This window comes from Paraclostridium tenue, from assembly GCF_039521565.1.
Lineage (GTDB): Bacteria > Bacillota > Clostridia > Peptostreptococcales > Peptostreptococcaceae > Paraclostridium > Paraclostridium tenue.
The window spans coordinates 230,687-288,357 of sequence record NZ_BAAACP010000001.1; the positions used below are offsets into that span (position 1 = coordinate 230,687).

Here is a 57,671-nt window from a genome sequence, read left to right on the forward strand (position 1 = left end):
GCAAAGGGTGGAGAGATATTTGTACTTGATATGGGAGATCCAGTAAAGATAGTTGATTTAGCAAATAACTTGATTACATTAAGCGGATTTGAACCAAATGTAGATATAGATATTAAGTTTACAGGGCTTAGACCTGGAGAGAAGTTATATGAAGAGCTACTTATGTCAGAGGAAGGATTAATGGATACTGAGCATAAGAAGATATTTATTGGAAAGCCAATAGAGTTTGATGTTGATAGAGCTAAAAAACATTTAGAAGTATTAAAAGATATAGTTGATCAGGAAGAAGTAGAACTAATTGATAATGTTATGAGAGAATTGGTTACTACTTATATTAGACCTGAAGAAGCAAATAAAAGCAAGGAGGTATTGTATGGATAAAAAATTGGTTTCAATAATAACTCCAGTATATAATGCTAGTAGCTTTATAAAAGAAACTATACAGTCAGTTCAGGCTCAAACCTATGAAAATTGGGAAATGATATTGGTAGATGACTGTTCTAAAGATAATTCGTGTGAAATAATAAGCAAATTTGTAGAAGATGACAGTAGAATTAGATATATAAGATTAGAGCAAAATAGTGGAGCAGCAGTTGCTAGAAACACAGCAATAAAAAATGCAAAAGGCAGATATATAGCATTTTTAGATAGTGATGATATATGGTATAAGAGCAAACTAGAAAAACAAATAAGATTTATGCAGGATGGAGATATAGCATTTTCCTTTACCGGATATGAGCTTATGACAGAAGATGGAACATTGTTAAATAAAGCTATAAAGGTTCCAAAAGTTATAGATTACGAGGGATATCTAAAAAATACTATAATAGGATGCTTAAGTGTAATTATAGATAAAGATAAAATAGGATATTTTGAAATGCCAAATATAAGGGCTAATCAAGATATGGCAACGTGGTTATATATACTTAGAGATAGAAAATGTAAAGCGTATGGATTGAATGAATGTTTAGCTCAATATAGGCTTGTAAATGGATCTATATCTAATAATAAATTTAAAGCTGCTAAGAGTGTATGGAATGTATATAGAAATATAGAAAATTTATCAATAGTAAAAAGTATATATGTATTTTCAAACTACTCTATAAATGCAATATTAAAAAGAGTTTAACACTAAAGATAAGTAGGGTTGATATATGGATAGTGTAAAAGAATTACCAAAAAAGATAAGCATGATAAATAGATTTTTAAAACGATCTTTTGATATTATTGTATCGTTTATAGGACTGTTGTTTACCATTCCTATAATAATAATATCTGCATTACTTATAAAAATAAAATATAAGGAAAGTGGATTTTTTACTCAAAAAAGGGTAGGGAAAGATGGGAGAATATTCAATATTATAAAAATTAAGACAATGTCATCTAAAGTTGATTTTCAGACAACTGTTACAACTAAAAATGATCCAAGAATAACACCTTTGGGAAAGATATTTAGAAAAACCAAGATAGATGAGCTACCACAGCTTATAAATGTATTGAAAGGTGATATGAGTTTTGTAGGACCTAGACCTGATGTAAAAGAGCTTATAGATAGTATTCCAGAGGAGGAAAGAGAAATATTTTTATCTATAAGGCCAGGAATAACAGGACCTGCAACAATAAAGTATAGAAATGAAGAAGAAATATTAGCAACAGTAGAAGATTCTCAAAGGTATAATGATGAAGTTATATTTCCAGATAAGGTAGAAATAAACATTGATTATATAAGAGATTATAATTTTATAAAAGATATTCAATATATATTACAAACAGTTTTTAAATAAGGGGTAAATAATATGAAAAAAAGAATATATCTTTCTTCACCTCATATGGGAGGGGAAGAACAGAACTATATAAATGAGGCATTTGACACAAATTGGGTTGCTCCACTAGGACCTAATGTTAATAATTTTGAAAAAGACATTCGAGAGTACACAGGAGCAAAAGCATCAATAGCTTTAGTTAGTGGAACAAGTGCTATTCATTTAGCACTTAAATGTTTAGGAGTAGGGCAAGGTGATGTAGTATTTTGCTCAACATTGACATTTTCAGCAAGTGCAAATCCAATAATATATCAAGGTGCAGAACCTGTATTTATAGACTCAGAGTATGAATCTTGGAATATGTGCCCAATAGCTTTACAAAAGGCATTTTATGATGCTGAAAAATGCAACAAAATACCAAAAGCAGTTATAGTTGTAAACTTATATGGACAAAGTGCTGACTATGATAAATTAAAATCAATATGTGATAAATATAATGTACCAATTATAGAAGATGCAGCTGAGTCTTTAGGAGCTACATATAAAGGTAAGCAAACAGGAACTATTGGAGATATAGGTATATACTCATTCAATGGAAATAAAATAATAACTACTTCTGGTGGAGGAATGATGGTTTCTAATAATGAAGAGTATACGAAAAAAGCTCTTTTTTGGGCAACTCAATCAAGAGAAGCAGAACGTCATTATGAACATAAAGAATTAGGATTTAATTATAGAATGAGTAATGTTATAGCTGGGATAGGAAGAGGACAGATGAAAGTTCTTGATGAGAGGATTTCTAAGAAAAAAGAAATTTATGAATTGTATAAAGATAGATTTAAAGATATAGATGAAATAGAAATGATGAGTGTATGCGAATTTGGAGAACCCAATTATTGGTTATCTGTGGCTACTATAAAAGAAAGTTCTAGAGTTAATCCACTAGATATAATGATAGCTTTAGAAAATGAAAATATAGAAAGCAGACCTGTATGGAAGCCTATGCATATGCAACCATTTTTTGAAAAATATAAATTTTTCTCTAGAAATAAGAAAGAACCTATTTCAGAAAAATTATATATAACAGGAATTTGCCTACCAAGTGATACAAAGCTTGATGTAGATGAGCAAAGAGAGATTATAGAGATTGTAAAAAATTTATTTAAGAATAAGTAGAGGCAATTAGATGATTTTAAAACATAGTATAAAAAAACAAAGAATAACTTTAATGATATATGAATTTATATGTTTTATAGCATTAACTATGGCGTATACGATGGTTATACAACCTAAATTTTCATACATGGGATTTGAATTAGATTTTAACATATATAATTTTTTAATAGGGATTGCATTATTGATATTTTTCAATTTAATTGGAATTTTTATAAAAAATAATATAATATACGCTATATGGCATATTATCTTAATATATAATTTTTATGGAACTGTAATATATTATCAATACAATAACACTTCTATAAATATAGTTATATCTCTTAGCATATTTTTATTAGTTATGATAATTTTTTCGAAAATTAATATAAAGATAAAAAAATCAAAATATACTGTTGAAAATAATTATTTCATAATGAGAAGGTTAACATTTTTAGCAATCATTGCAACTATACCATTTTTTATATTTTATGGTAAATACATAAATATAAAAAACTTGTTATTAATAGATGTATATGAAACTAGAGCTTTATTTAGAGAAGTTAGTGTAAATGGAATAGGATACTTAATAGCACCGTTAACAAGAGTTGTATGTCCTGTACTGTTAGCTTATTCTATAAAATATAAAAAGAAAAGTATTTTTTTACTTAATTTGTTTGTAATTTTATATATATATTTATGTGGAGCTGTTAAAAGTATATTTATAGGTGCAATAACTGTTATTGTATTTTATAGGGGAGATTATGAAGAAAAGCCTATTTTATTTGCTAAGTTGATTATGTTTTTGACAATAGGTGGAATTTTACTATATTACATGTTTGATAATATCTTTTTATTGGATGGGTTTGTAAGGCGTGTATTTTTTATACCACCTAAATTAGATAGTGAATATTATATGTACTTTAATGGACATAACACATATTGGCTACATTCAGCTATAGGTGAACTTTTAGGAATTCAAAGACAAATATTAGGAGGCTACGACTCATTATCAATGTATACTGGAGAAGTTTTAATGGGAAAACCAGGATTTAATGCAAATGTAGGTGTTTTAACAGAAGGATATGTATCGGCAGGGTATATAGGAGTTTTAATTCATAGCATACTTATAAGTTTTATATATAGAATTATAAGTTCAATAAACATAAATCCTATATTATTTGGTGTTATATTTATATATATATACTATCTAAACACTGCATTTTTATCAGTTCTTTTATTGACTCATGGATTATTATTTTTATTACTGTTCTCTATTATGTTTTTAAATCGAAATGTATCTAATTAAATATATTTTATAGAGATAATATATTACATATTATCTCTATAACCATAATTATGGAGGTAAGTATGGATAAAAATAAGATATCTATATACTATGCATCAAAATTGAGAGGATTTATAAAGCATATTGTAGAAAATCCTCCAACAGATATTGAATATGTATATACAGAAAACAATTTTTATGAGACAAGCTCTAAGTTTAAATTGGTTCTGAAAAAATTACTAGGAGGGAAAATAGGAGATTCATTAGGATTAATTTTAAAGCTAAACGTTGATAACAACGAGTGTGATATTGTACAAACATATAATAGATTTATAAAGTCATCACAAAATTATATTATAATGTTGGAGAACCCTACAGCTATATATCATTATTCTTTAAATAGAAGTAAAACTTTGCTTGGTAAAAGAAAAATAAACACAGAGCTTAACAGAGGATATTTAAAATCTATAGTTTGTACATCAAAGGCATGTTACTCCACTGTAGATTTATTAATTCAGGAAATGCCTGAAAGTATTATAAAAGAACAAATATACCCTTATGTTCCAGACAACACATTTATAAACGAAAAATTTATAAGTGAAAGAAGTTATAGTAATGAATTAAAATGTTTATTTATTTCTTCAGACTTTAAATTAAAAAGCGGATGTGAGGTAATAGAAGCCTTTGAAAAGTTGAACTCTAGTATTAATATAGAGCTTACGATTGTAACTAAAAAAAGTAGTATACCTACTGATTATTTAGAAAAAATAAAAAATATTAAAAATATTAATCTTTTAGAATTTAACTTGAAATATGAAGAACTTCAAAGTCTATATACATCAAATATGGTTTTACTGCATACAACAAGACAAGATAGTACTCCTATGGTTGTATTGGAGGCAATAAAGTCAGGTATGGTTGTACTTGCTACAGATTTATATGCAATTCCTGAAATGGTTGAAGATACAGTAAATGGGTATTTAGTTAAACCTAAATATAGATTTTTTAATGAAAACAATTTACCAAATCCAAATGTATGGAACAATAGAAAAGAAACTATATATTCAAGTTACATAGATAACAATATAGTAGACTTTATATACGAAAAAATCACATATTTAAGTTCTAACAGAGATATATTAGAAGAAATGTCTAAGAATTCTTATGAGAAAGCAACTAGAGGTGAATTTTCAGAATCGTTTATAAAGAAAAAATGGGAAAATTTATATAAAAAAATTATGAGGGAATTAAAATAATGTTAAGTGAGTAGGAGGATACAATGAAAATACTACACATATGCTCTTATTATAATACATCGTCACTATATAAACATTTGTTTAAAAGTATATCGAATATTGATAATAAAATGGAACAGAAAATATATATACCAATGGCAATAGATGCTAGTTTATGCCCAGAAGATCATGGAACAGTAAGATGTAAGACAGATGATTATGATAGAGTAGAACATATATATAAGGAAGTTTTTAATAAAAATGATAGATTTATATTTAGCTTGAAGAATTTAAAGATGTATAAAGGGTTACTAAATAGTGTAGATATACAAAATATAGATTTTATACATGCACATTCGTTATTTGCAAATGGAAATATAGCATACAAGATAAAGAAAGAAAAAAATATAGATTATATAGTAGCAGTGAGAGCTACTGATGTAGAAGTATTTTTAAGAAAAATGGTTCATTTGAGAAAATTAGGGATAAAAATAATGAAAGAATCTAAAAATATTATATTTATATCTCATAATCTAAAAAAAGAAGTAATAAACAAGTATGTACCTGAAAAATATAGAAAAGAAATAGAAGAGAAAAGTTTAGTAATACCTAACGGTATAGATTCATTTTGGTATTCAAATAAAAACGAACTTAATAATATAAAGAAAGATAATACAGACTTATTAAAGCTTATATATATAGGAACATTACATAAAAGAAAAAATGTAGATAAGATAATAGATGTTTTTGAAAGCTTAAATAATCATAATATTCCTACAAGATTAGAAATTGTAGGAGGTGGACCTGATAAAAGTAAAATAGATTCAAAAATAGAAAAAAGTCAATATTGTGAAATGTGTACTATAAATACTTGGACTAACAATAGAGAAGAATTATTATTAAAATATAAGAATAGTGATATATTTATAATGCCGTCAGTAAAAGAGACTTTTGGTATATCATATCTAGAGGCATTAAGTCAAGGGAAACCTATAATTTATACAAAAAATGATGGAGTAGACGGATATTTTAAAGATGGAGAAGTCGGGTATTCTGTTGATCCAAATAATATAGAATATATTGTTGAATGTATAAAGAATATTGTTGATGATTATGATGATATTAGTGAAAGATGTATACAAAATTCAAGGAAATTTAGTTGGGATAAGATAGCTGAAAAATATATAAATATCTATGAATAGGATTAGAAAGGAGCTATAAAAATGAAAATAGCAATAGCAGGAACGGGATATGTAGGATTATCAAATGCTATATTATTAGCACAAAAAAATGAAGTGGTTGCAGTAGATATAATACAAGAAAAAGTAGATATGATAAATAATAAAAAATCTCCAATAGTAGATTTAGAAATAGAACAATATTTAAAAACTAAAGAGTTGAACTTAATTGCTACAACAGATGCATACAAAGCATATAAAGATGCAGACTATGTTGTAATATCTACGCCGACAGATTATGATCCAGAAAAAAATTATTTTAATACAAGGACAGTAGAAGCTGTTATAGCTAATGTATTATCCATAAACCCAGATGCTGTTATGATTATAAAATCAACTGTTCCAGTAGGATATACAAAAAGAGTAAAGGAAATGTTTAACACAGATAATATAATGTTTTCACCTGAATTTTTAAGAGAAGGAAAGGCATTATATGATAATTTACATCCTTCTAGAATTATTGTAGGAGAACAATCTGAAAGAGCTGAAAAATTTGCTAATCTTTTATTAGAAGGTGCTATAAAAAAAGATGTACCAGTTTTATTTACTGACTCAACAGAAGCTGAAGCTGTAAAGTTATTTTCAAACACATATTTAGCATTAAGAGTAGCTTACTTTAATGAATTAGATACATATGCAGAACTTAGGGGCCTAGATACAAAGCAAATAATAAAAGGAGTAGGGCTTGATCCAAGAATAGGAAATCACTATAATAATCCATCATTTGGATATGGAGGATACTGCCTACCTAAGGATACAAAACAATTAAGAGCAAATTATGAGGATGTTCCAAATAACATAATTGGAGCAATAGTTGATGCTAATAGAACCAGAAAAGATCATATAGCTGATCAAATTATAAAGAGAAATCCAAAAATTGTTGGTATATATAGATTAACAATGAAAACAAATTCAGATAATTTTAGAGCATCATCTGTTCAAGGTATAATGAAAAGGATAAAAGCTAAAGGAATAGAAGTAGTGGTATATGAACCAGTTCTAAAAGAAGAGAAATTCTTTAACTCAGAAGTAATTAGAGACTTAGATGAATTTAAAAATATGTGTGATGTTATAGTCTCTAATAGATTGGCTAAAGAATTATTTGATGTTGAAGAAAAAGTTTATACTAGAGATCTGTTTAATAGAGATTAATAATAAATAATAGAATAATGAGAGTAATATATTTATGAATATATTACTCTCATTATTATAGGAGGATTTAATGAGTAAAGTAGCGAAAGCAACAATAGGACTTATGATAGTCACTATGTTATCTAAAGTTCTTGGTTTTGGTAGAGAATTAGCACTTACATATGTGTATGGAGCTAGTGCATCGGCAGATGCATATATAACATCTGTAAGTATTCCTACAGTATTATTTGCATCTGTAGCAACATCTCTGGCAACTACCTTTATACCTTTATTTTATGAAGTAGATAAAACGGACGGAAGAGAAAAATCTTTGGATTTTGCAAATAACGTATTTAATATAGTTATAATTATAAGTGGATTATTAGCGATATTTGGATTTATATTTGCTGAACCATTAGTCAAAATATTCGCAATAAATTTTGCAGGAGAAAAATTAGAACTAGCAGTTGAATTTACAAGAATAATGATATTTGGGGTTATATTTATAGGATTGAGTAATATAATGACATCATGGTTGCAAATAAATGGAAAATTTACTATACCGGGTATGATAGGATTTCCATTTAATATTTTTATTATATTAGGAATATTCTTAAGTAGTAAAGGTAATATTGAAATAATGGCTATTGGTACACTAATTGGGTTAGCAAGTCAATTTTTATTTCAGCTACCGTTCGCTATAAAGCATGGCTATAAATATAAGCCCTATATAAATATTAAGGATAAGTACATAAAAAAAATGATATGGTTAATAATTCCTGTTTTTATAGGAGTAGGAGTTAACCAAATAAATGCTGTCATAGATAGAAGCTTAGCATCTACATTAGGAGATGGAGTCATAACCGTATTAAATAGTGCAAATAGATTAAATCTATTTGTTACAGGACTATTTATAGCTACAATTGCAGCTGTTATATATCCTATGTTATCTAAGCTCTCAAATGAAAATAATAGCGAAAAATTTGCAGAATCAGTTGCTCAAAGTGTAAACTCTGTAGTACTTTTAATAATACCTATATCAGTCGGAGCTATAGTACTTGCAGAACCTGTGGTTAGAATTGTTTTTGAAAGAGGTGCATTTGACTCAGATGCAACTCATATGACAGCTGTAGGTTTAGCATGTTACTCTGTAGGGATGATAGGTTTTGGACTTAGAGATATACTAAGTAAAGTCTTTTATTCATTAAAAGATACAAAGACACCTATGATAAATGGAGCATTAGCAATGATAATGAATATAATATTAAACCTTATATTTATAAATTTTTTAGGATATGCAGGATTAGCCATAGCTACAAGTTTGTCAGCGCTTATATGTATAGTATTATTATTTAGAAGTTTAAAAAAGAAAATTGGATACTTCGGGCAAGATAAAATAATTAAAACGTTAGGTAAATCTTTAATAGCGGCTATAGTAATGGGTGGAATTACATTATTATCATACAAATTCTTAGCTAATATTTTAGGATTAGGATTTATACAAGAAGCTATAGCATTAGGTGGAGCAGTTGGAATAGGGGTTTTAGTTTATGGAATACTAATAATCTTATTCAAAGTTGAAGAAGTTAATATAGCAATAGATATAGTTAAAAAGAAATTAAATAGGGCATAAAGTTAGTATATATGGAGGAGCCATGAAAAAAATAGTAAGAAAAGCAATTATACCAGCAGCTGGACTAGGGACAAGATTTTTGCCAGCGACGAAATCTCAACCAAAGGAAATGCTTCCGATAGTTGATAAACCAACTCTACAATACATAATAGAAGAAGCTGTACAATCAGGGATAGAAGAGATATTGATAGTAACAGGAAGAAGTAAAAAAAGTATAGAAGATCACTTTGACCGTTCTATTGAACTAGAATTAGAACTTGAACAAAAGGGAAAAACAGAAATGCTAAAAATGGTACAAGATATATCTAATATGGTAGATATATACTTTATACGCCAGAAAGAGCCAAAAGGACTTGGACATGCTATATACTGTGCTAAAAGCTTTGTAGGAGATGAACCATTTGCAGTACTTTTAGGAGATGATATAGTAGATAGCAATATACCTTGTTTAAGCCAGATGATAGACATATACAATGAATACAATACATCAATACTCGGAGTTCAAGAAATAGCCAAAGAAAATACCGATAAATATGGAATATTAGACGTAAAATATATAGAAGATAGAGTTTATAAAGTAAAAGACATGGTTGAGAAACCAAAGGTAGAAGAAGCACCATCAAATATAGCTATACTAGGAAGATATATAATAACTCCGGCTATATTTGAAATACTTGAAAATCAAGCGCCAGGAAAAGGTGGAGAGATACAACTTACAGATGCTCTTAAGACCTTAGGTAAGAATGAAGCTATATATGCATATAATTTTGAAGGAAGAAGATATGATGTAGGTGATAAACTAGGATTTTTAGAAGCGACAGTAGACTTTGCACTTAAAAGACCAGAACTTAGATATGAGTTTATGAACTTTTTAACAAAAAAGATTGATGAAGCTAAAAGTGATGAGTTTGTTATAGATGAGGTTGCAGTCGATATAGAAATAAATTAATAAATATATATAAAGCTGAAGGTAAAGTAAAACTAGCCTTCAGTTTTTTTATATGTATATATGTTTTTAACACTAGAGTACAATTTATTGCACTTATACAGTGCTTTAATTTTGACTTTTGTGCAATGATTATAATAAAGTATAATAAAACCAAGAAAGGGATATCAAATATGCAACTCAACATAAGGTTACAAAAAATATTAGACATACTATTAAATAATGATTATACAAAGCTTGAAAAAATAATGAAATCATTAAATGTGTCTAAAAGAACTGCTTATTATGATATATCTAAAATAAATGAATACTTGCAAAAAAGTGGACTAGAGATAACGAACATTAGAAACCTAGGATATCACATAAATCCATGTGACAAAGATGATATAAAAAAATTATTAAAATACTCAACAGATGATTATATACTATCACCAAAAGAAAGAAGTATAAAAATAATTATAGATTTACTAATAGGTTTAGAAAAATCGACTATAGAAAAATATTGTGACAGTCTATATGTAAGTAGAAACACTATTTTAGGTGATATTAAAGAAGTTAAAAAATACATAAATAAATACAACTTAACTCTTAACACTCAAGGGGGATATGTATTAGAAGGAAAAGAAAAAGAAAAAAGATACTTGTTTATAAACTTATACAATGAGTATGGATACCTTTTTTATGAATATGAACTAATTGAAGAATACAAATCTATAAAAACAGAAATTGAAAAATTAGACTTAGATATTTTAAAACATAATAATCTAAATTACATCTTAATGTATTTAACTATTTTTTATAAATATTATTACAAGAAAAGTATGAACTGTTTTCATAAAGAAGATATTCAATTTTTACAAAATCTAACTTCTAATGATGATGCTAAAGTATTGTTAAATATTATAAGAAATATCATAGCTAAGGATATAAGTGATATGGAAGTTTACTATATACAAACATTTTTAGTGAGTGATAATGATATTAGAAAATTTTTCAATGAACACAAATTAAAAGGTGAATATATTTCTTCAGTTAAGATGATGGTAAAAGAGTTTGAAAAAATATCATGTATATCAATTGATGATTATGAAACTTTGGAAAAAGATATACTTAATCATTTAATGCCTTCTTTATTTAGAATCAAATATGGTGTGTATTATCCCAACATAGTAAAAAATGAAATTAAGAAAAAGTATAAATCTGTATATCAATTTACTAAGCAATCTATAAAACATGTAGACAGCTTAATAGATATGTTTTTAAATGAAGATGAAATTGCATATGTATCTATGTATTTTGGTGGATATACAAGCAAGATGGGTGTAGAAATAAAAATTCCTAAAATTGTTATAGTATGTAATTTTGGTATGGCTACTTCTCAATTATTAAAAAATCAGATAGAAGAGTTATTTGACCTTATTGAAATAGAAGATATCTTATCTTTAGAAAAGTTTAAACAATACGATAAGTATTATGATTTTGCTATAAGTACTGTAGATATTGATGAAGATGTATCTAAGTTTATAAAAGTAAGTCCAGTACTTACAGATTTAGATAAGAAAAATTTAGTATCTCAAATTTCAAATGCTCAATCAACATTTAACAAAGAACAAGAAACAATAGATAAGATTATGAGTAGTATTGAAAGACATGCAAATATTTCAGATAAAGAAAAATTGAGAGAAGAAATAAAAACTATAATAATTAACAGTAGAGAGAAGTCAAAAATTCAAAAAGCTACACTTAAAGAACTTTTATACGAAGACACTATAAGTTTAAATAAAGAAGCTAGCGATTGGAAAGAGGCTATATTAGTAGCATCAGAAAATCTTATAAAACTTGGATATATCAAAAATTCATATGTGAATGCTTGTATAGACAATGTAGCCCAATTAGGACCATATATAGTAATAGCACAAAATGTTGCCATGCCCCATGCTAATCCTGAAAATGGTGTAAATAAATTGGGAATGAGTATTACTACATTTAAAAATAAAATTAGGTTTTCTGATGATGAAAAGCATAGTGTAAAAATGATAGTAACTTTAGCACCTAAAGATAAGCAATCACATATAAAAGCACTTGCTTGCCTAACTCAGATGCTTAGAGAGAAAGATAATATAGAAACAATTATAAATACAGATGATAAAAATATAGTTTTAAAACTAATAGACAAATATTCAAGGTAAACAGGAGAAAGGGAATAGTATGATAGTTAAAGTTATTAACCAGGTAGATGATTATAAAGAAGCTATCAAAATATCATGTGATATTTTAGAAAATAGAGGGTCTATAGAAAAATCTTATTTTGATTCAATAATAAGTAAAATAGATGAATATGGACCATATTTCTGTATAGCACCAAAAATTGCAATGCCGCATGCAAGACCAGAAGATGGTGCTAAAAAAACAGATTTATGTATTTTGAAATTAAATGAACCAGTAGATTTTTTGGGAAAAGAAACTAGTTTATTTTTAACATTAAGTTCAATAGATAATAAATCGCATTTAGAGCTTATGCAAAAGGTAGCAGGCATATGTATGGATGAAAGTAAATTAAATAAAATATTAAATACAAATAAAGAAGAAGAAATTATGGAGGTAATTTAAAATGAAAAGAATAATGGCAGTTTGTGGATCAGGATTAGGATCAAGTTTTATGGTTGAAATGAATGTTAATGAGATATTAGGAGAATTAGGGTTAAGTGGATATGAAGTATCTCATAACTCTTTAGCAGATGCTACACCAGAACAAGCAGATATATTTATAACAGCTAGTGACTTAGAATCAAGTGCATCTCATTTACCAAATTTAATAGTACTAGATGCTTTATTTGATAAAGATGAGTTAAAAGGAAAGTTACAAGCAGCTTTAGGATTATAGAAATTGATAATATAAAAAGACGTTAGGAGGGGACATTATGAATGGGTTTTTAAAAGTTATTGTAGATTTCATATCTGAACCAGCTGTGTTGATAGGGGTCATGGTTATAATTGGTTTAGTTCTTCAGAAAAAACCAATAGAAGACGTAATAAAAGGAACTATCAAGGCAATGGTTGGATTTGTTGTTATATCAGCCGCCGCTGGAGTTATAGTAGGTTCACTTGAGCCATTTGGTAAAATGTTTGAATATGGATTTAAGGTAAGTGGAGTTATACCAAATAATGAAGCTGTAGTTGCTATGGCTATGGATGAGTATGGTACTTATACAGCTCTTATAATGACTTTTGGTATGCTGATGAATATACTTATAGCGAGATTTACTAAATTTAAATATATATTCTTAACAGGACATCATACTTTATTTATGGCTTGTATGATAGCTGTTATATTAGTTTCAAGTGGAATGAGTGGACCACATTTAATATTTACAGGATCACTTGCACTGGGACTTATAATGGTTATATCTCCTGCAATATGTCAGCCTTTTATGAAAGGAATAACTAAGAATGATTCGGTAGCATTAGGACACTTTTCTTCTATAGGATATTTCTTAGCAGCAGGAATCGGAAAGGCTGTAGGAAAAGGTTCTAAGTCAACAGAGGAAATGAAAGTTCCTAAGTCATTAAGTTTCTTAAGAGATTCAGCAGTTTCTATATCAATAACTATGTTGACTTTATACATAATAGTTGCATTAGTTGCAGGGCCTAAATATGTTGAAACAAATTTATCTGATGGTAAAAACTTTATAGTTTATGCTATGATACAAGCATTAACTTTTGCAGCAGGATTTATATTAATACAAAATGGAGTTAGATTAGTATTAAATGAAATAGTACCTGCATTTAAAGGAATAGCAACTAAGCTAGTGCCAAATTCAAAGCCAGCACTAGATTGTCCAATAGTATTTCCTTATGCACCAAATGCAGTTCTTATAGGATTTATAAGCTCATTTATAGGTGGAGTGGTATCTATGTTAGTGTTAGGAGTAGCAGGACTTGTAATAATTATACCGGGTGTTGTTCCTCATTTTTTCACAGGAGCAGCAGCGGCAGTATTTGGAAACTCAACTGGTGGAAGACGAGGTGCTATAATAGGTTCGTTTTTAAATGGAGTAGTAATATCATTATTACCAGTGGCATTACTTCCTGTACTTGGAAACTTAGGAATAGCTAACTCTACATTCTCGGATGGAGATTTTGGAGTAGTTGGAATATTTTTAGGTAAGATACAACAATTTGTAGGTGGATTTGGACTTACAGCAGTACTTGTGGGAATATTAGCAGTATTGGTTGTAATGAGTTTTGATTTTAAGAAAAGTGATGAAGTTAGGGAAGTAGCTTAGTATATACAAAAAATATTAAAAATAAAAGAGTGCATTCTATCAAAAATAGAAATGAACTCTTTTATTTTTATTTAATTTATATTATTAATCTTTTTATATTTATCATTAAACTTTAGATAATATATATAAATTATAGCTCCTATGAACCCACCTAAAGTATTTAACCATAAATCATCTATTTCACAAAATCTATAAGGTATAAATCCTTGGATTAACTCTACAAATAACGTTAAAGCAAAACAACATATAATAGTCTTTTTCATATTATATCTACTCTTTGAATAAACAAAAAATCCAAATGGAACAAATAAAGCTATATTACCTAGTGTTTGATATAAAAAATATCCAAAGCTGTTTTTCATAAAAATACCTATAGGTACCTTAAGTGGAATTAGGTTATAAATCTCAAATCCTTCATAGGCTACATTTAACTTAATAGGAAATAGGGTAGCAGAAAAAACAAATACTACCGACATATATAAACTCAAATTAGTTATTTCATTTTTAACATTTAAATTAGTACCATTTATAAAACAAATTAATGATCTTGAAAAAATATAAATAGCTATAAAACATACTAAAACCATTAAATTAAAATCTATTATCAATATTAAAATCCTCCTAAAAATAATACTGTATAACTAATTATAGACTATTTATAAAATGTAGATACAAAAAATTATCCGAAATAGGAATAAGTATGAAAAATATATAAAGCTGATAAAGTATTGAGATGGTTATAATATTGGAATAATAGGTATAGTCAGGAGGTAAGGAAACAGTTTTAACTGATGAGAATATTTAAAGTAAAAATAATAGTATAACAAATAAGCTAAGTTTATTTAAATTTTACACAAATTTGTATATAAAAGTAACTAGGCAAAATTAGAAATGGGAGGAAAACATGAGTAATTTAGCAAATCAGCATTGGCTATTAATTTTTTAAGAATAATGATAATAGGAATAGTATTTATAGGGCTTGCTGTTAACCAGGTAAATACTATGGTAGATAGAAGCTTAGCATCAGGTTTTGGAGATGAAGTTATAATTGCTCTTAATAATTCAAATAGACTAAATGGATTTGTAATAGGGTTATATATCCCACATTATCAAAGTTATCTAGTATAAACAATAAGGAAAAACTTGCAGAATCAGTAGTAACTAGTATTAACTGTGTAAATTTGGTAGTACTTCTAGCAACAGTTGGAGCAATAGTACTTGCTACACTAGTAGTTAAAATATTATTCCAAAGAGTTGCATTTGATTTTTAAATCTTTAATAGCTAGTTTAGCAATGGGATTTGTTACATATCTTGTTTATAATTTATTTAAAGGAATGCTTAGCTTAGGATTTATACAAGAAGCTATATAATTAGGAATATCCGTAAGAGCTGGAACAATTGTATATGCTTTATTAGTTAATTCATTTAAGGCAGAAGAAATAGATATGTTGATAAATATGTAAAGAAAAAATTAAAAAAATCATAAGATAAAATAGTAGTAATAGATACATTTGAATTCGATTTAACAATAGCATATCTATTCTTAACGTTACCGAAAAAAACTTGCAATAACTTATATATAAATTAGATAAATATATAACTAATTATCCCTAATTTACCATTTTACATAAAAATTCGTCAACATCAGTAACACTAGGATGAAACCATTAGAACGTCTAATTTAAAATGTTACCCTAAGTGTTACCGAGAAAATTCGTCAACATATAAACCTAAAATTACTGTTGACAAAAAACACCTAGGTCAACACATACTTCAACGTTTTTATAAATATTAAATAAAATTTCGATAATACTATTTATATATTAAAAAAGACATTTGAATACCAAAATATAATTTAGCTCCACAAAATCCAACTAAAGTATTTAACCATAAATCATATATTTCACAAAATCTATAAGGAATAAATTCTTGTGTAAATTCCACCAATAAAGTTAAGAAAAACAAGATATAATAGTTTTTTTGAGATTAAAATTACTCTTTAAAAAACGAAAAAACCGTATGTAATAAACATGGCAATATTACCTAAAGTTAGATATAAGAAATATCCAAAACTATATTTCATAAATATTTGTATAGGAACTTTTAATGGATAGTCTAAATAATATTAAAGCTGATTTCTAAATTACTTGGGAATCAGCTTTTTTTAGTTATAATATATATAAATATTTATATATATTACTCTACACTTTTTAAACTATTTACCGAAAATAATAAAGAGAAGTTTGCTGATTATGTAGCTAAAGATTTAAATTATATAAGCTTAGTTTATAAATACAATTAGCAATATCAGTTGATAATGACAATTTAGATAAGAGGTGTTAGTATGAAAAAATCCACAAAGGTAATTTTAGGAATATTTATAGCTATAGCTATAATCATTTTAGGTTCATTTGGATATATTTATGCAAAGTTAGATTCTATTTATGTTAAAGATTCAGATAAGAAAACTAAATCTGGTCAAAGTGAGGAACAAAGTGGCAAGATAGTAGATGGTATAACTAATATACTTTTAGTAGGTATAGATGGGACTCGTATAGATAAAGGAAATAGATCTGATTCTGTTATGATAGCTACAATAGATAGTAAAAATAAAAAGTTAAAGATAACATCAATAGCAAGAGATACATATGTTGATATACCGGGACATGGATATGAGAAATTAACTCATGCATATGCATATGGTGGAATTGATTTATTAAAAGAAGTGTTTAAAAACAACTTTGATATAAATATAGATAAATATGTAGCTGTAAACTTTATTTCATTTATAGATGTTATGGATGAGATTGGAGGAGTAACAGTAGATATAAAAGCTAAAGATATACATGAGATTAATACTTATATAGATGCTTGTTATAAATACTATGGAGATAGAGAAAATAAAGCTCCTAAGGAATATATAACTAAGCCTGGATTACAAAAATTAAATGGATATCAAGCATTAGCATTTAGTAGAATTAGATATACTGATAGTGCTTTTGCAAGAGATAATAGACATAGAGAAGTTGCTCAAAGTGTTTATAATGAATTTTTAAAACAAGATCCTATGATGTATAAAAAGGCTGCTGAAATATTGTTAAGAAATACTAAAACTAATATAAGTCCTATGGAAATGATAGATTTAGGATTCACAGTTTATAATATAAAAGATAGTAATATTGAACAACTAGAATTTCCACTAGAGGGTCATAGAAATGGTCATATTATAAGTAAACAAAAAGGTTGGGTCTTAGAGTGGGACAATGAGTATAATTTAAATGCTCTACATGAATTTATATTTGGGCAATCTTATAAAAAGTAGTATAAAAAGCTCATAGATTATAATCTATGAGCTTTTGTTAAGTTAATTATATAATATATTTAAGAATATTAATCATAAAAAATATGAATTGGAGGGAAATATGAGTAATTTAGCGAAATCAGCATTTTGGCTTATGGTAGTTACTACTATGTCAAAAATTTTAGGGTTTGCAAGAGAGATAGTACTTGGATATTTTTATGGAACAAGTGCATATAGTGATGTGTATATAACAGCTATGAATATACCTTTAGTGGTATTTGTAGGAATAGGAACAGCTTTAGCTACAACTTTTATTCCACTATATTATGAGGTATTGGAAGATAGTGGGGAAGAGAAGGCGTTAAAGTTTTCTAATAACATAATGTGTATAGTAGTAATATTAAGTTTAATTTTAGCTATATTAGGATACATATTTGCAGTACCATTAGTAAAGTTATTTGCTATGAAATTTACAGGAGTAAAATTAGCATTAACTGTTAGATTTGTAAGAATAATGATAATAGGTGTTGTTTGTATAGGACTTAGCAATATAATGACTTCATACCTACAAATACAAGGAGATTTTACTATACCAGGTATGATAGGTTTTCCTAATAATATAATAGTAATAATATCTATAGCTTTGAGTGCTATTATGAAAAATATAGATATTCTAGCTATAGGTGGATTAGTTGGAATGGCATCTCAATTTTTATTACAAGTACCATTCGCAATAAAAAAAGGTTATAGATTTAAGCCTGTATTAGATCTTAAAGATAAATATTTAAAGAAAATGTTATGGTTAGTAATTCCTGTGTTTATAGGAGTTGTGGTTAACCAAGTTAATACAATGGTAGATAGAAGTTTAGCTTCAGGTTTAGGAGATGGAGTTATAACTGCGCTAAATAGCGCAAATAAATTAAATGGATTTATTTTAGGATTATTTATAGTTACTATAGGAGCTGTTATATATCCAACATTGTCAAAACTATCTACTGAAAATAATAAGGAAAAGTTTGCTGAGTCTGTAGCTAATAGTGTTAACTGTGTAAATTTAGTTGTGCTACCAACAACAGTAGGTGCAATAGTTTTAGCAACTCCTATAGTTAGAGTATTATTTCAAAGAGGTGCTTTTGATGTAAAATCTACATCACTTACTGCTACTGCTTTGATATTTTATTCAGTAGGAACAATAGGATTTGGATTAAGGGACATATTAGGTAAAGTATTTTACTCTTTAAAAGATACTAAAACACCTATGATAAATGGTATAATAGCGGTTATTCTTAATATTGTGTTAAATTTAGTTTTAGTAAAGGTTATGGGACACGGTGGTTTAGCTTTAGCAACTAGTTTATCAGCTATTATATGTATATTATTACTATTTGGAAGTTTAAAGAAAAGAATCGGGTATTATGGACAAGATAAAATAAAAAATACATTTTTTAAGTCCCTAGTATCAAGTCTTATAATGGGAGTAATAACTTATTTTGTTTATAAGTTTTGTATTTCTATATTGGGATTAGGATTTATAAAAGAAGCTATATCATTAGGTACATCTATAGGAATTGGAGCTATAGTATATTCTGTATTAGTTATGGTGTTTAAAGTAGATGAGATATATATATTTATAGATATGATTAAGAAAAAGATAGGTAGAGCATAGTAAATCTAATAAATATTAACATAAATTTGTAGGTATAAAAGAACTTATATAAAATTTACATACTAAGGGGCTATTTAAAGTAGACCCTTTTGTTTTTTATTTTCTAACAATAAGTTTAAAAATTTATAGAAGCTTTGATTATTATAAAAAATATAAAATAATTTAAAAAAAGGAAAATTAGTAAAATCAATAGAATTGATATAAAAAGAATATAGAGTAAGGAGTAAATAAATGAGTAAGGAAACAAAAGTAGTAGTAGCATCAACCATATTAACAACCGTTGTAGTATCTGGGTTTACTTTATCTCAGGGGCCTATAGGTTTTGATAAAGAAGAATATAAAAGGGTAAAACAAGAAGTGGTTGTAAAAGATATTGAAGCTAAGCAAAAAGAGGTTAAAAAAACAGAACAAGCAACTAAGGATTCAATTAAAGAGGAAGAAAACAAAGAACAGATAAAAAGAATTAAAGAAAAGGATAATAAAGAAAGTATATCTAAAAATCAAACGGAAATTAAAGAAAAATCTAAATCAGTGAAATTAGAGATACAAGATCAGAAAAAACCATCAAAGGAGGAAAAACCAAAACCATCAAAGATAGAAAAACCAAGACCATCAATAACATTAAAGCCATCAGTAGATATCCAAAAACCACCAACAACATTACCGATAGAGCCGATACAACCAGAGACACAAAAACCTCCGGTATCACAAGAGTCACCAATAAAACCAGAAATACAGCAACCACCAGTAGAACCAGAAATACAGCAACCACCAGTATTACCAGAACCGCCAACAGAGTCAGAAAATTCACAAATACCAGAATAAACAAATACGTTATCAAATCAGAAATATTATATTCAATTATTAATTTAAAAAATAGCATACAAACTATGATATATGTGATAAATTTAATATTGATTAATATACTTTAATGATTTATAATTAGATAAACTAAATAACAAATTATCATACCTGTATAAATTTGACAATAAGGGTCAAGAGTTTCTACCAAATCACCGTAAATGATTTGACTACAGGAAGTTTATTTATTATATAAATAGTAAATATAAACTCCTGTCTTTTATGACAGGAGTTTTTTTATAAGCTTTCTTAAAGTATTTATGCAGGCACTACAATTCGGAGGAGTACTTATGGAAAAGTTAAAACAAAAAATATTAACTGAAGGAAGAGTTTCAGGTGATGATATATTAAAAGTTGATAGTTTCCTAAATCATCAACTAGATGTAGCATTTTTAAATGAAATAGGTAAAGAATTTGCTAAAAGATTTGAAGGTAAAAAAATTGATAAGATACTTACTATAGAAGCTTCAGGAATAGCTATCGCATCTATTGCTTCTCAACATTTTGGAAATGTTCCAGTTGTATTTGCAAAAAAAGTTGAATCAAAAAATTTAGATAAAGATGTATATGAAGCTCAAGTATATTCATTTACAAAAGCTAAAAATTATACTATAAGAGTTTCTAAAAAATACTTAAATGAAGGTGAAAATATATTAGTTTTAGATGATTTCTTAGCAAATGGAAGAGCAGCTATAGGATTAAATGAATTAGTTGAACAAGCTGGTGCTAACTTAGTTGGAGTTGGTATAGTTATTGAAAAAGGATTCCAAGAAGGAGCTAAGCTTTTAGAATCTAAAAACATAAATTTACAATCATTAGTTGTACTTGATTCAATCAAAGACGGTAAGGTAAACTTTAGATAAAAGTTGGGATATCCCAACTTTTTATTTTTATGGATTAAATTGTGTGTATTGCTTAATATTAAACCACCTATTTTTATAGGTGGTTATAATTTTGCATATAACTATTGGAAAATAATAGGTAATTTGATATTATATAACCATGTTCAATAATTGAACAAAAGGAGAGGTTTATGAAAAAATATAAAATATTAAAATATATAAATGAAAATAAAAATATAACTCAACGAGATATAAGTAAAAGTTTAAGAATATCTATAGGAAATGTTAATTCAATAATAAAGAAAATGGAAAAGGAAGATCTAATAGAAATTAAAAAACATTCAAATAAACAAGAATATAAAATAACTAAAAGAGGATTTGAAGAATTAGAGGAACGTATAAAAGAAAATAAATTAGAAAAAATATCTATAAATAATGATGAAAATAAAAAAATAAAGCAAGCTGTAATATTAGCAGCAGGCGAAAAAAAGATATTTAAAAAGCCAGTATCATTCTTGGACTTAGAAGATGGAAAAATAATAGACAGATTTATAAATATATTAAAATTAAATGGAATAGAAAAAATAGTAATAGTAACAGGTTATAAAAGTGAATACTTTGAAGAATATGTAAAAGACAAAAATATAATACTTGTAAAAAATGAAAAATATAAATGGACTGGAACAATGCATTCTCTAGCTATGGTAAAAGATGTTATAAATGATGACTTTATATTACTTGAAAATGATATGATATTTGAAGAAAGCGCCATAGAGCAAATATTAAAAGATAAAAATAGAAACTGTATGCTGATAACTAGTGAAAGTGGATCTGGAGATGAAGCGTTAGTAGAAATAAGAGATGGATATGTTTATAAAATGTCTAAAGATATCCATCAATTCAATAAAATTGATGGTGAAATGATAGGTATAAGTAAAATATCTTATGAAGTATTTAATAAAATGTTAGAGTTATTTAAAGACAATAAAAATCCATATTTAAACTATGAGTATGCATTAATGGATATAGCAAGAGACTATAAAGTAGGGTATATAAAACCCGATAACTTGGTTTGGACAGAAATAGATATTCAAGAACATTATGAAAGAGCAATAAAATATATATATCCAAAATTAAAAAGAAAAGAGAAAGAGATAAAAGTTAATAACATAAAAAATCTTTTATCTGAAGCACTTAATATAAGCTGTGAAGTTATTGATAAAGTAGAATCTATAGGAGGTATGACAAATAAAAACTTTAAGGTTCGTATGAATAATGAAGACTATATATTAAGAATACCTGGTAGTGGAACAGAAGAAATGATAAGCAGATATAGTGAAAAAAATAACACTTTAGTAGCAAGCGAATTAAATCTAGATACAGATATGATATATTTCAATGAAGAAAGTGGAGTGAAACTAGCTAAATACATAAAGAATTCGGAAACAATAACTCCTAAAAGTGCAAAAAGAGAAAATAATATGATAGAAATTACCAATATATTAAGAAAACTTCATACATCTAATGCTACATTTGTAAATAAATTTGATGTATTTGAAAAAATAGAAGAATATGAAGTGTTGTTAAAAGAAGTGAATGGCAGCAATTTTGAAGATTATGACTATGTAAAGAATAAAGTATTAAACTTAAAAAATATACTTAATGACATTGGAATTAAAAATGTTCCTTGTCACAATGATACTGTTCCAGAAAACTTCGTAAAAGATAGAGAAAGAATATATTTAATAGACTGGGAATATTCAGGAATGAATGATCCTATGTGGGATTTAGCAGCACATTGTTTAGAATGTGAATTTAATGAAGATGAAGAAGAATTATTTTTAAATTTATATTTTAATAAAAGTGTAGAAGAAAAATATAGAACTAAAATTCTTATATATAAAATTTGTCAGGACTTTTTATGGAGTATATGGACAAACATAAAAGAAGCAAAAGGCGACAATTTTGGGACTTATGGAGAAGATAGATATAACAGAGCAAAAGAAAATTTAAAGAAATTATAAGATTGTATGGAGAATAAATATGGTTAATAAAAACAAAGGTTTGTTTTCTGGGGTAATGTCTGGAGCTTTGTGGGGGTTAGATACGGTCTTAACGGGGATAATTCTTGGTAGCAGTTTTTTTATAGGAACAAAAAAAGCAATATTATTGGCACCATTTGTTAGCGTATTTTTACATGATACGTTCTCTAGTTTATGGATGTTTTTATATATGATAATAACAAGGCAAGCAAAACAAGTAGTAAATGCATTAAAAACAAGAAGTGGAAAATATATTTGTTTAGCAGCTTTATTTGGCGGCCCAATAGGAATGTATGCGTATTTATTGGCTATAAAGTATATAGGAGCAGGATATACTGCTAGTATATCTGCAATATACCCTGCTGCAGGAGCATTTTGGTCATATATTTTTTTAAAAGAAAAATTAAGCAAAAGAGCCTTTATAGGACTTATAATTAGTGTTTCTTCAGTAATAATACTAGGATATTTTCCTGATAAAATAGAAATTAGTAACTACCTATTAGGATTTTTTTTAGCTTTAGTATGTGTCGTAGGATGGTCACTAGAAAGTGTTATATGTGCTTATGGAATGAAGGAAGATGAAGTTAGTCCAACACAAGCACTTCAAATAAGACAACTTGTATCAACTATATTTTATGGAGTAATTATAATACCTGTAATAGGTGGGATTGGGTTATCTAGTGAAGCTGTTACATCTAATATATCTATTTTAATAGGCTTTACAGCATTAGTAGGAACAGCATCGTATATATTTTACTATACAGCAATTGACTCTATAGGGCCTGTTAAAGCAACTGGATTAAATATAACTTATTGTATATGGGCTATACTATTTGATACAGTTATTTTACGTAGTAATATTACATTAAAATTAATATTATGTAGTATTTTCATCATAATAGGATCTATTATGGTTTCTAAAAATTAATTTTATTTAAGGAGTATATTTATGAGAGCAATACTTTTAGCGGCAGGAATGGGAACAAGATTAAGACCATTAACTCTTACAACACCTAAATCTTTGGTAAAAGTTAATGGATACCCAATGATAGAAAGACAAATAGAATTTTTAAATGAAATAGGTGTTGATGAAATAATAGTTGTTACTGGATATTTAAAGGAAAAGTTTGAATATCTTAAAGAAAAATATGGAGTTAAACTTATTCATAATGATAAGTTTGATATATATAATAATATATACACAATGTACCTAGTTAGAGAATATCTAGGAGATAGTTATGTAATAGATTCAGATGTTTATATACATAAAAATTTTTTAGAAAGAGATATAGAAAAATCTACATATTTTAGTGGATATAAAACAGGATTTAAAAATGAATGGAAATTAGTATTTAATGAAAATAATAGAGTTAATGATATAGTAGTAACAGATGGAGAAGGGTATATCTTATCAGGTATATCATATTGGAGTAAAAAAGATGCTATAACTATAGTTAAGGAATTAGAAAAGTGTATAAAAAGTAATAACTTTAAGGATTTATATTGGGATGATATTGTAAAAGATAACTTGTATAAATTAGATGTATTTATTAAAAAAATTGGAGAAAAAGACTCATTTGAAATTGATTCATTAGAAGATTTATATAGATTAAATAAAATATTAAATAATATGGTGCGTTAGTTAAAATTGATTTTATTAAGAAAATTATATTTTAATATCTTTTCTCTTTAAAAATAATGAATTTATATCTTTTTATTTGCATACTTTTTATTACCTATTATCGATATGGATTTTAATTGGTGCAATTTTATAATATTTAGGAATAATTTGTAGAAAAAAATAGACAAGAATCACTATTAAATAATAAAAAAATATTATATAATCTACATATGGGAAAAAATGGGTTAAAAAGGGAGGTCCCATATGAGACTAAAGATAAAATTGGTAATTGGGATTACCTTAGTTTTAATAATGTTGGGGTTATCATATATTATTATAAACACTACTATAATGTATTATCAAGAATTTGGGAGTATTTCGAATTATCTTTATGAATATAAAGAAGAAAATAAAATATAGTACTACGAAATTAAACTGCGTAAGCAGTTTTTTTATTGTAAAAATATTTAATTTACAATTTTGAAATAGTTGTTACGAATCTGTAATACAAAAAGAGCATTATATATAGTATAATTAATTCATAAGAAAAAATGACAGGAAACGACAGTTAGGGGGGAATTTTTATGAAAAAAAATATTTTTGAAAATCCTAAAAACAAAAATAGAAGAAGAAAGGTAAACATAAAAAGAGCATTTTTGTTAATGGTAGCTTGTTTAGTAATCTTTGGTTCGTTTAACAAAGTTAAAGCTTATGTAGATGAAGCTATAAAAGAAAAGCAAGAACAAAAGATTGCAGAACAAAAAAAATTAGCTGAAGAAGAGAAAAAACGTAAAGAAGCTGAAGAAGCTAAGAAAAAAATGATTGGTGTTAAGCATGGAGCGGAAAGTTATAGTTATAGTGCTAAAAAAGTTGAAGACAAGTTAAAAAAGATGGATTATTCTAATAACGGTGAAAAGATAGTATTTTTAACTTTTGATGATGGTACGTCAACTACAGTTACTCCACAGATATTAAAAACTTTAAAAGATGAAAATGTTAAAGCAACATTTTTCCTAACAGGACAAAACATTGAGCGTGGTGGAGCAAAAGCAAAAGAACTTATAAAGCAAGAATTTGAAGAAGGACACGCTATAGCTAATCACTCATATAGTCACGATTATGGTATATTATATCCTAATAGAGTTTTAAACTTAGAATCATTCAAAGAAGATTTTAAAAAGACTGATGTTATATTAAAAGATGTTTTAGGACCTTACTTCTCAACTGAGGTTATAAGATGTCCAGGTGGGCATATGTCTTGGAAAGGAATGCAACCTTTAGATAAGTACTTAGATGAAAATGGTATAGCATCTATTGACTGGAATGCTTTAAGTGGAGATGCTGAAGGAAAGAAAAAGAATCCTCAAGAATTATATGATTATGCTGTTAAAACATCAGCAGGAAAAGATATGGTAGTTATATTAATGCATGATACTTATGGTAAAGAAAATACTGCTAAGGCTCTTCCTCAAATTATAAAGTACTATAAAGACAATGGATATAAATTTAAAGTTTTAGTATAATTATGTAAATTAAACACTAAATTACATTTTTAAAAAAGAGCTATCTCTAAATAGAGATTAGCTCTTTTTTAATATATAATTAAAAGTATGGAGGATATTATGAAAAATAGGATAAAATATTTTATAATTACAATTATAATTATGCTTATGGGGTTATTATCTAGAAAATTTATGTTTATATTCCCAAGAAATATTGCTCCTTTTGTTGGAGATATGCTTTGGGCTATGATGATTTATTTTGGATTTAGATTTTTATTTCCTAAATTAAATATTATAAAAAGCTTAGTATTAGCTTTTTTATTTTCTTTTTCTATAGAAATAAGTCAATTATATCAATCTGAATGGATAAATAATATACGAAATACTACAATTGGGGGATTGATTCTTGGACATGGGTTTTTATTTGAAGATTTAATCAGTTATAGTATAGGAATAATTTTAGGATGTGTTGTAGATAAATTAAGTAAATAAAATTAAAAGCTATAGAGAAACAGAAAAATCTAAATTTCTATAGCTTTTTAATTTTTTATTTTAAATACTCATCTATAGAGTTAGCAACAGTTTTAGCAGCAACAACAGCTTCTATAACTGTTTTAGCTCCATGTGTAACATCTCCACAAGCAAATACACCATCACGAGTAGTATGTCCACTATCATCAGTCATAATAAGACCTCTATTGTTAACATCTAGACCTTTATTATTAGAAACTATAGTATTTCTAGGAAGTTGACTAACAGCAATTAGTATAGAATCACATTTAAATAGTTTTTCACTATCTTCTACTGTAATTAAAGAAGTTTTACCATTTTCATCTACAACTTTTTTAGTATCTGCTAAAATAATTCCTTCGTTAACTATTTTAACAGGAGCTTTATAAGTCATAAATTGTACTCCTTCTTCAATAGCTTCATGTATTTCAGCTTTAGTAGCAGTCATATCTTCAAAGTCACGTCTATAAGCTACATAAACGTCTTTAGATCCATAATGTTTGGCACTTCTAGAAGCATCCATAGCAACATTACCAGCACCTATAACAACTACTTTATCACCTAAATCGTAGTTTTGAGGAGAACGTAAATAATCTATTGCATAATGAACATGACCTAAGCTTTCACCTTTTATGTCAAGTCTTCTAGGATTCCAAACTCCAGTACCTATAAATATAGCATCATATCCATCATCAAATAATTTATCAAGAGTTAATACAGGACCTACAACAGAGTTTATTTTAAATTTAACTCCCATAGATTTTAATATATTAACTAAGTTATCTATTATTTCTCTTGGTAATCTAAATTCAGGTATACCATATCTAAGTATACCACCTAATTGTTCATTTTTTTCAAATACAGTTATGTTATAACCTTTTTTAGCAAGTTCAAGTGCAACTGTAAGGCCAGCAGGACCAGAACCAACTATAGCTATATTTTTACCATTTTTATCAACTTTATCAAATTTAGCTTCTTCTAAAAATTTTCTAGAAATTTCTTCTTCTATTTTATAAAATTGAATAGGTTCACCCTTAATACCTCTAATACAGTTTCCTAAGCATTGATTTTCATGAGGACATACTATTGAACAAACTGCAGATAAAGGATTGTTATTAAATAAAAGTTCACCAGCTTCTTTTAATTTACCTTCTTTATATAAACTTATAACATTTGGTATATCTGTATTAATTGGACAAGCATTTTTGCATCTAGCATTTTTGCATACCAAACATCTATTAGCTTCTAAATTTAAATCTAACAAATTATCACCACCTCTAATAATATTATACTATTATACCCTAAAATAACTATTTATAATATATAATAAAGTCGAAAAATGCAAATATTACTAGAATACTTGTATAATTGACTATAAATTGGAGTGAATATATAATTAAAAGTATAAAATAGGAGGTATTTATCATGCATAGAAAATTTTTAAGCCTTTTTATAATACTATCGATAGGAATAATTGTTTTAGGATGTGAAAAACATGAAAAAACAAAAATTAATGTAAGTGTCGCAGTTAGTTTAAAAAATCCATTTCAAGAAATTGAAAAGTTGTATGAACAAGAAAATAAAGATGTAGACTTAGTTTTAAATTTTGGATCTTCAGGCTCTTTAAAGCAACAAATAGTTCAAGGAGCTCCATGTAATATATTTATATCAGCTTCTAAAAAATATATGGATGAATTACAAAAAGATAATTATTTATTAGATAATGAATACAATGAGTTTACAAAAAATGGATTAGTCTTAGCTAGTAGTACAAAAGATATAAAAAGTATAGATGATTTAAAAAGTAATGAATATAAAAAGATAGGTATAGGAGATTTAAAAAGTGTTCCAGTAGGTCAATATGCAAATGAAGTAATAATTAATAAAGGTATAAAAAATGATATAGAAAACAAACTTGTATATGGAAAAGATGCAAAAGAAGTATTAGCATGGGTAGTATCTGGAAATGTGGATGCAGGATTTTTATATTCAAGTGATACAAAAAATAAGAAAAATTTACATATATACAATATTTCAAATGATTTGCACTCACCTATAATATATCCAGTTGGAATAATTAAATCAGAAAATAATTTAGATCAAATTAAAAAGTTTAATAAATATTTACTTAGTAATGAGGTTAAAGATATATTAAAAAATTATGGGTATGAATCATAGATTTTACAACAATTTAGATAGGAGATTATTAAATGGATATTTCACCATTAATTATTTCGATAAAAACATCTTTAAGTGCAACCTTTATAACCTTTATATTAGGGATTTTAATTGCTTACAAAATGGCATGGTATAAAGGGAAGTATGAAAATCTTATAGATACATTATTAACATTACCATTAATACTACCGCCAACGGTGGTAGGATTTTTTTTGTTAATTATAATAGGTAAAAATGGGCCTGTAGGAATTTTACTTAAAAATTTTGATATAAACTTAATTTTTACTTGGACAGCAACGGTTATTTCAGCAACAGTTGTATCCTTTCCGATAATGTATAGGACCTTAAAAGGTGCATTTGAACAAATAGATAATAATATGATATATGCAGCAAAAACACTAGGACTTAATGAAAAGCAGATATTTTATAAAATAGTTATTCCTTTGGCTTATCCAGGTATAATTAGTGCAGTAGTATTATCCTTTGCTAGAGCACTTGGAGAGTTTGGAGCAACTTTGATGATAGCAGGAAATATACCAGGTAAAACTCAAACTATGCCAATAGCTATATTTTTTGAAGCTGAAGGTGGAAATATGAATCAAGCAATGATTTGGGTTATGATTATGATTGGCATATCATCTATAGTTATAGTGTTGTCTAATTATATATCAAAATCTAAGCTTAAAAAACTTGGAAAGAGGAATTAAGATGTCTTTATATATAGATATAGAAAAAAAACTAAATAATTATTCTCTAAAAGTGAATATAAATCAAAATAATAAAATTACTGGATTATTAGGGGAGTCTGGTTGTGGAAAAAGTATTACTTTAAAATGTATAGCAGGACTTGAAACTCCAGATAAAGGAAAGATTATAGTAAACAATAAAGTATTATACGATTCCAGTAAAAACATAAATTTAAAGCCTCAAGATAGAAATGCAGGGCTTGTATTTCAAGATTATGCACTTTTTCCTCATATGACAGTTAGTGAAAATATAAAATTAGGATTAATTAATAAAAATAAATTTGACAAAGATGAAATTTGTAATGATTATATAGGTAAATTTGATTTAAAAAAAATAAAAGATTTATATCCAAATCAGCTATCTGGAGGTCAGAAACAAAGAGTTGCATTGGCTAGAGCGTTAGTTAAAGAACCTGAAATATTACTTTTAGATGAGCCATTTTCAGCTCTTGATTATAATTTAAGAGATATTATGGAAGAACACTTAAGAAATACACTTAAGACTTATAAAGGGGATGCTATATTTGTAACTCATAATATAAATGAAGCTTATAGAGTTTGTGATGATATAGTTGTATATGAAGATGGATTAGCAATTAACAAAAGAAATAAAGATGAATTATTTAAAAATCCAAAATCATTGAAAGAAGCTAAATTAACTGGCTTTAAAAATATATCAAAAATTAAATTTATAAAAAGTGGAGTTATTTATGCTATAGATTGGGATATTTATATAGATGTAAAAAATATGAGTATAAATGAAGACTTAAATTATGTATGTATAAGAGAATATGATATAAAAATTAGTAATAATAGAAGGACTGATGTATTTAATATGGAACTTATAAATATTATCGAAAATCCATTTGATTATACTGTAAGCTTAAAAAAATCTACTTCTGATAAATTATCTCCTATTTACATTAATATAAAAAAGAATGACATAAATTTAATTAGTGGAAATTTTATAAATATAGAATTTGATAAGAATAAACTATGTTTTTTTTAATATAATATGAATTTATTGTATAATATTATTTATTAAGGAGGAATTATTATGAATAATTTAAAGATAATATGTGACAGTTTATCTGATATACCTAAAAATTTAAGAGAAAAATATGATATAGAAATGGTTCCTTTAACTGTTAGGTTTGGAGAAGATGAATATAAAGATGGAATAGATTTAGAACCTAAAAAATTTTATGATATGTTAAGAGAAGGGAAACTTCCTCAAACATCACAAGCTACATATGCTCAATTTAAAGAAGTATTTGATAAATTTATAAAAGAAGGTAAAGAAATATTATACATATCTGGATCATCTAAAGCTACAGGGACTTACCAAAGTGCTATTATGGCTAAAAATGATACTGAAGGAAAAATATATACTTTTGATACTTTAAATTTTTCATATGGATGTGGTATGCAAGTTGTAAAAGCTGCTCAGATGGCGTATGAAGGAAAAACTATAGAAGAGATTATAAAAGAATTAGAATACATGAGAGATAATATGTATGTTGTATTCTCTGTTGATGATTTAAAGTATTTACAAAGAGGCGGAAGAATATCTTCTTCTAAGGCAGTAATAGGTAATATGCTTAATATAAAGCCTATACTAGAAGTGAAAGATGGACTAGTTACACCGGTGGCTCAAGCGAGAGGAAAAAAACATGTATTTTCTAAAATGGCTGATTTAGCTAAAAAGCATTATACTGAGGGAAGAGGTATTGCTATAGGTCATGGGGATTGTGAAAGTGATATGATCAAATTAAGAGATATGACAAATAATGAACTTAAAACTAGTGATATATTAATTACAGATGTTGGATCTTGCGTAGGATCTCATGCGGGACCAGGTATATTAGGAATATTTTGTGTTAAATAACTAATATAAATAAAAAATAAAAAAGCACATCATTTGATGTGCTTTTTTTATATAATAACTGACTAAGCAGCTGTATCTTCATTATTTCCATTTCCACGGATTACATCAGCTCTAACTATTTTATAGTTTTTGAATAATGCATGTCCGATAAATCCAGCAGCAACACTTACTACTATACATCCAGCAGCAGCTAATAAAGCAGGAGTTCCGTTTTGTCCAACTGCTACAGCGAAACCTGCTATTGGAGTAGCCATACCAGGAACACTTATTGCAAGTGGTGCAATATAACTACTTATTAAAGCAACTACAACACCTGATAATGCTCCACCTATAAAGTTAGTACAGAATACTGGTATTGGGTTAGCAGATATTATATCTGATTGAGTTAAAGGTTCTATAGCAACAGCTATTGTATCTTTTTTATCACCAAACTTCATTCTAGAGAAGAATACGAAGTTCATGAAAGAAGAACCAAATACTGCTAATGCACCTATTGCCATTGGAAGACCTGTTAATCCTATTATAGATGTTAAAGCCATTGATGATAAAGGAGCAGTAGCAACAACTGTTATTAAACCACCAAGTATTATACCCATTAATATTGGAGATGTAGTAGAAGCAGCTGTTAAAGCTTGTCCTATTTGCATTAAAGTATCCTTAACTATTGGATCCATAAAGCTTGCAATTCCTCTTGCTAAAGGAGCAGCTATTATTATTATTACTATTAAGTCAAGTCCAGCAGGAGTTTTTTCCTCTAAGAACTTAACAACGAATGATATTAAGTAACCAGCAACGAATCCTGGAAGTATTCCAAATCCTGAAACTGATAAACCAACTAAAACTGCATAAACTGGAGAAACACCTAAAGCTAATGGAACTAATATAGCAGCGGCAACTCCACCTAAACTACCGTTTGCAGATCCAACTTGCTCTAAGAATTTTATTCCAAATTGTTGTCCAAATAATGAAGCATGGAATGCTTCAACTAAGAAACTTGCACATGCAGCACTCGCTAATGCACCCATAGCTTTCATACCATGTGGAGCTTTGTAGCTAAATAATGTGAATAATGCCAGTACAACTAGTAATAATGCTGTACTTGTAAGTATTTGCATCATAATGATTGCCTCCTTAAATGTAAAATAAACAAATGCTTGTTATTGTTTTCCCGCTTGTCTCGGGAAGCTATGAGTCAATTATATTATAAAAAAACATTTTTGTAAATAGTTTAAATGTAGAAAAATGTAGAAAGAGTTAGAAAATTTAATCAAGTTTGAAAAGATATGGAAAAAATGCTACAATCAATAGCTAAATTTTTTAGGTGTTGTCTAGCAATTAAAACTAGTGTAAACTAGTATTTGACGATAACTTAAAGGGGTTGGAGGTGAAAGTATGAATGAAATAATAAAAGACATAATAGATTTTGTATCAAAAACTTTTCCGAAGATACATGCAAGTTTATATTTAGAATCTTTAAAAGAATATGCATCAAATATTGATGTAAATAGGACTCAATTAAGAGCACTTGTTTTCATAAAAAATAATGGGGAAATAACAATGACGGACTTATGTGAAAAATTAAATATAGAAAAAGGAAGTCTTACTACTATGGTAGATGACTTAACTAAAAAAGGATACTTAACAAGAACAAGAGACTCCAGAGATAGAAGAAAGTATATATTAAACTTAACTAATGAAGGAGATATAATAGCTAAAGACTTTTTAGAAGAATTAGGTAAAAAACTAGAAACTAGATTTCTAAAATTAAGTAAAGAGGATAGAGATAAGTTCATGCAGTCAATAAAGAATTTAGAAGATATACTTATAAAAGAAAATATAAAATAAGTATATAAACACCCAATTTGAGTAACAAGTAAAAAAATAGGCATTCATTTGAATGCCTATTTTTATATATTAGTTGCTAAATTATTTTTAATTTCAATATATTTTTCAATACCTTGCTTTAATATACTAGCAGCTTTCTTTAAATCGTTTTCATTTAATATATAAGCAAGTCTTATTTCGCTTTTTCCAAGACCTTTTGTTGCATAAAACCCTTCAGCAGGACATACCATTACGGTTTCTCCATCAACTTCAAATTCATTTAACATCCAAATTACAAAATCTTCAGCATTTTCTATAGGTAATTTGGCAAGGATATAAAATGCACCCTTAGGTTTTTCACATATAACTCCTTCAACTTTCATTAATTCACTATATAATACATCTCTTCTTTTTTTATATTCTTCATTAACTTCCATAAAGTAAGATTGAGGGGTTTTATATAATTGTATAGCTCCTATTTGATCAAGTGTAGACACACATAATCTTCCTTGGCATAACTTTAGGACTTGAGATATAAAATCTTTATTTTTACAAGCTAGGGAGCCTATTCTAGCACCACATGCACTATATCTTTTAGATACACTATCAACTATTATTACTCTATCTTTTATTTTATCTATATTGCCAAAGCTTATATAATCAAGTCCATCGTAAACAAACTCTCTATAAACTTCATCAGCTATTATCCATAAATTATTTTCTATAGCTATATCAGATAACATATAAACTTCTTCTTTAGTATATACACAACCAGTTGGATTTCCTGGATTAGATAGTAATATTGCTTTAGTATTTTTATCTATTTTAGAAACTATATCTTCTTTTTTAGGTAAATGAAATCCTTCTTCTGGATGTGTAGTTATAGGTTTTATACAAACATTTATGCAAGAGCTGAATCCATTATAGTTAGTATAAAATGGTTCAGGAACTAATATATTATCTTCGGGGTCACAAGTAGCCATCATAGCAAATAGTAAAGATTCACTACCACCATTAGTTATAAGTATCTCATCTTTTTTAAAGTCCATATTGTATTTTGAGTAATAGTTTGTCATTTCATCTATTAATTCCGGAAGTCCTTGAGATACTGCATATTCTAACACATCACTATTAAAATTATTAACAGCATCAAAAAAATTTTTAGGCGTTTTTATGTCTGGCTGACCTATATTTAAATGATAAACTTTTAATCCTCGTTCTTTTGCAGCTGTTGCATATGGAACTAGCTTTCTTATAGGTGAAGATTGCATAGATATAACTCTATTAGAAAAGTTCATTTTTAATACCCCCTATTATTTGTTTGAAAAATCTGTAAAATCTCTATACAAGAGTATAATAGCATAAGTTATATTAAAAATCATTCAATTTTTAATGTTCAGATAAAAGAGTAATAGGATTTACATTTGATGTTAAAATCTGTAAAATTATAAATGTATATTTGATTAATTTACAAAAATACTTATAACAAAATATTATTGTGAAAATATTATATAAGATATAAATATATAAGATTTGATATATAAATACTCTTAGAAGAGGTGCTTGATATGAAAGATGTAAGAATTGATTTATTTAGTGGTGATATGGTTATATCTGCACCTAATAGGTCAAGTAGACCTACTGATATTAAACCAATTATGGATGAAGAAGAAGTTTATGATGTATATGATTTAAATTGTCCATTTTGTAGAGGAAATGAAGAATATGCAGCTGAAAAGACATTTGAAATATCTAATGGATCAGAGTGGGTTTGTAGGTCGATTTATAATAAATACCCAATTATAGATGAAAGTTGTGAAGGTATAAAGGGAAATCACGAAGTTATGATAGATACTTATAGGCATAATGGATCTTTTTATAACATGAGTGAAAAAGAATTTAATAACATGTTTTTAATGTATAAAAATAGGTATAAGAAATATATAGACGATGAAGATATATTATATGTTAGTATATTTAAAAACTTCTTAAAAAAAGCAGGAGCATCTCTAATCCATCCACATTCACAGATTATTTCTATGTCCATGGTGCCTAAAGATGTTAGAAATGAAGTTAATATATTAAAAGAATATTATAAAAATGAAAATGAAAGTTTATATAAAAGTACAATTGAAAAAGAATTAAGTTTAAATGAGAGAGTTGTATATAATGGTAATAAATTTATAGTGTTAGTTCCTTATGCATCTATGTATAGTAATGAAGTTAGGGTTGTATGTAAAGATAGTACTAAGTTTGAAAACTTAGAAAATGATAATCTAAATGAACTTGCATATATATTTAAAAATTTATTTGAAAAAATATATAAAATATGTGGTTATATGCCATTTAATTTATGTATGCATTCACATCCTAAAAATATAGATTGTAGTGATTTATTTAATTTACATTTTCATGTAATACCTAGAAAATATAGTTTTGGAGGATTTGAGATAAGTAATGGAATTTATGTATCTTCTACATTACCAGAAGATTTTGCAAAAAAAATAATATTTAAATAGATAAACAAAGGAGAAAAATATGAAATTTATATCATGGAATGTTAACGGACTTAGAGCTTGTGTTACTAAAGGGTTTATGGATTATTTTAAAGAAGTAGATGCAGATATATTTTGTCTACAAGAAACTAAACTACAAGAAGGACAAATAGAATTAGAATTAAAAGGATATTATGATTATTGGAACTATGCAACAAAAAAAGGTTATTCAGGTACTGCAATATTTACAAAGAAAAAACCACTTAGTGTAAGCTATGGAATAAATATTGAAGAACATGATAATGAAGGAAGAGTTATAACTTTAGAGTTTGAAGATTTTTATTTTGTGACAGTATATACTCCAAACTCTCAACAGGGATTAAAAAGACTTGATTATAGGATGAAGTGGGAAGATGATTTTAGAAATTACTTAAATAAATTAGATGAAATTAAGCCAGTTATAATGTGTGGAGACTTAAATGTAGCTCATAAAGAAATAGATTTAAAAAATCCTAAAACTAATAAAAAAAATGCAGGTTTTACAGATGAGGAAAGAACTAAATTTACTGAGTTTTTAGATTCTGGATTTATAGACACTTATAGATATTTTTATCCAGATAAAGAAGCAATTTATAGTTGGTGGTCTTATAGATTCAATGCAAGAAAAAATAACGCAGGATGGAGAATAGATTATTTTTGTGTTTCTCAAAAATTAAAAGATAGATTAGTTTCAGCTAATATTCACACTGAAATATTAGGATCTGATCATTGCCCTGTAGAATTAGTTATAAAATAAAACATAAATTCATAATTTCTTTAATATAATTTAATATACTTTTAATAAGGAGGGAATTATGAATTTATTACAGCTTAAAGAAAAAGTTAATAAAGGAATAGCACTAGGGGCTAAAGTTGTTTATATAAAGGAAGATAGTCTTTTATTTGGAATAGAATCAATAGTTAGGGATGAAGAAAATGAAAGTATAATATTTTTAAAATCCAAAGGTGAAAGTTTAAAAAGTGAAGATTTTTTAAATATTATAGATGGAATATATAATCAAATTGGGAATGTAGATGTATATGTAGGTAAAGAAGAAAAATATAGAAGTGAAGATAAACCTGTGGAAATTGTAGAATTTGCACAGTATGAAGAAATAAAAATGTTATTTTTAAATGTATAAAAAAGAAGATAAGTCCTAGCTTATAGGACTTATCTTCTTTTTTTATATTTGAACCCATTTTTAGATTTATTTTTAATAAATTTATTTGAAGCTTTAGTTTTAGCTTGAGGTTGTGAAGTTTCATCTACTAAAAATTGATTGGTTTTGCCCATTTTATAAGCTAAATCTATAAGTTTTTTATCATCAGAAGTTAAATCTCTTCCTAATATCTTTTTAAATTCTTCAAATAATCTATTATAATCAACTTTCTTTTTAGATGATTTTGATCTAGTTCTATTAGGTTTTACTGGAGTATAAACATAAGTATCAGCAACTATATTTTCATTGTAAATATTTTTAAGAACTAATGCTGTGTAATAGGCATCATTTAATGCATCATGATAAGCTTTGTTTTCCTGAAGGTCTAGTATTTGTATAGCATTTTGAAGACCTATACTTTGTCCTGTTGGATTATTAAAGTAAGATGAAGCATATTGTTGAACATTTATATAGAGCTTGGGCAGTTCTTTTGAGGGAAGTGAATAATAATTTATATTTCTATATAACTCTTTTAAGTCTCCTGATCCCCATACGCACATTATACTTGACTTACTTGATATAAATTTCTTAAAGTTTTTATATACAGTATTAAATGAAGGTGCATCTTTAACTTTATCTATTGTTATATGAGTCATTTTACCAACAAAAGGGTGAATATCTTTATATATATTTGGCTTTACGAAACTGCTAAATTTATCAATTATATTGAAATTAGAGTCTAATTTTATAGCTCCTATTTGTATTATTTCAAAGGGACATTTTTCATTAGAGTATGTTTTATTATTCTCTTTATCAAATCCCTGATTAAACTCTAAATCGAAAACTATATATTCCATACAAATCTCTCCTAAAATTATTAGTTATTAATTTAGTATACCCTATGTAAAAAAATTTTTATACATAGGATTTTAAACTTAAGCTACAATCTATTGTTAAACATATTGTAATATGCAACTTTTAAATAAGTGTAAGTAAAAAACAATGCAATATTTATTATATATTATGAAAAAAGAAAATCACAATGAAAAATATTTATTAAAGTTTTTTAGATGATATTAATAATTTTTAAAATTTTGGTATACAAACAGAGGGTTTGAGTGTTGAATTATATAACATAGCAACACTAAACAATGCAAAAGTAGATTTAATGCCGGATAATGATGCTGTATGGTATATAGATTATAATATGGAAAATATATGTGATAAGTGCAACTTACAGATAGGAACTTTAAAAATAACACAATTTTTGTTGCATGTAGGTAAGTTAGTGTTTGTTTAAGCGATATAATAAAGAAATATATTGGAAAAATAAATTGAAAAATTAAAATTTTATAAAAATATTTGCAAAAATATAAAAGAGCAATTAAGTAAAATCTTAATTGCTCTTTTTATATTCAATAAAATACATTTATCTAAAAAATATGTGAACAGCTAAGTTTATTGTCAATAAATAAGCTATTATAGATGAATACTGTTTTATATTAAATTTACTTAGAAAATGGATCTTAGTAAAAGTAGATATAATCAATAAAAATAAAACTAAATATCCAGTATCAAATGATGTTAACTTTTCCTTTAAATAATAAATATGGGGTATCATAAATGTTAACGCAAGTATTAAAGAAGTTGTATTAAGTTTATTAAGAGCAGGAAGCATTTTATTTATAGTTGATTTTAAATACTTAGAATTAATTAATAAATATATGTCTTGAAGTATGTATATAGACACATGTATTAATATAAATATAGAAGATATAACTCCAAAAATAATCTCTTGATTTTTTAACATACTACCTTCCCCCTTATAATATAGAAAAATAAAAAAGTGTCTTCCATTATATTACTAAGTTTAGTGGTATATTGTGATTGTACTTATTATAATTTTTGAATAATTTATAGTAAATTTGTTCATATTAAAAAACAGTGATGGAAAAGGAGGAAAAGCTTATGATTAAAACTTTTAAAATATTAATAATATTAAGCTTAATAACTACTATAAACACACTTAATGTATATGGATTAGAAAGTCAAACTACTATAAATGAAGAAACTGCAAAAAATATCTATAATTTAAAAATAAAACAAAAAAGCATAAATGAACAAATTTCTAAAATAGAGAAAGTAATAGAATCTAAAAGATCATATACAAATGATATAAATAACACTGAAGTGGTACAGTTAAGTTTCATTGATGATAGTAGTTTAAAAGATAATAATGAAATTCAAAAAACTTTAGACGAAGAGATACAAGAGTTGGAAAATTTAAAAAATCAATTAAATACCAATATAAATGATTTAAATGAACAAGAATCTAAACTTAAAGCTGATATAAAAGATACTGTTAACTATGGATGTTGGCCAGTTCCACGATTTAAAGATATAAGTTCACCTTTTGGATATAGAATTCATCCAATATCTAAAGAGAAAAAGTTACATAAAGGTATAGATATTCCTGCTAGTTATGGAACTGATATAGTGGCTACAGATTATGGAGTTGTAACTTTTTCAGGAGTTCAAAATGGATATGGGAATGTTGTTTACTTAAAACATTTTGATGGCAAAGTTTCCATATATGGTCATAATAGTGAAAATATAGTTAAAGAAGGAGATATAGTATCAAAAGGAGAAGCTATAGCTAAAATTGGGTCTACGGGCAAGTCAACTGGAAATCATGTTCATTTTGAAATAAATGTAAATGGAGAATTAAAAAATCCATTAGATATAATAACTAAATAAATTAAGTGAAAAAAATTGTGAAAAATTAAGAATAAAAGCATAGATAATATCAAAAAGTTTTTACTTTATTATCTATGCTTTTTTTATTTTCACTTTAAAATATAAGGAATATAACAAAGAAAGTTTATTTTAAAAAATATATTTATAAAAAATATTCAACTGATTAAAAATTTTAAAGTTAAAAGGTTAGAAAACTAATTTTCTGATTTTTTCAAAAAAAAAGAAATATTTATAAACAATTGACTTTATAAATTTATAGTATTATACTTATTCAATGTTAAATAAAATAGTTAGATATCTAATTAAAAAAGAGGTGAATTAAATGGAGAATACAATGGAAGCTATAGCTACTAATAATTTATTATTTATATTTTCGGTAGTAGTTGTAACAGGAATCATATTGGGGAAAGTTAGTGAGCTATTAAAACTACCTGATGTAATATTATATTTGATTGCGGGGATAATAATAGGTCCGGCAGTTTTAAATATAATAAGTGTAGAATCTTTTCCAATAGAAAATAATCTGATATTAACTTTTGGATCGGCATTTATACTATATGAAGGTGGTAGGGAAGTAAATTTAAGAGTATTAAATAAAGTTAAAGTCAGTGTTGGGTTACTGGCAACTTTAGGGGTAGTAATATCTACTGTAGTAGTAGGATTCGCAACTAGTAAGATATTTCCAGTTTCGATAATGACAGCTTTATTAATAGGTGCAGTTATAGCATCAACTGACCCAGCAGCACTTATACCAGTATTTAAGCAAGTTAATATAAAGAATAAAATAAAGCAAACTGTAGTTAGTGAGTCGGCATTTAATGATGCAGTTGGAGCTATATTAGTAAGTACTTTGCTAGCAGTTATAACATCTGGTTCATTTTCAGTTGGAGAAAGTTTAAAAGAATTAATAGTTTCAGTTGTAGTAGGTTTAATTGTTGGTATGGCAATAGGACTAATATTTTCATTACTAGTATCTGATAAAAAGTGGGGAGTATTTCATTCATATGCTCCAATAATATCAGTTTTAAAAGTTGCATTAGCTTATGAAATAGCTACTAAATTACATGGTAGTGGATATATGGCTGTATTTATAGCAGGACTTATAGCCGGAAATAGAAAATTATTTGGATTATGGGTACCAGAAGAAGATTTTCATGCAGAACATTTCTTTAGAGAAAGTGTAGGAGCATTATGTCGTATGGCTATTTTTATAGTTTTAGGAACACATGTAGACTTAGCTGCACTTGGTCAATATTGGTTACCATCATTATTAGTAGTACTAGTACTAATGTTTGTGGCAAGACCTTTAGTGGTACTAATATGTACTTTATTTGATAGAGAGGCTAAATGGGAATTTAAAGATAAATTATTTATGATGTGGGTAAGAGAAACAGGAGTTATACCGGCTGCATTATCAGGGATAATAGTTTCTATGCAAATACAAGGGTATGAAATAATATCATCAGTAGTATTTATGACTATATTAATAACATTAATAGTACAAGCTAGTACAACTAAACTATTAGCTAAAAAGTTAGATTTACTAGAAGAAGAGAAACATGAAAATATAAAAACTAAAAATGTAGCATAATAATAAAAAACTATCTATTAAAAGTTTGTATTAAACTTTTTTAGATAGTTTTTTATTTTTTATATATGAAAATAAAAACTTAACTAATACAGATTAAATTTTATATAGATGTAGAAGGAAAAAATAGATATTAATAGAATTTATTTTATATATAAAAATTTGAAAAATTCAATAAGTTGGGGGTTGGTCAATGAAAAAAAAGTTGTTGGGAGATATACTAGTTTATTTCATAGCTCCAATTATTTTATTTGCTTTTTTTAAAGGAAAGGCTAAGTTTTATTCAATAATCATATCATTTATATAATTTATATCTTATTCTATATTAATTAAATATAATCAATGCAGATTTAATTTATCAGGAATATTATTTGCATCAATATATACTGTAATTCAATCTCTAAAGATAAGTCTAACTGAACCATATCATATATACATATATGACAGTTATTGTTTATTATTACTATCTGTATTTATAATAACTTTAAATTTATTTAATAAAAATATATTTAAGCAATTGTATATAGATGTTCTTAAGTTATTAAATTTAAGTCAAGTTCAAATCATGAATACTATAAAAAGGAATAATTTATATAAAGATTTCTATAAAATCACAAATATTGTAAACTTACACATATTGATACTAGTTTTAATTAGATTATATTCAATTATTATTTTAGGTAAAAATGAATATTTAAAAAACTTAAATTTAGAGATAATTATATGTACTTTGTTTTTTATAATTGAAGCAGTACTAGTTACTTATTTTAAAAGAAATATAAACGATATATTGCAAAATGGAAAAATAAAAAATATTAAATTTATGAGCTCAGAACCTAGAGTAATAAACTTTGATAAATATAAAAATCTAAATAAATAAGGGACTATTCTAAACAGTCCCTATTATTTGTGTGACAAAATGTGCTATTTTATCAGAATCTATAGAGTTTTTAAACTTAGCCATATTATCTTTCATAAATGATATTCTATCATCTAATTTTTGATTTACTAAAGCATCTAATAATTCTTTTAAATCGCTTTCATCATTATATATAATACCTATGCCTTTATCTATTATAAATTTGGCATTTTCAATTTCTTGTCCAACTTTAGGAAGCATAACAACTATAGGTATTTCACTTTTTATGGCTTCAAATAAAGTTGCACCACCTGGTTTTGTTATTAATAGATTATGTTCTTTTAATAAAGATGGCATGTTAGTTACAAAGCCAAGCACATTTATATTTTTAAGAGGTTTTTTATCAGTTAATTTATCATATAGTTTTTTATTTTTACCGCATACAATGGTAACCTCTAATTTATCACTATAATTATATAGCAATTCATCTATGTAGTAAAAAAAATCAGTTTCCATATCAAATAAACCTCTACCACCACCAACTATAAGTAGTTTATGCTTATCAGAAGGCAAGGTAGGATGATTATTAAATTCTTTTTTTACAGGGACTCCTGTGACCTTAATTATATTAGGATTTATACCTTTTTGTACATATCTATTTTTAATTTCATGAGAAGCAACAAAATACATATCTGTACTAGGGTAAATCCACTCTAAACTATCTACTACATCAGTAACTACAGTTATAGCAGGAACTTTAAAATCAGGATTTTTAGATTTAAAATGATCAACACAAGCACATGCCATTGGAAATGTAGATATTATAAGGTCTGGATTAGTATCTAAAATATACTCAGATAATTTAGGTGTATACATCTTATATGATACATCATGTTTTGAATCAAATGACTTTTTTAGATAGTAATAATAGTTATAAAGTCCTGGAGTATATTTTGTATTAGCCTCATAAAGTTTAACAAGTGGTTTGTTCATTTTAGGAAGACTAGCACTTATAAAATTTTGTATAACAACATTATATCTAGGTTCTTTTTCAAGAATATAATCTCTAATAGCATTAGCAGCACTTATATGTCCTGCGCCAAATTGAGCTGTGAGAATTAAGATAGTTTTATTGGTATTATCCAATATATCACCTCTTCTTTATAAATTTAGCTGATGATAGTATTATACATTTATATAATTATTAAATCAAATATATATTAAATATATGCAAAGGAGTGAATAAATGGAAGGTACGGATATAAACAGTAGGGAAAATTTATATAAAGATTTTGAATTAATGGATTCGTTTAGAATAGTAATATATTCAATATTAGGTATTTTTATATTTTTTATACCTATAAATATAAATGGACATTCAAATACAATTTTATATCACATATATTTTTTTATAGAAGAAAAGTATATAGAATTAATTAAAATATATATTTTTATAATGGTATCTATAGGATCTATATTTCAAATGTTAAAATATAAAGATAAAGATTGTGATATTTTTTCTAATATAATTAGATGTGTAAAACCTATAAGTATACTATTTATATTTATAATTTTCTCAAAAAAAGACTATAACTTATATAGTAATGATAGCTTATTATTTATGCAAGATTTAATATTAAAATCAGTTATATTGCTTTCACTAAGTTCTATATTCATGCCACTTATAATGGAATATGGTCTTTTGGATATAGTAGAAGCTTATTTTCATAAATATATGAAAAAAAATTTTAAGCTAAGTGGAAAATGTATATTAAATATTATAGTATATTTATTTATAGATACATTTAGTGGAATGTTTATGACAAATAAATTATATAAAAAAGGAAAGTTAAGACATAATGAAGTTTGTATATTAGTGTCTTGTTTTTCTTTTACAAGTATAACGAATTATTTTTATTTAGCTGATGAATTAAAATTAGAATCTAAAATAGTTATAATGATTGTATCTTTATTTTTAAGTTTATTTTCAAATTATATAGTGTGTAGAATATGGCCATTAAAAAACAAAAAAAAATCCTACTTAAATAAAACGTTATATAAAGAAAAGTATTTTAAAAAAGATAGATTTAAAAATGCTGTGAGAAAATATTTATTGAATAAGGAAAATAATAAGTTGTTTTCACTTATAGTAGAAAATTTCAAAGAATCATTTAATATAATTATGACAATATTACCAAATTTAGTTATAATTATATTTATAGGAGAGTTTTTAATAAATAATACTGGATTAGTTAATACTATTAGTTATATTATACAACCGATTATGGAACTGCTAAAATTACCAAATAAAATACAATTAAGCGATTCTATATGTTTAAGTTTATTTAATATTAATAGAGTTGTAAAGTTTATAAATAATGATATAGCTAATGTATCGATTTTTATAATATTTATTATGTCTATTGCGCAAACGATATCACTAACTGGTAATATATTGTATTCAAGCAGTATAGACATACCATTAAAAAAAGTAGAATTCATAATAATTGGTATAGAGAAATTATTAATAACTCTAATATTAGTATCTTTAGTTTATTATTTAAATTTAATCTATTTATAAATAATAGGAGGTTTAGATTATGGATTATAAAGCTGATTTAGTAAAAAAATATTTAAATGATGTATTAAACATACCTAGTCCATCAGGATATACTCAAAACATAATGGAGTATATAAAGAAAATTTTAGAAACACATAATGTAGATTATAAAGTTACGAATAAAGGAGCTATAGTTGCAACTATAGAAGGAGAAGATACAGAATATCAAAAAACTTTATCTTGTCATGTAGATACTTTAGGAGCTATGGTAAAAGAAATTAAATCTAATTCAAGATTAGCATTAACTCAAGTTGGTGGGTATATGATGCACTCTATTGAAGGTGAGTGTTGTAAAATACATACAAGAGATGGTAAGGTTTATGAAGGTACTATACAAACTACTAAACCATCTGTACACATACATTCAGATGCTAGGGAGTTACAAAGAATTCCAGCTAATTATGAAGTAGTTATAGATGAAGAAGTATTTACAAAAGAAGATACTCAAAAGTTAGGAATAGAAGTAGGAGACTTTATATCTTTTGATCCAAGAGTTAAAATGACTGATTCTGGATTTATTAAATCTAGACATTTAGATGACAAAGCTTCAGTGGCGGCAGTTTTATATATAATAGAATATATAAAACTTGTTGGTATAAAACCTAAAAATACTATAAATTTCTTCTTTAGTAACTATGAAGAAGTTGGTCATGGTTCATCAGCATCTATACCAGAAAAAACAAAAGAATTTATAGCAATTGATATGGGATGTCCTGGAGAAGGTCAAAATTCAACTGAATATGATGTATGTATATGTGCAAAAGATTCAGGTGGACCATATAACTATGAGTTAACTACTAGACTTATAAATCTAGCTAAGGATAATAATATAGGATATAAAGTTGATACTTATCCAAATTATGGTTCAGATGCAGGTGCTATGATAAGAGCTGGATATGATGCAAAAACTGCTTTAATAGGCGCTGGTATATTTGCATCACATGGATATGAAAGAACAAATATAAAAGCTATAATAGAAACTATAAAATTAATAATGGAATATATTAAATAATAAAAAAGCTGTTAAGCACATTAAAATAGTGTCTTAACAGCTTTTTATTAGTACTTGAAATAAAAAACTAAAAATTATTTAACACAGTATTGTGTAACACACAGTATTGTGTTAATATGAGTTTATAATGATTAAACAAGGTACTGTATAAAACATAGTAGTTTGTTTATTAAAGAAAGGATAGAGTATATGAATACACAATTCAAAAAAGGTGTTTTAGAAATATGTGTGCTAGCACTTATACATAAAAAAGATATGTATGGATATGAGATAGTACAAAATATATCTAAAGTAATTGAAGTTAATGAAGGAACTATATATCCTTTGTTAAGACGATTGACAAAAGAAGGTTACTTTGAAACATATATACTAGAATCAAGTGAAGGACCAGCAAGAAAGTATTATAAAATAACTGAGCTGGGTAGAGATAATTTAATAAATCTTAAGCGTGAATGGAAAAACTTCACTAGTGCTGTAGATTATCTTATAAATTTAGATTAAGGAGGTAGCTATGTTGAATAAAAGAGAGTTTTTAGAGATATTAAAAGATTATTTATCTAATCATTTTTCAGATGATGAAGTTAATGATATATTAAGAGATTATGAAGAATACTTTATAGATGGGGAAATAGAGGGGAAAAGCGATATACAAATAATTGAATCATTGGGTTCACCTAAATCCATAGTAAGAGATTTAGTAGATGAAATGAATTCAAGCAAGATAAATTCAAGTAATAAAAGATTTGATAAAATTTATGATAATTTAAATAAAGTTAAATTAAAATTTAGAGATAGATATAATAAATCAAAAGAAATTATAAATAATAAGTTAACTCCAAACTTAAAAGATGATGAAGAAGGTTTATCAACAAAACTTATAAAAATACTTTTAGCAGGATTAAGTGTAGGATTAATATTTGTAGGAATTTTATTTGTATTATTTATGATTTTTATAGGTATAGTAATAATAGCATCAAATATTGCATTTGCTACATTACTTATAACATCAGGTCCATTATTTGCTTTAGATAAATCTATAACTTGGTTAATAATATTTATAAGTATAACTATATTAGGATTTGATATTTTGGGGATTCAAGTATATATATATGTATTAAAATTAGGAAAAAAATTATATAAACGTTATATAAATTGGCTAAAGAATAAAAAGATATATATAAATGCAAAAGAAAGAAAAGTAAATTATAAAGGAGATGATATAGATGAATAAAAAAATAACAGTATTTGCAGTTATATTAATTGTAATAGGAATTATAGGAACTATATCATCAGCAGTGAATGCAGTTCCATTTGCAACAAATTATGTAAATGAAATTATAAGAAAAGCAAATGAAGAAGTTAATATATATGAAAAGAAAGTAGATATAAATAAATTAGATATAGAAACTAAGAATTTAAATGTTGAGATAAGAAAAAGTGACTCAGATAAATTTATAATAAAACAAGTAGGTAACTTAAGTACTAATTCATTTACTATAGATGAAAATAATAAAGAATTTAATATAAAATCAAATAATGAAAATAAATATTTAGATTCAAAAATACAAGGATTTGGTGATGCTATATTAAATATGATTAATAACTCTTATAATAAAATTATAGTATTTGTTCCAAATCATGTGGACATAAAGGTTAGAACAAGTGTTGGAGATTTAATAGTAGAAAATAAAGATGTGTTACTTAATAAAGTAGAATTTAGTACTTCGCAAGGTCAGATTATATTACCTAAAGAAAGTAAAAATCTAGAAAATTTAAAAATTAGTTCTATGGGAACTATAAATCTAAAAGTTAGTGAACTTTTAGGAGTAAAAAATATAGATATAAGTACTCAAGGTAGCCTTTATATAGAATCTATGCCAGATGACATATTTGTAGATAATATAGAAAGTTTTATACCAGAATCCATAGATATAATAACATCTAATAGAGATATCCATACTATAGATATAAAATCTAATATACCTATTGCTAAAAATTTAAACATAATTAATAAATCAGGACATGTTTATTTAGATTTACCTACAGATCATTATAATATACATTTTAATTTAAATTCATTAAGAGGAATACATTTTGATAATGAAAATCAAGATATTGAATCTGATAAATTAATAAATAAATTTGAAGGAAGTTTTAGAGGAGAAAAAGAAAATGAATTAAAATATAATGTATATGTTAACTCAGATAATATAAATGTATATAAAAAATAATATAGCTTAAATTAAATAAAGGAGCTTTTAAAAGCTCCTTTATTATTTAAAAAGCACTATTGCTATTTTTATTAGTTAAATAAGAAGCCATAGCAAGCATTCCAAGTCCTAATGTAAATTTAGCTTGTTGTTTGATTGCATATTTTGCGACAGGTACAGTTATTTTTCTAGTTTTAGGACTAATTAAACTTACTCCTGTTAATACTGTTGCAGAGGCTGCTGTAGCAGTTATAACGGGATGTTGTTTAGCATAATCCTTTACATAGTCAACTGTAGTTTTCATTTCATCAAAACACTCATAACTCATACCACAGCAATCATCACTATAAGAACTTACTTCAAAGTTATCTTTTTTTTAAAACATATTTCCCATATCTTCTGTCATTTCATTAGTTTTATCCACTATATCGTGAGCTAATGTATTAGTTTTTGATAAAAGCTCAGAGGCTTTATCATCAGCTTTTTCTATATATTCTTGTCCTTTTTTTGTGTAATCATCAATTTGATTATTAATTTTATTGTTATTCAATTAAATCACTCCAATCAACTATAATTTTGTGCTTTGATAGATATTCATTTAGTAGTATATTATGCAATAACTAATATTTTATAGTAAGAAAAAAATAAGTTTAAAGGTAATTTATGTATAAATTCTAGATTTTATTAGTAACCAGAAAAAGCTACTTTCATATAATTATTATTAAGCATATTAATTTGCTTAGTTAAAATAAAAATACAACAAAGGAGTTTTGACTATCTATGACTATTATGAGAAAAAAGAAAAAATCTAATAATAGCTGTGCTATGAATTCAGGATATCACTGTAAGAAAGATAAAGATGCTTACTGTGAGCCATGTAAAAAGCCAGTTTATAAAAAATGTGATCCATGTAAAGATTATGATATGCATAAAAAACATGATATGTCTTGTTGTCCTCCAGGACCATGTGAAGACTGTGAAATAAAATTTGATGATACATGTGTTAAATTAGCTCAACAAGCTGAAAAACTTTTCAAAAAAGCTTTAGATTGCGAATGTTTAGCAGTTGAATCATATGAAGAAGCTAGAGAATTTGATAAAAAAGCTAAAGCATTAGAAGCTAAAGCAAAAAGATTAGCTAAGGAATCAGTAGAAAATGAATGTGAGGCTGAAAAACTAAGAAGACAAGCAAATGATCTTTTATGTAAATCAGAAGAGCTTTGTGAAAAAGCTAAATGTTTATATAAAGAGGCAGAAACTGCAGGAGATGAAGCTGAGAGATTCTGTGAAAAAGCTAAGTGCTTATATGAAAAAGCTCAAAATGAAAATGAACAAGCAAAATGCTTATATTCTCAAGCTATGAAATGCGATGAAAAAGCTATGAACTGTTATAAGGAAGCTGGAGAAAAAATAAAAGAGTATGAAGATAAATCTAAAAAATGTGAAGATATGATGAAAAAATGCCAAGATAAAATAAAAGGATGCTATGACATGGATGATTGTAAAAAAATGAAAAAAAGCTGTTATGTTGATTTAGGAATAGAAGAACCTTGTAAGCCTAAATCTTGTCATGATAAATACGACAAGTGTGATAAAAAATATGATAAGCATAATAAATGCGAAGATAAATATGTTAAATGTGGTAAAAAGATGAATCCAAGTTGCGGATGTGAAGTTAAATATGTATTCCCAACATACACTCAAAAACCTAAGAAAGAAATGAAGAAAAATAACGAATGTGAATATGAATATTGTGATATGTTTAATCAATATAATAAAAAAAATGAGTACTATTATGAAGATAACTACTGTGATTTAGATGATATTACTTTAATAAAGGAAGAAGAAACTGGATTATATATAAATCCAATATATAATATGGAACCAATGCAATACATGGGAGATTTTGCTTGTAAGTATCCATCTATGGATGAACCATATATGTATATTGATAAAATGGGAATGGAAGAAATGCAAGATATGTGGATGAATTACTATATGTATATGCAAAACATGATGCAAAACATGATGCAAAATATGGAAGATTAATAATAAATAAATCAAAGCTCATAGTTAAGACTATGAGCTTTGATTTATTTATTGTAAAATAAGATTGAATAAAATTTATGTATATTAAGAGTAGGGGGTAATTAACATGAAAAATTTTAGAAGTAGTTTTTATATATTAATTATGGGTGTAATGCTTGTATTTGCTATTGGATGTGATAAAAAAGAAGTTAAAGATGTAAGTAATAACGACAAAATTAAGATTGACAAAAAGAAAGAAGAGTTTACTCCGGTTTTTAAAAAAGAGGATATACCAAAATCTGTATATGAAAAAATGTTAGGAAAGTCTATTCCTAATAAAGATTTAGTGGATATAAGTAAATTATCTTACTTAACAATTACATATTATGGATTTGACGACAAACCTCATTTAGGCGAGATGATAGTTAATAAATCAGTTTCTAGTGAAGTTTTAGACATATTTAAAGAACTTTTTGAAAAGAAATATCCTATAGAAAAAATGAAACTAATTGATGAATATAATGCAGATGATAATTTAGCAATGAAAGATAACAATACATCTGCATTTAATTATAGAGTTATAGAGGGATCTAATGTTTTATCCAATCATTCTAAAGGTTTAGCAATAGATATTAATACACTTATAAATCCTATGGTTAAAAATGGTCAAGTTAGCCCTAAAGAAGGAAAAGAGTATGTAGATAGAACTATTAATGCTAAAGGAATGATAAAAAAAGGAGATGCATGTTATGAAGCTTTTATAAAAAGAGGATGGACTTGGGGTGGAGATTGGAATACTTTAAAAGACTATCAACATTTCGAAAAATAAAGGAGATTATTTTTAAATAATCTCCTTTATTTTAAGATTTTATGAAAGAATATTTTATTTGGTTAATTCATTTTCTATTTGTTTGTATAAATTTTCCATCATAGTATTAAAACTTCGATTAGATTTCATATAATTACAAACCAAAGGATTATTAAAAAATTTATCATATTCTCTATTTAGTTGACTTATTTTTTTAGATGCATCCTCAATTTTATATCTTGAATATATTAAATTTTTCTTTTTAACGTATTCATCAAATTGCTTTTTCAAAGATGCATTTTTATCTAATTCTTTTTTTGCTTTATTCATAGATTTAAATTCATTACTACTTCTAATGCAAAAAGCTAGTTCTTTTGCCTTTTCATTTATATTCAAATTATTTTCCCCCTTTAAATTAAACAAAAAATTTGATACCTATAAATTATTTTATAAAAAAAATTTATAAGTGTTACCCAAACTATAAAATTAAATTTGTATCAAATTTATATTTTATAGAATAGTATATATTATGAAACAAAAAGACCTATAAGAACTATACAACGTGGAAAAGAGACCTTTTTATAAGGTCTCTTTTATATTACACAAGTTATTATATCTTCATCTATTATATTTTCATTTACATCACTTGGGAATAAGTCTTTAATGAAAATATTTCTTAAAATTCCATGTTCATTCTTTTGTTGAGTTTTAAATTCAAATCCTTTGCTTATTATATTATTTAGGCTATGGATATTATCAACAGCAGAAACTGTAACTATATATTTTTTTTGTTGTGATTTAGCTATATCTATTCTTAAATCAAGTAATTTACTTTGTAAAGAATTACCTCTATACATAGGATGAACCATAACAAAACCTGATATAAATGTATTTTTAATATCTTCTAAGGAAATACCTAAAGAAGATAAAGTTTCTAAATCATTTATGTTAGGAACATCACAAAGAGCACAAGCAATAAGTTCTAAACCTACATAACACCCAATTATAAATCCACCATTTTCTATTGTTTTTTTCAAAGAATCATAATTTCTATTTTTTAACCAATTTTTATTATCCATAGAATTACTTACTTCTTCATATAGTTTTGATATATCACCAAAATTTTCCTCACTTAAAAAACAGATATTTGCATATATATTATTAGTAAGAACATTATTTACTTTAGATAGTTTTACTTTTGTTAGCAACTAAGCACCTCTTTCCTTTGATTTAATATTAGACAATTATACCATAAATTTGATTATATTTGATTAAAAAAATGTAAAAACTATAAAAAATATTATAATAGCTTTAAAATACTCCATAATATTAAGCTTAAGTCTATTATTTGATAGGAGGCACAAATTTGAACTCAAGAAGAGAAAAAAATAAGAAATTAAGGAAAATACTAGTTTTAGTGGGTGTATTTATAATTAGTACTATAACTTTACTTCAGAAAAATAATGAAAAGATCAACACTTTTATAAGAAAAGGAGCTTCAATAAAATTGGAGGAGGAAGCAGAGATCTCCAAGTTCCAATTATTACTTGAAAATTTATTTGATAATAGAAATAAAGCTATATTAACTAAGAATGATGAAGTATTAAAAAAGTTATATGATATAGATCATAAATTTGGACTTTGGGCATATGAACAAGAAGTTACTAAAATGAAATATTTAGAAAATTGGTCGTATAAACAAGGTGTTAAATTTAATGACATAAAAACAAGAGTTAAAGTTCGAAAAGTTAAAGAAAAAGAAGAGAATTTATATGGAATAATATGTGCAGTATCTACAGAATATAATTATTCGTATGAAAATCAATTAGATACTAAAAATATGTTTAGAATAGGTACATACCATTATCTTAATATGAGAATAGTAGATAATGAATATGTAATAACTAAAGAGTGGTATACGGATCCATTTGCAGATTCACTACATCTAGACAATATAAAATCTGATGATATTAGAAACTACATTTTATCAAAGGAAAATCAAACAATAAGTTTAACTAATGAACAAACTAAAGCTATGGAATATGCTCACAAATATTGTGGAGCAGCAGCTGATGAAGAGCATGGAATGAAGTTTAATCCAAAATATAAAGATTTTAATCCAGATGGAGGAGACTGCGCAAATTTTGCTTCTCAAATAATGTATGAAAGTAAAAGGTTTAAGAAAAACAGAATTTGGAATTATGAAGGTAACTCAGGCACCAAGGCTTGGGTAAATGCACAAGGTTTTAAAAACTATTTGTTAAATAGTGGAAGAGGTAGTTTGATATCTAAAGGATCTTATGAAGATGTATATAAAACTGCCTATAATATGATTCCTGGAGATATAGTAGCATACGAAAAAGGTGGAAGGATAACCCATGTATCTACTGTAACAGGATTAGATTCAAGAGGGTATCCACTTGTTACATGTCATAATACTGATAGATTATTGGTTCCATGGGATTTAGGATGGAGTGATAAATCTATAAAGTTTCATTTAATAAAAGTTCATTATTAATAAAAATTAAAAAGTAGCTACCTTTTTAAGGTAGCTACTTTTTAATTTAAAAAATTTTAAAAATATAAAAAAATCTAATTTATTTTAATATTGATTAATATATGGTAAAATTATAAGTAAATATATTTTAATTTAGACTACTTATTAGGAGGTTCAGTATTTGAATATACTATTTTTTATAACACCCAAAAGTGAAGTAGCATATATATATGATGATTATACGATGAGACAGGCACTAGAGAAAATGGAGTATCATAGATATTCTGCTATACCTATTATAAATCGTAATGGAGAGTATGTGGGGACTATAACAGAAGGAGATCTTTTATGGTATTTGAAAAATGATTTAAACTTAGATTTAAAAACTATAGAAGATGTATATATATGTGATATAAAAAGAAGAATGGATAATAAGCCTGTATCTATAAATGCTAATATAGAAGATTTAATATCCAAATCTATGAATCAAAACTTTGTTCCAGTTATAGATGATCAAAATATTTTCATAGGTATAATAAAAAGAAGAGATATAATTGAATATTGCTATAAAAAGATAAAGTCTTAAAAATTAAAAGAGTAACTTAAAATATTTTAAGTTACTCTTTATTTATATAAATATATTAGTCATTAAATTTAACCATATCAGTATATTTAGATTTTAAATCATTTATCTTTGAAGAATAAACTTCATTTTGTTTTTGATACATTAAGCTTTTAGCTATATCATCTTTAACCTCAGCAAGTTCAGATTGTCCACCTTCATTTCTATCTTCAACTTTTATTAAGTGATATCCGAATTGAGTTTTAACTGGACCTTTAACTTCTCCTTTATTCATAGAAAATACTGCTTCTTCAAATTCAGGAACCATTTGTCCTCTTGGGAAAGTACCTAAATCACCATCAGCATCTTTAGATGGACAAGAAGAATGTTCTCTAGCAGCTTCTTCAAATGATACTTCATTGTTGTTTATTTTATTTAATAACTCATTAGCTTTTTCTTCATTATCAACTAATATATGTTTAGCTGATGCAGTTTCAGGCTTAACGAATCTAGTCTTATTAGCTTCATAGAAATTAGCTATCTCTTCGTCAGTTAATTTAACTGATGCTAATACTCTATTGATAGAATATTGTTTTAACATATTTTCCTCTATCTTTTTCATTTCAGCTTTAAAGTTTTCATCGTTATGTAAATTTTCTTCTTTAGCTTCAAGATAGAATAACTCTTGGTTAACTAAATCTTCTAATAATCTTTTTTTACCTTCTTCATTATTAAATTGCATAGCTTGGTATGGATCTAAGCTTTTTAAAGCATTTTCAATATCAATATTAGTTATTTCTTTTTCTCCAATAGTAGCTAAAACTTTTCTTTTCATAATATTAACTCCTTTATAATTTGTTTATTATAGTATTAACTATTAAAATAAATAATATCAAAAAATTCTAGATATGTCTAATATTTCAAAATCAGTATCTTAAAAGCATAAATATCATTAAAGTAGAAGCTATTATTCCAACAACTCCTTCTTCTAGCTTATATTTATGAACTTTAATTAACGGTATAGACATATATATAATTAAAAATATTAACTTTAATAAAAATCCAAACATACTGACTGAAAACATATAATAGTTATATGATGAAAAAATAAAAGATATGAGAGTAACTATTTTATAAAAAATTTCTATTTTATTTTCGTAAACTTTAATATAATTCATATAAGCCATATAAGTTACCATATAGATTATGCAAAGAGACGTATATATAATGAATAAAGATGAAGATAATTCATTATATTTATTATCTGTTAGTATAATACCTACGAACCAAAATATAATCCAAAATGCAATAAATAGAAATTTAAATATATTATTAAATAAATTTAGTTTGTTGTATTTATTTGCTGTATTCAAATTTACCACTTCCTAACATTTAATCTATAAGATTATATACAAAAATTTTAAAGATATTCAATACAATTTTAATATGTATATATAATTATAACTATTAATTTATTTATTAAAAATATATATTAAGAAAATTTCATAAAATATTCACATAAATCTTATATTTTATAAATAGTATAATAATAAAATATATAATAGGGTGATTTGTATGTATAGATATTATACTAATGGAGTATGTTCAAAATCAATTTTATTAGATTTAGATGGAGATATGCTGGTAGATGTTATATTTGAAGGAGGGTGTGCAGGAAATTTATTAGGAATTAAAAACTTAATAGAAGGTAAAACAATAGATGAAATAATAGAAACATTTGAAAAAATACCATGTAAGAACAGAGAAACATCCTGTCCAGATCAATTAGCTAATGCGCTAAAAATATATAAAAAATATGTATTAAATGAATAAAAAAAGCTTCTACTTTTAAATAAGTAGAAGCTTTTCCCTTAAATTATTTATCTAGTTACAACTATAGCTATTTTTTCATCTTTATTATAGCTTATTTGTACTAATTGATTTTTCTTAATTTTTTCTAAGTCTTCCCCACCATATTTTATTTGTAGTTTGTCAACTTTTTTACCTTGTTTTATTATAGCAACATATTCTTTTTTGCCTTTTTTCTCAAGACTTATTAAGTTACCGACAAAAGGTTTAAAGTTTTGGTATTTATCACCTTGTTTTTTGATATAGAAGTAAGCTCCTACAGCTAAAACTATTTCAACACCAAATAAAACCCAGCCATTAACTTTTAAAGATATACCACCAATCCATACAACTAACATTATAATCATAGGTATAATACTTTTTCTAAGTAATAATTTTCCCATTATTTCATTAGCCTTTTTTTCTGGACCAGTCATTGTTTTTGATCTAGCATATGATTGTGCAAATTTGTCCTTTAAGCTCATATTAATCCTCCTAGATTGTTTCAAATTTAAATTATGATAACAAGTCATGCTTGAAATTTAAAATATATTTATATTATGTACAAGTTTCATATTTAAATTTATATTCAAGCAAGTATAAATATATAACATATTTTATCATAAAAATATTAAAAAGAAAATAAAGGAGAATGTAAAATTTTAACGTAAAATAAAATTTTATCTTAATAAAAGTTTATTATTTTTATTATTTTATATTAAATTATACAAATGTAACTTATGTTACAGAAAATAATCTAAAATTATTATAATATTAAAATATAGATAATTAAAACAAAATACGAACGATATAAAAAGGAGAATTTAAAATGAAAATAGATAAAAACATATTAATAGGAGAATTAATAAGTAAAAAACCAGAAGTTGTAGATGTACTTATGAAGTATGAAATGGGATGTTTAGGATGTCCATCAGCTCAAATGGAAACTTTAGAACAGGCAGCATATATACATGGAATAGATTTAGAAGAATTATTACAAAAACTGAATGAAATTTAAAAATAAAAAAAGATACTTCGGATGCGAAGTATCTTTTTTTATTTTTATATAAATTTTATTATTATTGTATAGACTTTATTTAAAAATAGGATTAATATATTAAATGTTGCAACAATTAGTTTTGGAGGGAAGTGTTTAAGTGTTACCAAAGTTATTTAAAATGATAAAAGAAAATGAATTAACAAAAGAGCAAGTAGGTAAAGATATAATAGCTGGAATTATAGTTGCTATAATAGCTCTTCCTTTATCTATAGCCTTAGCAATATCATCTGGAGTATCTCCGGAAAAGGGACTTATAACTGCTATATTTGCAGGATTTATAATATCTTTTTTAGGTGGGAGCAAGGTTCAAATTGGTGGGCCAACAGGAGCATTCGTTGTAATAGTTTATGGTGTAATTAAAACTTATGGAATAACAGGACTTATAACTGCTACAATGATGGCAGGAGTTATATTAGTAGTTATGGGATTACTTAAATTTGGATCTTTAATAAAATATGTTCCACAAACTAT

At 25.9% G+C, this 57,671-nt stretch carries 64 protein-coding genes and 1 riboswitch (2 of these 65 running past the window's edge); of the genes, 49 read left to right on the top strand and 15 right to left on the bottom strand.

Annotated elements, in window-relative coordinates; translation table 11 throughout:
* The 14 genes from ABFX13_RS01165 to ulaA all read left to right on the top strand — a co-directional run.
* Positions 1–381, top strand: the final stretch of a protein-coding gene (locus ABFX13_RS01165) for a polysaccharide biosynthesis protein (RefSeq protein WP_346041274.1). 1,527 nt of this gene lie to the left of the window's left edge; 381 of the gene's 1,908 nt are visible here — the last part of the coding sequence; its start codon lies beyond the left edge, outside the window; the stop codon is at positions 379–381.
* Complete coding sequence (locus ABFX13_RS01170; protein WP_346041276.1) at positions 374–1,129, top strand: glycosyltransferase family 2 protein; 756 nt, start codon at positions 374–376, stop codon at positions 1,127–1,129. Before ABFX13_RS01165 ends, ABFX13_RS01170 begins: the two co-directional genes overlap by 8 nt.
* A 25-nt stretch (positions 1,130–1,154) precedes the next feature.
* Positions 1,155–1,784: a sugar transferase gene (locus tag ABFX13_RS01175; protein ID WP_346041278.1), complete on the top strand. Its 630-nt coding sequence runs from the start codon at positions 1,155–1,157 to the stop codon at positions 1,782–1,784.
* Positions 1,785–1,796: 12 nt separating this feature from the next.
* A complete protein-coding gene (locus tag ABFX13_RS01180) occupies positions 1,797–2,939 on the top strand; it encodes a DegT/DnrJ/EryC1/StrS family aminotransferase (RefSeq protein WP_346041280.1) in 1,143 nt (380 codons plus the stop codon).
* Positions 2,940–2,949: 10 nt separating this feature from the next.
* Positions 2,950–4,227, top strand: a complete 1,278-nt coding sequence (locus ABFX13_RS01185; protein ID WP_346041282.1) for a hypothetical protein — start codon at positions 2,950–2,952, stop codon at positions 4,225–4,227.
* Between the two features lie 62 nt (positions 4,228–4,289).
* Complete coding sequence (locus tag ABFX13_RS01190; protein WP_346041284.1) at positions 4,290–5,462, top strand: glycosyltransferase family 4 protein; 1,173 nt, start codon at positions 4,290–4,292, stop codon at positions 5,460–5,462.
* A gap of 23 nt (positions 5,463–5,485) precedes the next feature.
* On the top strand, positions 5,486–6,643 hold the full coding sequence (locus ABFX13_RS01195) for a glycosyltransferase family 4 protein (RefSeq protein ID WP_346041286.1): 1,158 nt from the start codon (positions 5,486–5,488) through the stop codon (positions 6,641–6,643).
* A 21-nt stretch (positions 6,644–6,664) separates the two neighbouring features.
* Positions 6,665–7,831 carry a nucleotide sugar dehydrogenase gene (locus tag ABFX13_RS01200; protein ID WP_346041288.1) on the top strand — a complete coding sequence of 389 codons (1,167 nt, stop codon included), beginning with the start codon at positions 6,665–6,667 and terminating at the stop codon, positions 7,829–7,831.
* Between the two features lie 70 nt (positions 7,832–7,901).
* Positions 7,902–9,443, top strand: a complete 1,542-nt coding sequence (gene murJ, locus ABFX13_RS01205) for a murein biosynthesis integral membrane protein MurJ (RefSeq protein WP_346041290.1) — start codon at positions 7,902–7,904, stop codon at positions 9,441–9,443.
* 22 nt (positions 9,444–9,465) lie between these two features.
* On the top strand, positions 9,466–10,392 hold the full coding sequence (gene galU, locus ABFX13_RS01210) for a UTP--glucose-1-phosphate uridylyltransferase GalU (RefSeq protein WP_346041291.1): 927 nt from the start codon (positions 9,466–9,468) through the stop codon (positions 10,390–10,392).
* Between the two features lie 170 nt (positions 10,393–10,562).
* Positions 10,563–12,578, top strand: coding sequence for a BglG family transcription antiterminator (locus ABFX13_RS01215; protein WP_346041293.1), 2,016 nt, complete (start codon positions 10,563–10,565; stop codon positions 12,576–12,578).
* Between the two features lie 19 nt (positions 12,579–12,597).
* A complete protein-coding gene (locus ABFX13_RS01220) occupies positions 12,598–12,999 on the top strand; it encodes a PTS sugar transporter subunit IIA (RefSeq protein WP_147543323.1) in 402 nt (133 codons plus the stop codon).
* 1 nt (position 13,000) lies between these two features.
* Positions 13,001–13,273 carry a PTS sugar transporter subunit IIB gene (locus ABFX13_RS01225; RefSeq protein ID WP_147543324.1) on the top strand — a complete coding sequence of 91 codons (273 nt, stop codon included), beginning with the start codon at positions 13,001–13,003 and terminating at the stop codon, positions 13,271–13,273.
* A 37-nt stretch (positions 13,274–13,310) separates the two neighbouring features.
* Positions 13,311–14,675 (top strand): PTS ascorbate transporter subunit IIC, encoded by a 1,365-nt coding sequence (gene ulaA / locus ABFX13_RS01230; RefSeq protein ID WP_346041296.1) that lies wholly within the window; start codon positions 13,311–13,313, stop codon positions 14,673–14,675.
* A gap of 71 nt (positions 14,676–14,746) precedes the next feature.
* On the opposite strand, the gene ABFX13_RS01235 is transcribed toward ulaA, so the two are convergent.
* On the bottom strand, positions 14,747–15,283 hold the full coding sequence (locus tag ABFX13_RS01235; RefSeq protein ID WP_346041298.1) for a VanZ family protein: 537 nt from the start codon (positions 15,281–15,283) through the stop codon (positions 14,747–14,749).
* 319 nt (positions 15,284–15,602) lie between these two features.
* Here ABFX13_RS01235 and ABFX13_RS01240 point away from each other — a divergent pair, with 319 nt between their 5' ends.
* Positions 15,603–15,803 carry a hypothetical protein gene (locus tag ABFX13_RS01240; protein WP_346041300.1) on the top strand — a complete coding sequence of 67 codons (201 nt, stop codon included), beginning with the start codon at positions 15,603–15,605 and terminating at the stop codon, positions 15,801–15,803.
* A complete protein-coding gene (locus tag ABFX13_RS01245) occupies positions 15,800–15,946 on the top strand; it encodes a hypothetical protein (RefSeq protein WP_346041468.1) in 147 nt (48 codons plus the stop codon). Before ABFX13_RS01240 ends, ABFX13_RS01245 begins: the two co-directional genes overlap by 4 nt.
* Before the next feature lie 542 nt (positions 15,947–16,488).
* Here ABFX13_RS01245 and ABFX13_RS14725 read toward each other — a convergent pair.
* The gene (locus tag ABFX13_RS14725; RefSeq protein WP_428833821.1) at positions 16,489–16,641 is read right to left on the bottom strand and encodes a VanZ family protein; all 153 of its coding nucleotides are present in this window, start codon (positions 16,639–16,641) and stop codon (positions 16,489–16,491) included.
* 379 nt (positions 16,642–17,020) lie between these two features.
* On the opposite strand from ABFX13_RS14725, the gene ABFX13_RS01250 reads away from it, so the two are divergent.
* The 10 genes from ABFX13_RS01250 (at position 17,021) to ABFX13_RS01295 (ending at position 27,003) form a co-directional block, all read left to right on the top strand.
* Entirely contained in the window at positions 17,021–17,998 is a 978-nt protein-coding gene (locus tag ABFX13_RS01250) for an LCP family protein (RefSeq protein ID WP_346041302.1), read from the top strand.
* Positions 17,999–18,098: 100 nt separating this feature from the next.
* Positions 18,099–19,643 (top strand): murein biosynthesis integral membrane protein MurJ, encoded by a 1,545-nt coding sequence (murJ, locus tag ABFX13_RS01255; RefSeq protein WP_346041304.1) that lies wholly within the window; start codon positions 18,099–18,101, stop codon positions 19,641–19,643.
* 231 nt (positions 19,644–19,874) lie between these two features.
* Entirely contained in the window at positions 19,875–20,468 is a 594-nt protein-coding gene (locus ABFX13_RS01260) for a PspC-like choline-binding domain-containing protein (protein WP_346041306.1), read from the top strand.
* A gap of 127 nt (positions 20,469–20,595) precedes the next feature.
* Positions 20,596–20,697, top strand: a riboswitch (purine riboswitch).
* Between the two features lie 97 nt (positions 20,698–20,794).
* Positions 20,795–21,367, top strand: a complete 573-nt coding sequence (locus tag ABFX13_RS01265) for a xanthine phosphoribosyltransferase (RefSeq protein ID WP_346041308.1) — start codon at positions 20,795–20,797, stop codon at positions 21,365–21,367.
* Between the two features lie 170 nt (positions 21,368–21,537).
* Complete coding sequence (locus ABFX13_RS01270) at positions 21,538–23,370, top strand: winged helix-turn-helix transcriptional regulator (protein ID WP_346041310.1); 1,833 nt, start codon at positions 21,538–21,540, stop codon at positions 23,368–23,370.
* A gap of 19 nt (positions 23,371–23,389) precedes the next feature.
* Complete coding sequence (locus ABFX13_RS01275; RefSeq protein ID WP_346041312.1) at positions 23,390–24,316, top strand: DMT family transporter; 927 nt, start codon at positions 23,390–23,392, stop codon at positions 24,314–24,316.
* Between the two features lie 21 nt (positions 24,317–24,337).
* Positions 24,338–25,030 (top strand): sugar phosphate nucleotidyltransferase, encoded by a 693-nt coding sequence (locus tag ABFX13_RS01280; RefSeq protein ID WP_346041314.1) that lies wholly within the window; start codon positions 24,338–24,340, stop codon positions 25,028–25,030.
* 243 nt (positions 25,031–25,273) lie between these two features.
* The gene (locus ABFX13_RS01285) at positions 25,274–25,429 is read left to right on the top strand and encodes a hypothetical protein (protein ID WP_346041316.1); all 156 of its coding nucleotides are present in this window, start codon (positions 25,274–25,276) and stop codon (positions 25,427–25,429) included.
* A gap of 164 nt (positions 25,430–25,593) precedes the next feature.
* A complete protein-coding gene (locus ABFX13_RS01290; protein WP_346041318.1) occupies positions 25,594–26,532 on the top strand; it encodes a polysaccharide deacetylase family protein in 939 nt (312 codons plus the stop codon).
* 99 nt (positions 26,533–26,631) lie between these two features.
* Positions 26,632–27,003: a ribosomal maturation YjgA family protein gene (locus tag ABFX13_RS01295; protein ID WP_346041320.1), complete on the top strand. Its 372-nt coding sequence runs from the start codon at positions 26,632–26,634 to the stop codon at positions 27,001–27,003.
* A 55-nt stretch (positions 27,004–27,058) separates the two neighbouring features.
* Here ABFX13_RS01295 and ABFX13_RS01300 read toward each other — a convergent pair whose 3' ends face one another.
* Entirely contained in the window at positions 27,059–28,285 is a 1,227-nt protein-coding gene (locus ABFX13_RS01300; RefSeq protein WP_346041322.1) for an NAD(P)-dependent oxidoreductase, read from the bottom strand.
* 161 nt (positions 28,286–28,446) lie between these two features.
* Here ABFX13_RS01300 and modA point away from each other — a divergent pair, with 161 nt between their 5' ends.
* The 4 genes from modA to ABFX13_RS01320 are packed head-to-tail and all read left to right on the top strand — an operon-like array spanning position 28,447 to position 31,833.
* Positions 28,447–29,199, top strand: a complete 753-nt coding sequence (modA, locus tag ABFX13_RS01305; RefSeq protein WP_346041325.1) for a molybdate ABC transporter substrate-binding protein — start codon at positions 28,447–28,449, stop codon at positions 29,197–29,199.
* Positions 29,200–29,231: 32 nt separating this feature from the next.
* A complete protein-coding gene (gene modB, locus ABFX13_RS01310) occupies positions 29,232–29,906 on the top strand; it encodes a molybdate ABC transporter permease subunit (RefSeq protein ID WP_346041328.1) in 675 nt (224 codons plus the stop codon).
* 1 nt (position 29,907) lies between these two features.
* Positions 29,908–30,954 (top strand): sulfate/molybdate ABC transporter ATP-binding protein, encoded by a 1,047-nt coding sequence (locus ABFX13_RS01315; RefSeq protein ID WP_346041330.1) that lies wholly within the window; start codon positions 29,908–29,910, stop codon positions 30,952–30,954.
* A gap of 48 nt (positions 30,955–31,002) precedes the next feature.
* Positions 31,003–31,833, top strand: coding sequence for a DegV family protein (locus tag ABFX13_RS01320; RefSeq protein WP_346041333.1), 831 nt, complete (start codon positions 31,003–31,005; stop codon positions 31,831–31,833).
* A 62-nt stretch (positions 31,834–31,895) separates the two neighbouring features.
* Here the strand turns inward: ABFX13_RS01320 and ABFX13_RS01325 are convergent, their stop codons facing one another.
* Positions 31,896–32,951 carry a PTS sugar transporter subunit IIC gene (locus ABFX13_RS01325; protein ID WP_346041335.1) on the bottom strand — a complete coding sequence of 352 codons (1,056 nt, stop codon included), beginning with the start codon at positions 32,949–32,951 and terminating at the stop codon, positions 31,896–31,898.
* 274 nt (positions 32,952–33,225) lie between these two features.
* On the opposite strand from ABFX13_RS01325, the gene ABFX13_RS01330 reads away from it, so the two are divergent.
* Complete coding sequence (locus tag ABFX13_RS01330; protein ID WP_346041337.1) at positions 33,226–33,678, top strand: MarR family winged helix-turn-helix transcriptional regulator; 453 nt, start codon at positions 33,226–33,228, stop codon at positions 33,676–33,678.
* Between the two features lie 62 nt (positions 33,679–33,740).
* Here the strand turns inward: ABFX13_RS01330 and ABFX13_RS01335 are convergent, their stop codons facing one another.
* Positions 33,741–34,955, bottom strand: a complete 1,215-nt coding sequence (locus tag ABFX13_RS01335; RefSeq protein ID WP_346041340.1) for a pyridoxal phosphate-dependent aminotransferase — start codon at positions 34,953–34,955, stop codon at positions 33,741–33,743.
* Between the two features lie 270 nt (positions 34,956–35,225).
* On the opposite strand from ABFX13_RS01335, the gene ABFX13_RS01340 reads away from it, so the two are divergent.
* From ABFX13_RS01340 to ABFX13_RS01350, 3 genes are read left to right on the top strand one after another with little or no spacing between them, the layout of a single operon-like run.
* Entirely contained in the window at positions 35,226–36,176 is a 951-nt protein-coding gene (locus tag ABFX13_RS01340) for a galactose-1-phosphate uridylyltransferase (RefSeq protein WP_346041342.1), read from the top strand.
* A gap of 19 nt (positions 36,177–36,195) precedes the next feature.
* Positions 36,196–36,948 carry an exodeoxyribonuclease III gene (locus ABFX13_RS01345; protein ID WP_346041344.1) on the top strand — a complete coding sequence of 251 codons (753 nt, stop codon included), beginning with the start codon at positions 36,196–36,198 and terminating at the stop codon, positions 36,946–36,948.
* 58 nt (positions 36,949–37,006) lie between these two features.
* The gene (locus tag ABFX13_RS01350; protein WP_346041346.1) at positions 37,007–37,333 is read left to right on the top strand and encodes a hypothetical protein; all 327 of its coding nucleotides are present in this window, start codon (positions 37,007–37,009) and stop codon (positions 37,331–37,333) included.
* Positions 37,334–37,362: 29 nt separating this feature from the next.
* On the opposite strand, the gene ABFX13_RS01355 is transcribed toward ABFX13_RS01350, so the two are convergent.
* Complete coding sequence (locus ABFX13_RS01355; protein ID WP_346041348.1) at positions 37,363–38,208, bottom strand: 3'-5' exonuclease; 846 nt, start codon at positions 38,206–38,208, stop codon at positions 37,363–37,365.
* Between the two features lie 257 nt (positions 38,209–38,465).
* Between ABFX13_RS01355 and ABFX13_RS01360 the strand changes: the two genes are divergently transcribed.
* Positions 38,466–38,651 carry a hypothetical protein gene (locus ABFX13_RS01360; RefSeq protein ID WP_346041350.1) on the top strand — a complete coding sequence of 62 codons (186 nt, stop codon included), beginning with the start codon at positions 38,466–38,468 and terminating at the stop codon, positions 38,649–38,651.
* Positions 38,652–38,780: 129 nt separating this feature from the next.
* Here the strand turns inward: ABFX13_RS01360 and ABFX13_RS01365 are convergent, their stop codons facing one another.
* Positions 38,781–39,161 (bottom strand): hypothetical protein, encoded by a 381-nt coding sequence (locus tag ABFX13_RS01365; RefSeq protein ID WP_346041352.1) that lies wholly within the window; start codon positions 39,159–39,161, stop codon positions 38,781–38,783.
* Positions 39,162–39,319: 158 nt separating this feature from the next.
* On the opposite strand from ABFX13_RS01365, the gene ABFX13_RS01370 reads away from it, so the two are divergent.
* Positions 39,320–40,108: a M23 family metallopeptidase gene (locus ABFX13_RS01370; protein ID WP_346041354.1), complete on the top strand. Its 789-nt coding sequence runs from the start codon at positions 39,320–39,322 to the stop codon at positions 40,106–40,108.
* Positions 40,109–40,430: 322 nt separating this feature from the next.
* On the top strand, positions 40,431–41,699 hold the full coding sequence (locus ABFX13_RS01375) for a cation:proton antiporter (RefSeq protein WP_346041356.1): 1,269 nt from the start codon (positions 40,431–40,433) through the stop codon (positions 41,697–41,699).
* A gap of 886 nt (positions 41,700–42,585) precedes the next feature.
* Here the strand turns inward: ABFX13_RS01375 and ABFX13_RS01380 are convergent.
* On the bottom strand, positions 42,586–43,701 hold the full coding sequence (locus ABFX13_RS01380; protein ID WP_346041358.1) for an MGDG synthase family glycosyltransferase: 1,116 nt from the start codon (positions 43,699–43,701) through the stop codon (positions 42,586–42,588).
* Positions 43,702–43,801: 100 nt separating this feature from the next.
* On the opposite strand from ABFX13_RS01380, the gene ABFX13_RS01385 reads away from it, so the two are divergent.
* From ABFX13_RS01385 to ABFX13_RS01405, 5 genes are all read left to right on the top strand, one after another.
* On the top strand, positions 43,802–45,136 hold the full coding sequence (locus ABFX13_RS01385; RefSeq protein ID WP_346041360.1) for a hypothetical protein: 1,335 nt from the start codon (positions 43,802–43,804) through the stop codon (positions 45,134–45,136).
* A 19-nt stretch (positions 45,137–45,155) separates the two neighbouring features.
* Positions 45,156–46,187 carry a M42 family metallopeptidase gene (locus tag ABFX13_RS01390; RefSeq protein WP_346041362.1) on the top strand — a complete coding sequence of 344 codons (1,032 nt, stop codon included), beginning with the start codon at positions 45,156–45,158 and terminating at the stop codon, positions 46,185–46,187.
* A gap of 189 nt (positions 46,188–46,376) precedes the next feature.
* The gene (locus ABFX13_RS01395; protein WP_187006045.1) at positions 46,377–46,688 is read left to right on the top strand and encodes a PadR family transcriptional regulator; all 312 of its coding nucleotides are present in this window, start codon (positions 46,377–46,379) and stop codon (positions 46,686–46,688) included.
* 10 nt (positions 46,689–46,698) lie between these two features.
* Positions 46,699–47,418, top strand: coding sequence for a DUF1700 domain-containing protein (locus ABFX13_RS01400; protein ID WP_346041364.1), 720 nt, complete (start codon positions 46,699–46,701; stop codon positions 47,416–47,418).
* Positions 47,411–48,418, top strand: a complete 1,008-nt coding sequence (locus ABFX13_RS01405) for a DUF4097 family beta strand repeat-containing protein (RefSeq protein ID WP_346041367.1) — start codon at positions 47,411–47,413, stop codon at positions 48,416–48,418. Before ABFX13_RS01400 ends, ABFX13_RS01405 begins: the two co-directional genes overlap by 8 nt.
* Before the next feature lie 46 nt (positions 48,419–48,464).
* Here ABFX13_RS01405 and ABFX13_RS01410 read toward each other — a convergent pair whose 3' ends face one another.
* Both ABFX13_RS01410 and ABFX13_RS01415 read right to left on the bottom strand, forming a co-directional pair.
* On the bottom strand, positions 48,465–48,725 hold the full coding sequence (locus tag ABFX13_RS01410) for a hypothetical protein (protein ID WP_346041369.1): 261 nt from the start codon (positions 48,723–48,725) through the stop codon (positions 48,465–48,467).
* A gap of 48 nt (positions 48,726–48,773) precedes the next feature.
* On the bottom strand, positions 48,774–48,947 hold the full coding sequence (locus ABFX13_RS01415; RefSeq protein WP_346041371.1) for a hypothetical protein: 174 nt from the start codon (positions 48,945–48,947) through the stop codon (positions 48,774–48,776).
* Positions 48,948–49,177: 230 nt separating this feature from the next.
* Between ABFX13_RS01415 and ABFX13_RS01420 the strand changes: the two genes are divergently transcribed.
* Together ABFX13_RS01420 and ABFX13_RS01425 are read left to right on the top strand one after the other, a co-directional pair.
* Entirely contained in the window at positions 49,178–50,446 is a 1,269-nt protein-coding gene (locus ABFX13_RS01420; protein WP_346041373.1) for a hypothetical protein, read from the top strand.
* Positions 50,447–50,552: 106 nt separating this feature from the next.
* Positions 50,553–51,254, top strand: a complete 702-nt coding sequence (locus tag ABFX13_RS01425; protein WP_346041375.1) for a M15 family metallopeptidase — start codon at positions 50,553–50,555, stop codon at positions 51,252–51,254.
* A 54-nt stretch (positions 51,255–51,308) separates the two neighbouring features.
* Here the strand turns inward: ABFX13_RS01425 and ABFX13_RS01430 are convergent, their stop codons facing one another.
* Positions 51,309–51,629, bottom strand: a complete 321-nt coding sequence (locus tag ABFX13_RS01430) for a YlbF family regulator (RefSeq protein WP_346041377.1) — start codon at positions 51,627–51,629, stop codon at positions 51,309–51,311.
* Between the two features lie 197 nt (positions 51,630–51,826).
* Positions 51,827–52,441 carry a GNAT family protein gene (locus tag ABFX13_RS01435; protein ID WP_346041379.1) on the bottom strand — a complete coding sequence of 205 codons (615 nt, stop codon included), beginning with the start codon at positions 52,439–52,441 and terminating at the stop codon, positions 51,827–51,829.
* 158 nt (positions 52,442–52,599) lie between these two features.
* Here ABFX13_RS01435 and ABFX13_RS01440 point away from each other — a divergent pair, with 158 nt between their 5' ends.
* Complete coding sequence (locus ABFX13_RS01440; RefSeq protein ID WP_346041381.1) at positions 52,600–53,751, top strand: amidase domain-containing protein; 1,152 nt, start codon at positions 52,600–52,602, stop codon at positions 53,749–53,751.
* 160 nt (positions 53,752–53,911) lie between these two features.
* Complete coding sequence (locus ABFX13_RS01445) at positions 53,912–54,316, top strand: CBS domain-containing protein (protein ID WP_346041383.1); 405 nt, start codon at positions 53,912–53,914, stop codon at positions 54,314–54,316.
* Positions 54,317–54,371: 55 nt separating this feature from the next.
* Here the strand turns inward: ABFX13_RS01445 and ABFX13_RS01450 are convergent, their stop codons facing one another.
* Both ABFX13_RS01450 and ABFX13_RS01455 read right to left on the bottom strand, forming a co-directional pair.
* A complete protein-coding gene (locus ABFX13_RS01450; protein ID WP_346041385.1) occupies positions 54,372–55,127 on the bottom strand; it encodes a peptidylprolyl isomerase in 756 nt (251 codons plus the stop codon).
* 91 nt (positions 55,128–55,218) lie between these two features.
* Positions 55,219–55,665, bottom strand: a complete 447-nt coding sequence (locus ABFX13_RS01455) for a hypothetical protein (protein WP_346041387.1) — start codon at positions 55,663–55,665, stop codon at positions 55,219–55,221.
* A gap of 202 nt (positions 55,666–55,867) precedes the next feature.
* On the opposite strand from ABFX13_RS01455, the gene ABFX13_RS01460 reads away from it, so the two are divergent.
* Positions 55,868–56,125, top strand: coding sequence for a TIGR03905 family TSCPD domain-containing protein (locus tag ABFX13_RS01460; protein WP_147543363.1), 258 nt, complete (start codon positions 55,868–55,870; stop codon positions 56,123–56,125).
* A 47-nt stretch (positions 56,126–56,172) separates the two neighbouring features.
* Here ABFX13_RS01460 and ABFX13_RS01465 read toward each other — a convergent pair whose 3' ends face one another.
* Entirely contained in the window at positions 56,173–56,625 is a 453-nt protein-coding gene (locus ABFX13_RS01465; RefSeq protein ID WP_346041389.1) for a hypothetical protein, read from the bottom strand.
* Between the two features lie 344 nt (positions 56,626–56,969).
* Between ABFX13_RS01465 and ABFX13_RS01470 the strand changes: the two genes are divergently transcribed.
* Together ABFX13_RS01470 and ABFX13_RS01475 are read left to right on the top strand one after the other, a co-directional pair.
* Positions 56,970–57,158, top strand: coding sequence for a DUF1858 domain-containing protein (locus ABFX13_RS01470; RefSeq protein ID WP_346041391.1), 189 nt, complete (start codon positions 56,970–56,972; stop codon positions 57,156–57,158).
* 160 nt (positions 57,159–57,318) lie between these two features.
* A protein-coding gene (locus ABFX13_RS01475) for a SulP family inorganic anion transporter (RefSeq protein ID WP_346041393.1) crosses the window boundary here: on the top strand, positions 57,319–57,671 show its beginning. The gene runs 895 nt beyond the window's last position; only the first 353 of its 1,248 coding nucleotides appear in the window; its start codon is at positions 57,319–57,321; the stop codon falls past the right edge of the window.

Bases quoted from the DNA above. Each gene is read 5' to 3' on its own strand.
- ABFX13_RS01170 (WP_346041276.1), top strand. From the start codon at position 374: ATGGATAAAAAATTGGTTTCAATAATAACTCCAGTATATAATGCTAGT.
- ABFX13_RS01175 (WP_346041278.1), top strand. From the start codon at position 1,155: ATGGATAGTGTAAAAGAATTACCAAAAAAGATAAGCATGATAAATAGA.
- ABFX13_RS01180 (WP_346041280.1), top strand. From the start codon at position 1,797: ATGAAAAAAAGAATATATCTTTCTTCACCTCATATGGGAGGGGAAGAA.
- ABFX13_RS01185 (WP_346041282.1), top strand. From the start codon at position 2,950: ATGATTTTAAAACATAGTATAAAAAAACAAAGAATAACTTTAATGATA.
- ABFX13_RS01190 (WP_346041284.1), top strand. From the start codon at position 4,290: ATGGATAAAAATAAGATATCTATATACTATGCATCAAAATTGAGAGGA.
- ABFX13_RS01195 (WP_346041286.1), top strand. From the start codon at position 5,486: ATGAAAATACTACACATATGCTCTTATTATAATACATCGTCACTATAT.
- ABFX13_RS01200 (WP_346041288.1), top strand. From the start codon at position 6,665: ATGAAAATAGCAATAGCAGGAACGGGATATGTAGGATTATCAAATGCT.
- murJ (WP_346041290.1), top strand. From the start codon at position 7,902: ATGAGTAAAGTAGCGAAAGCAACAATAGGACTTATGATAGTCACTATG.
- galU (WP_346041291.1), top strand. From the start codon at position 9,466: ATGAAAAAAATAGTAAGAAAAGCAATTATACCAGCAGCTGGACTAGGG.
- ABFX13_RS01215 (WP_346041293.1), top strand. From the start codon at position 10,563: ATGCAACTCAACATAAGGTTACAAAAAATATTAGACATACTATTAAAT.
- ABFX13_RS01220 (WP_147543323.1), top strand. From the start codon at position 12,598: ATGATAGTTAAAGTTATTAACCAGGTAGATGATTATAAAGAAGCTATC.
- ABFX13_RS01225 (WP_147543324.1), top strand. From the start codon at position 13,001: ATGAAAAGAATAATGGCAGTTTGTGGATCAGGATTAGGATCAAGTTTT.
- ulaA (WP_346041296.1), top strand. From the start codon at position 13,311: ATGAATGGGTTTTTAAAAGTTATTGTAGATTTCATATCTGAACCAGCT.
- ABFX13_RS01250 (WP_346041302.1), top strand. From the start codon at position 17,021: ATGAAAAAATCCACAAAGGTAATTTTAGGAATATTTATAGCTATAGCT.
- murJ (WP_346041304.1), top strand. From the start codon at position 18,099: ATGAGTAATTTAGCGAAATCAGCATTTTGGCTTATGGTAGTTACTACT.
- ABFX13_RS01260 (WP_346041306.1), top strand. From the start codon at position 19,875: ATGAGTAAGGAAACAAAAGTAGTAGTAGCATCAACCATATTAACAACC.
- ABFX13_RS01265 (WP_346041308.1), top strand. From the start codon at position 20,795: ATGGAAAAGTTAAAACAAAAAATATTAACTGAAGGAAGAGTTTCAGGT.
- ABFX13_RS01270 (WP_346041310.1), top strand. From the start codon at position 21,538: ATGAAAAAATATAAAATATTAAAATATATAAATGAAAATAAAAATATA.
- ABFX13_RS01275 (WP_346041312.1), top strand. From the start codon at position 23,390: ATGGTTAATAAAAACAAAGGTTTGTTTTCTGGGGTAATGTCTGGAGCT.
- ABFX13_RS01280 (WP_346041314.1), top strand. From the start codon at position 24,338: ATGAGAGCAATACTTTTAGCGGCAGGAATGGGAACAAGATTAAGACCA.
- ABFX13_RS01285 (WP_346041316.1), top strand. From the start codon at position 25,274: ATGAGACTAAAGATAAAATTGGTAATTGGGATTACCTTAGTTTTAATA.
- ABFX13_RS01290 (WP_346041318.1), top strand. From the start codon at position 25,594: ATGAAAAAAAATATTTTTGAAAATCCTAAAAACAAAAATAGAAGAAGA.
- ABFX13_RS01295 (WP_346041320.1), top strand. From the start codon at position 26,632: ATGAAAAATAGGATAAAATATTTTATAATTACAATTATAATTATGCTT.
- modA (WP_346041325.1), top strand. From the start codon at position 28,447: ATGCATAGAAAATTTTTAAGCCTTTTTATAATACTATCGATAGGAATA.
- modB (WP_346041328.1), top strand. From the start codon at position 29,232: ATGGATATTTCACCATTAATTATTTCGATAAAAACATCTTTAAGTGCA.
- ABFX13_RS01315 (WP_346041330.1), top strand. From the start codon at position 29,908: ATGTCTTTATATATAGATATAGAAAAAAAACTAAATAATTATTCTCTA.
- ABFX13_RS01320 (WP_346041333.1), top strand. From the start codon at position 31,003: ATGAATAATTTAAAGATAATATGTGACAGTTTATCTGATATACCTAAA.
- ABFX13_RS01325 (WP_346041335.1), bottom strand. From the start codon at position 32,951: ATGATGCAAATACTTACAAGTACAGCATTATTACTAGTTGTACTGGCA.
- ABFX13_RS01330 (WP_346041337.1), top strand. From the start codon at position 33,226: ATGAATGAAATAATAAAAGACATAATAGATTTTGTATCAAAAACTTTT.
- ABFX13_RS01335 (WP_346041340.1), bottom strand. From the start codon at position 34,955: ATGAACTTTTCTAATAGAGTTATATCTATGCAATCTTCACCTATAAGA.
- ABFX13_RS01340 (WP_346041342.1), top strand. From the start codon at position 35,226: ATGAAAGATGTAAGAATTGATTTATTTAGTGGTGATATGGTTATATCT.
- ABFX13_RS01345 (WP_346041344.1), top strand. From the start codon at position 36,196: ATGAAATTTATATCATGGAATGTTAACGGACTTAGAGCTTGTGTTACT.
- ABFX13_RS01350 (WP_346041346.1), top strand. From the start codon at position 37,007: ATGAATTTATTACAGCTTAAAGAAAAAGTTAATAAAGGAATAGCACTA.
- ABFX13_RS01355 (WP_346041348.1), bottom strand. From the start codon at position 38,208: ATGGAATATATAGTTTTCGATTTAGAGTTTAATCAGGGATTTGATAAA.
- ABFX13_RS01365 (WP_346041352.1), bottom strand. From the start codon at position 39,161: ATGTTAAAAAATCAAGAGATTATTTTTGGAGTTATATCTTCTATATTT.
- ABFX13_RS01370 (WP_346041354.1), top strand. From the start codon at position 39,320: ATGATTAAAACTTTTAAAATATTAATAATATTAAGCTTAATAACTACT.
- ABFX13_RS01375 (WP_346041356.1), top strand. From the start codon at position 40,431: ATGGAGAATACAATGGAAGCTATAGCTACTAATAATTTATTATTTATA.
- ABFX13_RS01385 (WP_346041360.1), top strand. From the start codon at position 43,802: ATGGAAGGTACGGATATAAACAGTAGGGAAAATTTATATAAAGATTTT.
- ABFX13_RS01390 (WP_346041362.1), top strand. From the start codon at position 45,156: ATGGATTATAAAGCTGATTTAGTAAAAAAATATTTAAATGATGTATTA.
- ABFX13_RS01395 (WP_187006045.1), top strand. From the start codon at position 46,377: ATGAATACACAATTCAAAAAAGGTGTTTTAGAAATATGTGTGCTAGCA.
- ABFX13_RS01400 (WP_346041364.1), top strand. From the start codon at position 46,699: ATGTTGAATAAAAGAGAGTTTTTAGAGATATTAAAAGATTATTTATCT.
- ABFX13_RS01405 (WP_346041367.1), top strand. From the start codon at position 47,411: ATGAATAAAAAAATAACAGTATTTGCAGTTATATTAATTGTAATAGGA.
- ABFX13_RS01410 (WP_346041369.1), bottom strand. From the start codon at position 48,725: ATGAGTTATGAGTGTTTTGATGAAATGAAAACTACAGTTGACTATGTA.
- ABFX13_RS01420 (WP_346041373.1), top strand. From the start codon at position 49,178: ATGACTATTATGAGAAAAAAGAAAAAATCTAATAATAGCTGTGCTATG.
- ABFX13_RS01425 (WP_346041375.1), top strand. From the start codon at position 50,553: ATGAAAAATTTTAGAAGTAGTTTTTATATATTAATTATGGGTGTAATG.
- ABFX13_RS01450 (WP_346041385.1), bottom strand. From the start codon at position 55,127: ATGAAAAGAAAAGTTTTAGCTACTATTGGAGAAAAAGAAATAACTAAT.
- ABFX13_RS01460 (WP_147543363.1), top strand. From the start codon at position 55,868: ATGTATAGATATTATACTAATGGAGTATGTTCAAAATCAATTTTATTA.
- ABFX13_RS01465 (WP_346041389.1), bottom strand. From the start codon at position 56,625: ATGAGCTTAAAGGACAAATTTGCACAATCATATGCTAGATCAAAAACA.
- ABFX13_RS01470 (WP_346041391.1), top strand. From the start codon at position 56,970: ATGAAAATAGATAAAAACATATTAATAGGAGAATTAATAAGTAAAAAA.